Here is a 40,412-nt window from a genome sequence, read left to right on the forward strand (position 1 = left end):
TCTGCACGCGCCCGTCTTCCGCATACCCGCAAGCCGTGCGCCGGTCTGCCTGCCTCGCCGGACCCTTTCCCCGTTTCCTCCGATCAATCCGGCCCCGCGCGGCTCGGGTTTGTCTCGATGAATTTACCCGTTGCGGACTTTTTTGTTGTCGTAGTATCGCGATTGACAACACTTGTTGCACTAATGTCTAATTCAACATCGCATGTTGCGGTGCGGCTTGATGTCGTCGTTCCGCCGGCCCGTTGGCCGGTTACATCGCTCAATCATGCGGAGAGAAACCATGAGTCGCCGTTCCTTCCTGAAAGTCATCGCGGTCGTCGCCGCGCTCGGCGCCAGCCTCGCACACGCGGATACCAAGACGCTCGTCGTCGGCACCGATACGTCGTTCATGCCGTTCGAGTTCAAGCAGGGCGACAAGTACGTCGGCTTCGATCTCGACCTGTGGGCCGAGATCGCGAAGGACCAGGGCTGGAAATACACGATCCAGCCGATGGATTTCGCGGGCCTGATCCCGGCGCTGCAGACGCAGAACATCGACGTCGCGCTGTCGGGGATGACGATCAAGGAGGAGCGCAAGAAGGCGATCGACTTCTCCGCGCCGTATTACGACAGCGGCCTCGCGGCGATGGTGCAGGCGGGCAACACGTCGATCAAGTCGATCGACGACCTGAACGGCAAGGTGATCGCCGCGAAGACGGGCACCGCGACGATCGACTGGATCAAGGCGCACCTGAAGCCGAAGGAGATCCGCCAGTTCCCGAACATCGACCAGGCCTACCTCGCGCTCGAAGCCGGCCGCGTCGACGCGGCGATGCACGACACGCCGAACGTGCTGTTCTTCGTGAACAACGAAGGCAAGGGCAAGGTGCAGGTCGCGGGCCAGCCGGTCAGCGGCGACAAGTATGGAATCGGCTTCCCGAAGGGCAGCGCGCTCGTGCCGAAGGTAAATGCGTCGCTCGTGAAGATCAAGGCCGACGGCCGCTACGCGCAGATCTACAAGAAGTGGTTCGGCGCCGAGCCGCCGAAGATGTGAGCGTGACCGCGCGCCATGGCGCGGCCGGGTGGCCGCGCCGGTCTTGAATCGAACGGGGAGCAACAAGTGAATTTCGATTGGTCGGCGATATGGGCGGCGTTGCCGGACCTGATGGACGGGGTCCGGTTGACGGTGTTCATCGCATTTTTCGGGCTGGTGGGCGGGTTCATCGTCGGGATGGTCGCGGGGATGTTCCGCGCGTACGGACCGAAGGCGATGAACGTGCTCGCACAGGTTTATATTGAACTGATCCGCGGCACGCCGATCGTCGTGCAGGTGATGTTCCTGTATTTCGCGCTGCCGCTGCTCGCGCATATCCGCATCGACGGCCTGACGGCCGCGATCATCGCGATCACGGTGAATTCGGGCGCGTATCTGGCGGAAGTCGTGCGCGGCGCGCTGCTGTCGATCCCGAAGGGGCTGACGGAAGCGGGGCTCGCGATGGGGCTGTCGATGCCGCGCGTGCTGCTGAAGATCGTCGGGCCGCTGGCGTTCCGGCGGCTGATTCCGCCGCTCGGCAACCAGTGCATCGTGAGCCTGAAGGACACGTCGCTGTTCATCGTGATCGGCGTCGGCGAACTGACGCGCAAGGGGCAGGAAATCATCGCGGGCAATTTCCAGGCGGTCGAGATCTGGAGTGCGGTGGCCGTCATTTACCTGATATTGACCGGCGTGATGACGCTGACGCTTCGGCTCGTCGAAAAGCGGATGAGAATCTTATGAGCATGATCGAATTCCAGAACGTGTCGAAGAGCTTCGGCCACGTACCGGTGCTGAAGCATATCGACCTGAAGATCGACGCGGGCGAGGTGGTCGTCGTGATCGGTCCGTCGGGCTCGGGCAAGTCGACGATGTTGCGCTGTATCAACGCGCTCGAGAAAATCACGGGCGGCGAGCTGCTCGTCGACGGCCAGAGCGTGCGCGGCAACGCGACGACGATCCGCAACATCCGGCTCGAGGCCGGCATGGTGTTCCAGCAATTCAACCTGTTTCCGCAAATGACCGCGCTCGAGAACGTGATGTTCGGGCCGATGCAGGTGCGCGGTGCGTCGCGCGCCGAAGCACGCGACCAGGCGATGGCGCTGCTCGACAAGGTCGGCCTCGAATCGCGCGCGAATCATTATCCGTCGGAGCTGTCGGGCGGCCAGCAGCAGCGCGTCGCGATCGCGCGAGCGCTCGCGATCCGGCCGCGGCTGATGCTGTTCGACGAGCCGACGTCGGCACTCGATCCGGAGTTGCGTCACGAAGTGCTGAAAGTGATGCAGGATCTCGCGACCGAAGGCATGACGATGATCGTCGTCACGCACGAGATCGGCTTCGCGAAACGGGTCGGTACGCGGCTGCTGTTCATGGATCAGGGCGGCATTGCCGAGGACGGCCATCCGGTCGACCTGATCGACCGGCCGCCGACGCCGCGCCTGAAGGAATTCCTGAAACACGTCTCCTGAACGGAACCGAACCCGCCGACATGCCGCTTTCCCTTTCTCCCGTCATCGCCGGTGCGCCGTTCGACATCGGCGTGCGCCTCGGCGAGCTTGCCCGCCCCGTATTCGACGCGTACATGCAGCAGAGCAGCGCATGGCAGGCCGTGCGCCGCTGGCGCGGCCATCCGTTCGTCGCCGCGCTGCGGCAGGCCGCGCTGGCCGCGTACCCCGATCTCGTCGCGGAACTGGACGGAATCGCGGCGGGCGTCGGCTGGCCGGCCGAGGACATCTTTTTGTGGAACTGCCGCGGCGAGTTGATCCACAACGCGCCGGACGGCTGCACGACGCTTGCCGCGCGCGATGCGAACGGCACGCGCTGGATCGCGCACAACGAGGACGGCGATCCGTTCCTGCGCGAGCGTTGCCTGCTCGTCGACGTGCAGCCGGCGGGCAAGCCGGGCTTCATCAGTTTCTATTACCCCGGTTCGCTGCCGGGCCATACGTTCGCCGCGAATCACGCGGGCATCGCGCAGGCGATCAACAACCTGCGGATCCGTACGCCGGCGCCGGGCGTGCCGCGCATGATCCTCGCGCGTGCGGTGCTCGACGCGACGTCGCTCGACGCGGCCGCCGACGTGCTGCGCGTGCATGCGCGAGCGAGCGGTTTTCATCACACGCTCGGCGCGACCGGCGATGAGCGCTTGCTGAGCATCGAGGCGAGCGTCGCGCGCTGTTCGGTCGTCGACGTCGCGCACCTCAGCGGGCACGCGAATCATCTCGTGCATCCCGGTTGCGAGGCGGAAGCGCAGATCGTCACGCAATCGTCGGCCGACCGCCAGCGCCGCGTCGACGCGTTGACGCCCGGCATCGACACGGTCGACGCAGCCGCGCTGCTGCGCGTGCTCGGCGATCGCGCGCCCGAAGGGCTGCCGATCTATCGCGACGATCCGGCCGATCCCGACGACGAGAACACGCTCGCGACCGCGGTGTTCGAGATTCATGACACCGCGATCGATTTCACCGTCCATCAACACGGCACGCAGCGTTTCGCGACGCGCATCGTGCCGACCGGACGCGCGCACGACGCGTCCTGATCCATGAGGCAACGCATGACGACCGTTTTCCATCGCGCCCCGCGCGCCACCTTGCCCGTCGCCGTCGCAGGCGACGGCATCGAGATCGTCGATTCGACCGGCAAACGCTATATCGACGCGTGCGGCGGTGCGGCCGTGTCGTGTCTCGGCCACAGCAACCAGCGCGTGATCGATGCGATCAAGCGGCAGGCGCAGCAACTGGCGTATGCACATACGTCGTTCTTCACGACCGACGTGGCCGAGGAACTGGCCGACCGGCTCGTCGACGCCGCGCCGGCCGGCCTCGAGCACGTGTACTTCGTGTCGGGCGGCTCCGAGGCGATCGAGGCCGCGCTGAAGCTCGCGCGCCAGTATTTCGTCGAGAAGGGCGAGCCGCAGCGCCGGCATTTCATCGCGCGGCGGCAGAGCTATCATGGCAACACGCTCGGCGCACTTGCGATCGGCGGCAATGCCTGGCGGCGCGAGCCGTTCCTGCCGCTGCTGATCGAAGCGCACCACGTGAGCCCGTGCTATGCGTATCGCGACCAGCAGGCGGGCGAAACCGACGAGGCGTATGCGCAGCGCCTCGCGGACGAGCTCGAACGGAAGATCGTCGAACTCGGCGCGGAAAGCGTCGCGGCGTTCGTCGCGGAGACGGTTGTGGGCGCAACGGCCGGCGCGGTGCCGCCGGTGCGCACGTACCTGAAGAAGATTCGCGCGGTGTGCGACAAGTACGGCGTGCTGCTGATCCTCGACGAGATCATGTCAGGGATGGGGCGTACGGGTTATCTGTACGCGTGCGAAGAAGACGACGTCGCGCCCGACCTGCTGACGATCGCGAAAGGCCTCGGCGCAGGCTACCAGCCGATCGGCGCGACGCTCGTCAGCGACCGCATCTACCGGACGATCGTCGACGGCTCGGGTTTCTTCCAGCATGGCCATACGTATCTTGGCCATGCGACTGCGTGTGCGGCCGCGCTGGAAGTACAGCGCGTGATCGCCGAAGAGAAGCTGCTCGACAACGTGAAGGCGCGCGGCGAGCAACTGCGTGCATCGTTGCGCGAGCACTACGGCGCGCATCCGCATGTCGGCGATGTGCGCGGCCGCGGGCTGTTCGTCGGCGTCGAACTCGTGCGCGATCGCGAGACCAAGGCGACGTTCGATCCCGCGCTGAAGCTGCATGCAGCGGTCAAGCGCGAAGCGATGCAGCGCGGGCTGATGGTGTATCCGATGGGCGGCACGATCGACGGCGTCCACGGCGATCACATCCTGATTGCGCCGCCGTTCATCAGCACCGCGCAGCAGATCGACACGATCGTCGAGCGGCTGTCCGGCGCGATCGGCGCGGCGCTCGCGTCGGCCGGCGCGTGAACCCCGACCTCACTGCATGCTCACCATGACAAACAGACTGCCACCGTTCGATCCCGCATCGGCCACCGATGAACAGAAGGCCGTGCTGGCCGACATCCTCAGCGGCCCGCGCGGCAACCTGAACGGGCCGTTTCTCGGCTGGATCGCGAGCCCCGAGCTGGCCCAGCACGCGCAGAAGCTCGGCGCGTTCTGCCGCTATCGCACGGGCCTGCCGCTGCGGCTGTCGGAGCTCGCGATCCTCGTGACGGCCGCGCGCTGGCGCTCACAGGCCGAGTGGCACATCCATCATCCGATCGCGCTCGACGCAGGCGTGCCGGCCGCGACGGCCGACGCGATCCGGCTCGGCGTCGCGCCCGCATTCGAATCGGACGACGATGCGCTGATCCATGCGTTCGCGAGCGAGTTGTACGACACGCGCCGCGTGAGCGATGCGACGTTCGCGCGTGCGCAGGCACGCTTCGGCCACGAGACCGTCGTGAACCTCGTTGCGCTGCTCGGCTATTACGCGCTCGTCGCGATGACGCTGAACACGTTCGGCATGCGTGCGGACGGACAAACTGATTTGCCGTTTCCGGAGTGACGATTGTGCGTTGATCGTGCCGGAACCGGGGTGGCGAACCGTCCGACGAATGCCCGCCGACGTGTTGCCGTCAGCAATGCAACCAAATGTATTCGTACGAGATCAACGCGCATTGGCCGCGTATGATGGCTTGTTCACATCGATAGGTCGGTGAGCAAGCATGACGAGTACCCGTAAAACCATGATGATTGCCGGCGGGCTCCTGGTAGCCGCGGCCGGCACTGCCTACGTGATGCTTCTGCGCGCGGACCACCGTGCGATCGAAGACGCCGGTATCGGCGATTCGGCCGCACCGGTTGCCGCGGCGCCCGCGAGCAACGATCACGCGGTGCAGGGCGCAATCGCGCCGCCGGCACCGGCCGCCGCGACGGCGCCGAAGCAGGCGGCTGCCGCGCCGCCTCCCGCACCAACCGCACCCACGCCCGCGCCGGCCGCAACCGCGCGCGTCGACGCCGCGCCTGCGCCGGTTCCGGTCGTCAGCGACAAGCCGCAACCGGTGACGAAGCCGGCCGCGCCGCCGCCGAAGGTCAACGTCGTGACGGTGGAGGCGCAGGATTCGACCCCACCAGCGCCCGCTCCGGCACCGGCTGCCAAATCCGCTCAATCGACTGCGCCCGCGCAGGTCACGCAACGGGCGCCGCGCAAGCGCGATGGCCTCGAACGCCACGCAGCCGCCGCGCCGCCGACTGCGACGAAATCCGAAACGCCGGAGACGGCCGCGCTCGTCAGGGAATCGGCGAAGCTCGATCCGTCGTTGCCGCCCCCGTCGATGTCATCGGTGTCGTCGATGCCGACGAGCACCGGTTCGTATCGGCAGGGCGGTTCGTCGTCCGGCGCGAATCCGGTGGCGGCCGCGATGACCGAGCAACTGGTCAGGCAGTCGAGCAGTTTCAAGTCGACGGCGCCCGCGCCGGCGGACGGCGGCCCGAGCGCGACCAAGTAACCGCGCACGCCTTCGGCATAAAAAGGGCCCCGCATGCCGACCAAAGCATGCGGGGCCAAGAGAGACAAACTTTGATGTCTGCGGGCTGACGTCCGTTATGCGGCAACCGCTTCTTCGGCCTGCGGTTGCGCCGCGGCGACCGGCGCCACGTCCTGACGGATCAGGTGGTCGAACGCGCCGAGCGATGCCTTCGCGCCTTCACCCACGGCGATCACGATCTGCTTGAACGGCACCGTCGTCACGTCGCCGGCGGCAAACACGCCCGGCACCGACGTCGCGCCGCGCGCATCGACGACGATCTCGCCGTGCTTCGACAGTTCGATCGTGCCTTTCAACCATTCGGTGTTCGGCACGAGCCCGATCTGCACGAACACGCCTTCGAGGTCGATGCGCTGCGTGTCGCCCGAGCGCAGATCCTTGTAGACGAGCCCGTTCAGCTTGCTGCCGTCGCCGGTCAGCTCGGTCGTCTGCGCCTGCGTCACGATCGTCACGTTCGGCAGGCTGCGCAGCTTGCGCTGCAGCACTTCGTCCGCGCGCAGCTGCGCGCCGTATTCGATCAGCGTGACGGCCTTCACGATGCCGGCGAGGTCGATCGCGGCCTCGACGCCCGAGTTGCCGCCGCCGACCACCGCCACCCGCTTGCCCTTGAACAGCGGGCCGTCGCAGTGCGGGCAGTACGCGACCCCGCGGTTGCGGTATTCGCGCTCGCCCGGCACGTTGATTTCGCGCCAGCGCGCGCCGGTCGCGAGCACGATCGTCTTCGCCTTCAGCACCGCGCCGTTTGCGAGGCGGATCTGGTGCACGTCGCCCGGAATCAGCGCATCGGCGCGCTGCACGTCCATGATGTCGACGTCGTACTGCTTCACGTGCTGCTCGAGTGCCGTCGCGAACTTCGGCCCTTCGGTTTCCTGCACCGAGACGAAGTTCTCGATTGCCATCGTGTCGAGCACCTGGCCGCCGAAACGCTCGGCGACGACGCCCGTCGCGATGCCCTTGCGGGCCGAGTAGATGGCGGCTGCCGCGCCTGCCGGGCCGCCGCCGACGATCAGCGTGTCGAACACCGGCTTGTTTTCGAGCGATTTCGCCGCGCGTTCGCCGGCGCCCGTGTCGAGCTTCGCGAGGATTTCCTTCACGCTGCTGCGGCCCTGGCCGAACGAGGCGCCGTTCAGGAACATCGTCGGCACGGCCATGATCTGGCGCGACTCGACTTCATCCTGGAACAGCGCGCCGTCGATCGCGACGTGGCGGATGCGCGGGTTGATCAGCGACATCACGTTCAGCGCCTGCACGACTTCCGGGCAGTTCTGGCACGACAGCGAGAAGAACGTCTCGAACGCGTAGTCGCCGTCGAGCGCGCGGATCTGTTCGATCACGTCGTCGTCGAGCTTGATCGGGTGGCCGCCCGTCTGCAGCAATGCGAGCACGAGCGACGTGAATTCATGGCCCATCGGGATGCCGGCGAAGCGGATGCCGGCCGGCTTGCCGGGCTCGCCGATCGAGAATGACGGCTTGCGCTCGGCGTCGTCGCGGCGTTCGGTCACGGTCACGCGATCCGTCAGCGACGCAATCTCGTTCAGCAGCGCCAGCAGTTCCTGCGATTTCGCGCTGTCGTCGAGCGAGGCGACGAGTTCGATCGGGCGCGTGATTTTTTCGAGGTACGCTTTGAGTTGGTTCTTGAGATTGGCGTCGAGCATGGCGTTTCGGATTCCGTATTGATTATGCTGGTCGGGCACGTCGTGCCGGAGGAGGGTGCGGGCCGCGCTGCAGCGGCCCGCCGTCGCGCGCCTCGTGCGAGGCGCGCGGCGCGATCGTCAGATCTTGCCGATCAGGTCGAGCGACGGGGTAAGAGTTTCCGCACCCGGCGTCCACTTGGCCGGGCACACTTCACCCGGGTGTGCCGCAATGTATTGCGCAGCCTGCACCTTGCGCAGCAGTTCGCCAGCGTCGCGGCCTATGCCGTTGTCGTGGATTTCGCACAGCTTGATCTCGCCTTCCGGGTTGATCACGAACGTGCCGCGCAGGGCCATCCCTTCTTCCTCGATCAGCACGTCGAAGTTGCGCGACAGCGTGAGCGTCGGGTCGCCGACCAGCGGGTACTTGATCTTGGCGATCGTGTCCGACGTGTCGTGCCATGCCTTGTGCGTGAAGTGCGTGTCGGTCGACACGCCGTAGATTTCGACACCCAGCTTCTGGAATTCCGCGTAACGGTCGGCGAGGTCGCCCAGCTCGGTCGGGCAGACGAACGTGAAGTCGGCCGGGTAGAACACGACGACGGACCACTTGCCCTTGAAGTTCTCTTCCGAGACGGGCACGAATTCGCCGTTGTGGTAAGCGGTTGCCTTGAACGGCTTGATTTGGGTGTTGATGATCGGCATCTGGAGAATTCCTTGTCTTCAGTGGTGAGTGGAGTGTTGTCAGTATCCGGGTTCACCCTGAATTTGGGAAATTGCTTGTTTCAATCCGGGGCATCAGGATTTTCTATCTGCTTCCGGCCCTTGATTGGGTGGGGCTTGGGAGGCGTTGATTGGGTAGCCGATGAATGCGGGTGAGAGCGGGGCAGTTTGGCGTGATGTGCCGGCGCGAATAGCTGGCACATTGCGTGCGCAGGATGGTCGTCTCGCGCGTTCGTATCAGGTGCTGCGGGAGGGCCGAGTTCCGCCGCATACAACGGCTCGGACTTAGAGCTGACTCAGAGCTTGTAGGGCACGCGAACGCCGGGTTCGGTGGCAGGGAAGTCCTTCGTGTTGCGCGACACGAGCAGCAGACCGTTCACTTGTGCCGATGCCCAGACGATTGCATCGGGTAGGCGTATGCGCCGTTCCTTGCGGATTGTCACGGCGCGATTCGCAACCGAGCTGTCGAGTGCGATGACATCGAACGACGAGAGCCACGCGCGGATGGGTGCCTCGTCCTGTGCGGACGTGCCAACCAGGACCTCCATCCACGAGATCGTACTGATCGCCCGATAGTCGTAGCGGCCCAGTTCCGCACGAGCGGATTCCACACCGCCCAGATAGTCGATCAGGATGTTGGTGTCGAAGAGAGCTTTTACCATTCCGAGCGCAGTTCTTCCTGATAGGTGAGCCCGTCGACCTTGCGATCTTTCCAGAGACCGAAGACGTCGTCGGCGAGCCGGTGCTTGTGCAGGGCAATATAGGCATCGATCGCGTCGCGGATGATTGCGGCGCGAGGACGGTGTTGAGTCTCAACGATGACGGCCAACTCGTCGAGTTGGCCGTCCGACAGATCGACCAGAATTCGGCTCATGATAGCCTCCGATATATGATATGCATATCATATATACCTGATCATCTGCCCGCAAGGCGGTAGCAAGCTAATCGGCGCCGCGCACCGCGTTCAAATCCCCGCCATCTTCCGCAACCACGCCGCGAGCCGCCGCGCGCCGTCCGGCATGTCCGCGTCCTCGCGCGTGCACAGATAGTAATCGCGCCCGTCGTCGAGCGCATGATCGAAGAGCTTCACCAGTTCGCCGTTCGCCAGCTCGCGCTCGACCAGCGGCGCGCGCAGCAGCGCCGCGCCGAGATCCGCGCGCGCGGCGCTCAGTGTGAGCTGGCCATCCTCGAACATCGGCCCCACCGCGTGCGACACGTGCCGCACGCCCGCGCCCTGCAGCCAGTTGACCCATGTGCTGCGGTCCTCGTCGTGCACGAGCGGCGCCCGCGCGAGGTCGGCCGGCGTGCGGAACGGCCCGTGGCGCTTCAGGAACGACGGACTGCACATCGGCACCATCGCGCCCGGCAGCAGCCGCTCGCAGCGGTAGCCCGGCCAGTCGCCGGTGCCGAAGCGGATCGACAGGTCCGACGCATCGCTCCGATAGTTGCGGTGATGCGCGTACAGCACCGTGACGTCGACGTCCGTGTTGTCGGCGAGGAACGCGTGGAGCCGCGGAATGAACCAGCCGATGCCGAGCAACGGGATCAGGCTGACGGTGATCTGCCGCAGCGACGAGCGATCGCGCACGAAGCGCGTCGCGCTGCGCAGCACCGAGAACGCCGCGCTGATCGAGCGGTAGTAGTCGCGCCCTTCGTCGGTGAGCGCGAGCAGCCGGCCCTCGCGTACCGTCAGCGGCGTCTGGATGAACGCTTCGAGCAGTTGCAGCTGATGGCTGACCGCCGACGGCGTGATGTCGAGTTCGCCCGCCGCCGCGGTGACCGACCCGAGACGCGCGAACGCTTCGAATGCACGCACCGCGCGCAGCGGCGGATCGTGCGGCAATTGTTCGATATTTTTCATGTATCGAATTTTATAGAAAAGTCAGGGTAAGCGACAACATCAAAATATGCTTTGTTTACAGGGTTGTGCGTTAATGTGTCGAGAACGGCATAAGCATCCAACAATTGGGTATTTGGGGTTTGGGTGCTGAATATTTAATATTTTTCATGTTTGAATCCGATTCACCGATCTCTCGCACATGAAAATCGCCTTCCTCCACGCCAGCCTCGCATTCTCGGCCGCCGCCCTGGTCGCCTCCGTTCCCGCGTTCGCGCAATCCGCGCCGCAGACGATCCTGATCGGTCTCGCCGCGCCGCTCACCGGCCCGTCCGCGCGGATCGGCAAGGATCTGCAGAACGGCGCGCAACTCGCGATCGACGACGCGAACGCGAAGCATCCGACCATCGGCGGCAAGCCGGTCGCCTACAAGCTCGTCGCGGCCGACGACCAGTCCGATCCGCGCACGGCTGTCGCGGTCGCGCAGCAACTCGTCGACCAGCACGTGATCGGTGTCGTCGGTCACTGGAACACGGGCTGCAGCGTGCCAGCGTCGCGCGTGTACCGCGATGCCGGCATCCCGCAGATCGCGCCGGCCTCCACCGGCCATCAATACACGCAGCAGGGTTACGCGACGGCGTTTCGCATCATGGGTCACGACGATGCGGGCGGCAATTTCACCGGCGCGTACGCGGTGAAGACGCTGAAGGCGAAGCGCATCGCGGTGATCGACGATCGCACGTCGTTCGGCGCGGGGCTGGCCGACCAGTTCATCAAGGGCGTGCAGGCGAACGGCGGCGCGATCGTCGATCGCCAGTACGTGAACGACAAGACGACCGACTTCAGCGGCGTGCTGACCGCGATCAAGGGCAAGCGCGCGGATCTCGTGTTCTTCGGCGGCCTCGATGCACAGGCTGCGCCGATCTCCCGCCGGATGCGCCAGCTCGGCGTGAACGCGCCGCTGCTCGGCGCGGGCGGTTTCGTGAGCCAGACCTTCCTGTCGCTCGCGGGCAAGGACGGCGACGGCGTGACGGCGCTCGAACCGGGCCTGTCGCTCGACCGGATGCCGGGCGGCAAGGCGTTCGACACGCAATACCAGGCGCGCTTCCGTGCTCCGATCGAACTGCATGCGCCGTTCGCGTACGACGCGGCCGCCACGCTGATCGCGGCCGCGCAGAAGGCCGGCACGACGCAGCCGGCGAAGCTCGTCGCGGCGGTGCGCGCGATCGACCGGCCGGGCGTGACGGGGCGTATCGCGTTCGACGGCGAAGGCAACCTGAAGGACCCGGCCTTCACGATCTACCAGGTGCGCGGCGGCAAGTGGACCGTCGTCGACGTGCTCGGCGGCGCGCGCACCGCGGCCAAGTAAGCAACCCGACAATCAAGACGATCCCCATGACCGAAACAACCCGGACATCCGCCGCCGCACCCGAGGACACGCGCCTCGGGATCCTCGCGCGGCGCCGCATCGAAGCGGAAATCATCAAGCCGATCTACGAGATCATGAAGCGCGAGTTCGGCACCGAGCGCGCGCAGGCCGTGATCGCGGAAGCCGTGCGCGGCGCGGCCGTCGACGCGGGCCGCACGTTCGCGGCGCAGGAGCCTGGCGGCACGAGCGTGAAGTCGTTCATCGCGCTGCAGGTGCTGTGGGAGAAGGACGATGCGCTCGACGTCGAGGTGCGGCGCGCGGACGATGCGCACTACGACTACGACGTGCATCGCTGCAGCTATGCGGAGATGTATCACGCGATGGGGCTCGGCGAGATCGGGCACCTGCTGAGCTGCGCGCGCGACAGCTATTTCATCCAGGGCTACGCGCCGGACGTCGCGCTCACGCGCACGAGCACGATCATGCAGGGCGGCAAGCGTTGCGATTTCCGCTACGCATTGCAGCGCGCGCCGGAGAACGGCGATGCGTGACGGCACCGTGAACGCACCGCGCATCGACGGCGATCGCCTGTGGGCATCGCTCGAGCGGATGGCGCAGATCGGCGCGACGCCGAAGGGCGGCGTCTGCCGCCTCGCGCTGACCGATCTCGATCGCGAATCGCGCGACCTGTTCGTGCAGTGGGCGCGCGACGCCGGCTGCACGGTGCGCGTGGACCGGATGGGCAACGTGTTCGCGCGCCGCGCGGGCCGCAACCGCGATGCCGCGCCGGTGATGACGGGCTCGCATGCCGATTCGCAGCCGACCGGCGGCCGGTACGACGGTATCTACGGCGTGCTCGGCGGCCTGGAGGTCGTGCGCGCGCTGAACGACGCGGGCATCGAGACCGAGCGTCCGGTCGACGTCGTGATCTGGACCAACGAGGAAGGCTCCCGTTTCGCGCCGGCGATGGTGTCGGCCGGCGTGTTCTCGGGCGTCTACACGCTCGAATACGGGCTGTCGCGCACCGATGGCGCGGGCAGGACGATCGGCGAGGAACTGGAGCGGATCGGCTACGCGGGCGCCGAACCCGTCGGCGGCTACCCGGTGCACGCGGCGTACGAACTGCATATCGAGCAGGGCCCGATTCTGGAACGGGCCGGCAAGACGATCGGCGTCGTGACGGCCGGGCAGGGGCAGCGCTGGTACGAAGTGACGCTGACCGGCGTCGACGCGCACGCGGGCACGACGCCGATGGAGGTCCGTCGCGATGCGCTGGTCGGCGCCGCGCGGATGATCTCGTTCGTCGAGGTGCTCGGCCGTCGTTACGCGCCGTACGCGCGCGCAACGGTCGGGATGATCGAGGCGCGGCCGAATTCGCGCAACACGGTGCCAGGCGGCTGCTTTTTCACGGTCGAGTTCCGGCATCCCGACGATGCGGTGCTCGACGAACTGGACGCGGTGCTGCGCGCGGAGCTCGCGCGCGTGGAGGAGGAATCCGGCCTCGGTGCGCAGATCGAGCAGATCTTCACGTATGCGCCGGTCCCGTTCGCGCCGCGCTGCATCGACACGGTACGCGACGCGGCCCGGGCGCTCGGGCTGTCGCACATGGATATCGTGTCCGGCGCGGGCCATGACGCGTGCTATGTCGCGCGGGTCGCGCCGACCGGGATGATCTTCGTGCCGTGCGTCGACGGGCTGAGCCACAACGAGGCCGAAGCGATTACGCCCGAATGGGCGGCGGCGGGCGCCGACGTGCTGTTGCGTGCGGTGCTGCAGAGCGCGCAGGAGGCCTGAGCGCGATGCGCACGGCCCGGCGGGAGGTGTTCGCCCGGGGGCCGTGCCTGCCTCCGTCCGGCGCGGTGCTGGTGCGCGCGTTGCGTCAGGCTGACCGCGAACGTCGATCGATGTATCGGCGCATCACGTAGAACGCCGTATCGGTGCGACCCGGCATCGTCACCAACGCACCGTCGGCCGCGAACCCGAGCTTTTCATAGAACCGGTACGCCGCTTCGCGTGCCGTACACCATACGAGCGCGGCGCCGCGTGCTTCCGCGTGCCGTACGCAAACCTGCACCAATTCTCTCCCGAAGCCCATGCCGCGCACGGTCGGATGGACGGCCATCCCGCGCAGCCGCCACGCCGGCCGGGCAGGATCGTCGTCGCGCGGCTCCTCGCACAGCGAGGCGACCGCCACGATGTTCGACCGGCCGTCGCGCACGCCGACGTGCAGCGTCGTCGGCGCATGGTCGCCGGTCAGTTCGCACGCGTTCAGGTCGCCATTCAGCAGGATCGCCGCCCTGAGCGGGTGCGTCTGCACGGCGTCGATCGGTGCGATGGTGAAGCGGGTGTCGCGTGACGTCATCAACGTTCCCTGGATGGTCCTGGCGGCGCGTTACTTGCCGGCCTTGCGCGTTGCCATATACGCGAGATACGCGACGATCTGGTCGAGTTCGCGGTCGCTCAGCTGGTCGGGCGGAAACGCCGGCATGCTGCGGCCCGGCCAGTCGCGTACCGACGCAGGATTGCGGATATAGCGGCGCAGCGCGGCCGGCTGGAAGTAGTCGACCGGATTCATCGGCGTGTTCAGGTCGGGGCCGGCGTGGCTGCTGCCCGCGCCGTCGAGGCGGTGGCATGCGAGGCACTGCGTGACGAACAGGCGCTGGCCCGCGCGGGCCGGCGCGTCGGCGGGCAACGCGGCATCGACGGCGAGCGACGGCCAGCGCGCGAGCGGCGACGATTCGATCGTGACACGCACGATCTGGTACGGCCACTGCTCGCCGCGCACCGATGCGGCGTCCGGCCCGAGCCACACGAGGTAGAACGGCCCGGCGCTGACGGGCTTGCCGGGCAGCTTCGGCCACGGATGGGCCGGATCCTCGATCGCGAGCCACGGCACCGCGCGAGCCGGTGCATGACGGCGCACGAGATCCATCGGCAGTTGCGCGGCGAAGCCGTCGGCCGCGCGCGTTTCGAGCACGCCGTCGGCCGGCAGCGGCGTGTCGCCGAGCAGCGCGGCGAACGGCACCGCGCGGAACGTCATCGGCCGGCCGTACGCGATGTCGCGCGGCACGTGGATGTCCGCCGCATCGGGGCGCGCGAGCAGCGTCTGCCGGGTGAGCGCGCGGGCCGTGCCGTCGGTGTCGAGTTCGAGCGAGGACTGCGCCGACGCACGTTGTGCGAGCAGGCACACCGTCAGCAGCACGAGCGAAAACCACTGGCGCTTCAGCATTCGTTCTCCAGGAAAGGGCGTTCCGGCGGCAGCAGGAGGCAGGCGCCGCGGTCGATGGGAAAGACTCGGGCGACAGTCTATCCGCTACGCGCGGCGCTGGCGAATTCGGCTGAGGAAAGGGGGCGAGGCCGGCCCGCGTTCACGACGTGGCCGATGGCCAGGCCGTCGTCAATGACTCGAACAAGGCGCTTCGCCTTTCGGCAACGGTGTATCGCGCTCCGCTTCGAAATCGGCTTCGCGCGTGCCCGCCGGCGTCAGCGACACGAAATGCATCGCCGTGCCGCGCGCCGGGAACCCGGCGATACCGGTCGAGCCCCACGGAATCGGCGAACGTTGCACACCGCTCACCGAGATGTCCGAGGCCCCGAGCGCCAGCGTCAGCAGCCGCCCGTCGCGGGTCGGGACGTACGCATGCGAGCCGGAGACGCCGATGCCGGATTCGCGCACCGACGCGGGCAGGCAGTCGAGCGTCGCGGTGCGGCGGCCGTCCGGGGCGATCAGCATCGCGACGCCGCGATCGTCTGCCGTCGTCGTGACGACGATGAAACGGTCGATCTCCGGCACATAGGCCGACGAGTACACGTAGTAACGGATCCTGCCGTTCAGCGTCCCGAGCAGATCCAGCTTCGCCGTGACGGGATCGAACGTTGCGTATTCGAGCGTCGCGTCGGTGCTGCCTTCGATGAATTTCTGCCAGACGAGCAGCGCGGTGCGCGGCGAGCCCGCGATCACGGGCCACCATTCGCGGCGGTGCGGCGCGACCGCGACGTGGTTCAGCACGCGTCCGGCCGCGTCGTAGGTCTTCAGGTACACGCCGTTGCCGGTGCCGAGGTTGTCGACGCCGCCGCCGTCGACCCAGTCGGCCGAATAGAACACGACGTAGCGCTCGCCGACCGTCGCGACGTGCCCCGAATGGCCGCCCGCCTCGACCTCGTTCGGGTAAGGCTTGATCGGCTTCAGGTCGCGGCGGTAGACGCCGTAGCGCTGGCTGACTTCCTGCGGCGCGTTCCAGCCGTCCTCGAACGTGACGAAGATGTCGCCGCGCGCGTTTTGCGCGATCGACACCGGTTCCTGTGCTTCGGGGCGGCTGATGAACGTGCGGACATGCAGCAGGCGCGGATTGCCGGGCTGCCATTCGCCGACGTACACGTCATGCGGCCAGTTGCCGCTGCGCAGCGCGCCGCGCGGCACGATGCCCGAGCTGCTGAAGAACACCCAGCGCTTGCCGTTGCCGGCGTCGGCCACGCCGATGCCGTGCATGAAGCGACGCGGGTCGCCGCTGTCCTGCGACGATGCCGAGGCCGGCACGGTTACCGTATGCACGGCCGGTGCGGCGGCGAGGGCGGACAGCGGCAACGCGCCGATGCAGCACGCGCCGCAGAGCGCGGCCGCCAATGCCGGCCGTATTCGCCGCGTCATTCGACCGTCACCGATTTCGCGAGGTTGCGCGGCTTGTCGACGTCGGCGCCGCGCGCACAGCCGACGTGATATGCGAGCAGTTGCAGCGGGATCACGTTGACGATCGGCGACAGCAGGTCGCCCGATTCGCGCACGCGGATCAGGTGCGTGTCGCGGTCGGCATCGATTTCGAGCTGGCTGCCGGCCAGCACGTAGAGCCGCCCGCCGCGCGCACGCACCTCGGCCATGTTGGATTTCAGCTTCTGGAACAGGCGGTCGTCCGGCGCGATCGTGACGACCGGCATCGCGCTCGTGACGAGCGCGAGCGGACCGTGCTTCAGCTCGCCGGCCGCATAGCCTTCCGCGTGGATGTACGACACTTCCTTGAGCTTCAGCGCGCCTTCCAGCGCGATCGGGAAATGGATGCCGCGCCCGAGGAACAGCGCGTTCTCGGTGCGCGCGAACTTCGTGGCCCAGCCCATGATCTGCGTTTCCAGCGCGAGTGCGTGGCTGATGCGGCCGGACAGCGCGCGCAGCTGCTTCAAATGCATCGCTACTTGCGCGGCGTCGAGCCGGCCGCGCTGCTGCGCGAGCGTGAGCGTCAGCACGAACAGCGCGACAAGTTGCGTCGTGAACGCCTTGGTCGACGCGACGCCGAGCTCGATGCCGGCGCGCGTGAGAAACCGCAGCGGCGCGTTGCGCGCGATCGTGCTGGTCGCGACGTTGCAGATCGCCATCGACAGTTCCTGGCCCATCGCGCGTGCCTGCTCGATCGCGCCGATCGTGTCGGCCGTCTCGCCCGACTGCGAGATGCCGACGACGAGCGTGCGCGGATCGGCCACCGTGTCGCGGTAGCGGAATTCGCTGGCGATCTCGACCTGCGCGGGGATGCCGGCGATGCTTTCCAGCCAGTATTTCGCGGTCAGGCCCGCGTAGTAGCTGGTGCCGCAGCCGAGCAGCAGCACGCTCCTGACTTTCGACAGGAGGGCACGGGTGCCGTCGGTCGCGTCGAACAGCGCCGGCGAGATCGTGTCGATGCCGTCGAGCGTGCTGTCGATTGCTTTCGGCTGCTCGAAGATCTCTTTCTGCATGAAGTGCTGGTACGGGCCGAGCGCGGCGTCGCCTTCGCGCGCCTTCACCTGACACAGCGGGCGCTGGGCTTCCTGGCCGCCCGAGTCGACCACGGCGATGCGCTCCGGCGTGATCAGCGCGACATCGCCGTCTTCCAGGTAGACGAAGCGGTCGGTCAGGTCGCCGAGCGCCGCGCAGTCCGACGCGAGGTAGTTCTGCTCGGCGCCGATGCCGATCACGAGCGGCGAGCCCGCGCGCGCGGCGACGAGGCGCTGCGGCTCGCGCGCGCTGAGCACCGCGATCGCGTACGCGCCGTGCAGCCGCTTGACGGCGCGCACGACCGCGTCGAACAGGTCGTCGCGATAGACGCTGTGGATCAGGTGCGCGATCACCTCGGTGTCGGTCTGGCCGCGAAACGTGTAGCCGCGCTCGCGCAACTCCACGCGCAGCGCGTCGTGGTTCTCGATGATCCCGTTGTGCACGACCGCGATCGTGTCGCCGGACATGATCGGATGCGCATTCATTTCCGACGGCGCGCCGTGCGTCGCCCAGCGTGTATGTGCGATGCAGGTCTGCGCTTCGAGGCCGAGCGTCAGCACGCGCGCCTGCAGGTCCGTCACGCGCCGCAACGTGCGTTCGCTGCGCAGGCGGCCGTCGTCCTGCACGGCGATGCCGCATGAATCGTAGCCGCGATACTCGAGCCGGCTCAATGCATTGACCAGTTGCGGCACCTGATTGTTCAGGCCGCTTGCTCCGACGATTCCGCACATGATTCACCTCTCTACGGTAGGTTGGCGGCTGGCGCGCGGCGCGCGGCAGCACGATTTCAGGAGCGGTGCGCGTCGCGCGGCATGCGTCGCGCCCGGCGCGGCACGTCTCCGGCGATCTATTCGCGGGGCTGAGGCCCGGCATGCGCGACCCATTCGATACCCGAGATCGATCCGTTCGCATCGTGCGACGCGACGAGAATGCGCGTCGTGCGCCGCGCACCGCGCCGGCGGGCGCCGGCCAGTGCGGTGGTCGGCACCGAGCGCACCTTCACGCTGGCCGAGCGCCGCAGCATCTTCGACACGCGCAACCGGTAGGCGAGCGGATGCATGACGCGCCCCGCGATCAGCCACATGACGATCGTGCCGGCGATCAGCGCGATGCTCGTGACGTAGAACACGATCTGCTCGATCGGCATCTCGGCCTGGTTGAACGGCAGCAGGTAGCGGTACGTATAGATGCAGATCGAGGCCCACACGGCGCCGACCAGCGCCGGCCGCACGAGGCGGAACCAGACGACCAGCACGGAGCCGACGATGCGGCCGCGTTCGGCGATCATTTCGCGCGGCGTGCGCAGGGAAAGGTCAAGAATCGGCGCGTTCTTCATGTTGAATGCCTCGGTCGGGGCTGACCCACACGGCTCGCTTGCCGCGGCCCCGCAGCACGACGGCGGGCAGGGCGACGACGGTAGTGATCATGCTGATCAGCCAGAAAGCAACGGGATACCAGATGGTGTCCAGGAAATACATCAGGAGTTTTTCGTCATACTGACGATCGATCATGCTGCCGATGATCAGCTGCAGGATGCAGGTGGCGACCAGCAGCATCCCGTGCCAGTGCGGCACGACCGATACATGCCAGCTCGGCGGCAACGGGTAGACGACGTCCACCAGCGCGAGCAGCAGGATGAACGACATCGAATAGGCCCATGCGATGCCGATCAGGTATTCGACGAACAGCGGCCACATCATCATCTGCGTCGGCCGCATCAGCGTGCCCGCATATTTCATGAGCACCTGGATGCCGCCTTTCGACCAGCGCAGCCGTTGCCGGTAGAGCCCCTTCAGCGTCTCGGGCATCAGGATCCAGCTCAGCGCATGCGGCTCGTACACGACGCGCCAGTCGCGGCACTGCAGCTTCCAGCTGATGTCGATGTCCTCGGTCAGCATGTCCGAGCTCCAGTAGCCGACGTCGGCAAGCGCGGTCTTGCGGAACATCGTGATCACGCCGGACACCGTGAAGATGCGGCCGTACACCTGCTGCGTACGCTTGATCAGCCCGACGATCGACGAGAATTCGCCGACCTGCATGCGGCCGAGCAGCGACGTGCGCGTGCGGATCCGCGGGTTGCCGGTTACCGCGCCGACACCCGGGTCGGTCAGGAAGTGCTCGAGCATCCAGCCGATCGCGTCGTGCGCGAGCAGCGCGTCGCCGTCGATGCAGAGCAGGTATTCCGCGTTCGACACGGCCGCGGCGGTCGTCAGCCCGACCGCCTTGCCTTCGTTGCGCGCGTGATGGATCACGAGCAGCCGCGGGATCTCGACAGCCAGTGCGTTGAGAATCTCGCCGGTGCGGTCCTTGCTGCCGTCGTTGACCGCGATGATGTCGTAGTTCGGATACTGCATCTCGTTCAGGTGGCTGATCACGCTGCGCGCGTTCGCGGCTTCGTTGAAGCAGGGCACGACGATCGAGATCTTCGGGATGCCGCTCGACGCGATCGTCCGATTCGACAGCACGCGGCCTTCTTCCAGCAGGAAGTAGTGCACGACGCCGCCGATCATCCACAGATACGACATGAAGAACGGGTAGTAGAAGACGAAATCCTGCAGGCGCTGGATGATGCCGTGGTTGCTCATGGCGTCTTCGCCCCCTGCGATTGCTGCAGCTGCATCAGCGCGTTGATCGACGTCGGGTCGAGGCGCGACTTCAGCGACATCACGTCGCGCATCGCATCGAGCTCCGGCTGGCCGTTCAGGAAGTTGTCCGGGTAGTAGCCGAAGTTCACGGCGCCCTCGCTGCGCAGCCGGCGCATCTGCGCGAGCAGCGTGCTGGCCGGTACCGCCTTTTGCCCGTGCCAGTCGTACGCCTGCAGTTCGAACACGGTGCGCTGCAGCCCGCGCTGCTTCGTGCGCACGGCCTTCACGAGCTGGTCCAGCCAGCCTTCGGGGTCCTTCGCCTGCTCCATGTACGGCATCGCCATCAGCGCGACGTAGTCGTAGGTTGCGAGGAAATCGTCGTAGTTCTGCGCATACCACGCTTCCGACTCGGGCTTGAGTACCGGCAGCGCGAAGATGTTGCGCGCGGTCAGCACGTCGCCGACGTTCTGGTGCGCCAGCACGATCTGCTGGAGCTGCCGCGTCAGGTCGATCAGGTAGCGCGACTTCTGGCGCGTCCAGCGCTTCATCAGGTCGGGGTTCTCGCGGATCTTGCCGACGTCGGCCGGCAGCCCCCATTGCGAATAGGTCTGCAGCGCGTGCCGGCCCGCATCTTCGTAGTCGTCGAGCACGGCGTCGTCGCTGAACAGGATGCCGCTGAACGACGCGTGCTTGCTGAGATCCTCGTAGATCTGCTGGATCATCAGCCGCGCACCCGGATCGAACGGGCTCAGCCGGAACACGCGCGTACCGTTCTCGCGGGCCGGCGCGCCGCCGTATGCGGTGACGGCCTCGAGCCCGCCCTGCTTGTCGCCCGGCGGCCGGAACGCGAGCACCGGCATCCACGCGTACACCTGCACGTTGGCACGCGTATTGAGCTGCCACGCGGCACGCGAGAACAGGTCGGCGCGCATCGGCAGGTGCCGGTTCGGGAAGTACACCGATTCGGCCACGCCGGTGCCTTTCGGGTCCGCATAGGCCTGCAGGTACACCGATTTCGGCTGCATCCGGTAGATGCGCTCGATCAGCTTGCCGAGATTCGCTTCCTGCCGCGCCGGATCGGGATCGTAGACCTGGTCGAGATCGACCTGCACGGTGCGCTCCGGCACGTCGACGTCGCCGCGGTTGGATGCCGGCTCGCGCATCGAGCGCTCGAACCCGCCGATATCCACGTCGTACATCATCAGGATCCGTCTCAGCCGGTCCAGCGGTACGTCCGGCGTATTCGGGCCGGCATCGAGGCTGAACTGGATGTCCATGCCGAGCGACGTCGATATCTGGCGCACGGGCTGGTTTTCCGCGCCGTACGGCCACACCATCGAGCGTGCGACGATGCCCGTACGTTCGCGGATCTGCCGCACGCAGGTCTGCAGGTCGTCGTGCACACGTGCGTGGAATTCGGCGTCGGTTTCATAGCGCTTCTGATCCTGAAGGTAGAGATGCGACGTGGTCGCGGGCAATTCGTTGCCTTGCGGATTCGCGACCGCGCCATGATGGAGATTGTGGGTGTGGCAGCCGAGCTCGACGAATTCCGACTGCCCGAGCTTCTTCACCTCGTCCCACGACAGGAAGTAGTCGCGCGGCACCTGCACCTTGTCGCTGATGCGGATCGGCGTATCCGGTGGCGTATCGATCCACGCGGTGACGAGGCCCATCACGGCCGGATACTTGAAGCGCTCGAGCAGCGGCAGCACCTTCGTGTAGTGGCTGCGGAAACCGTCGTCGAACGTGAGCAGCACCGCGCGCGGCGGCAGCGGCTTGCCGCCGTGCCGCGACGCCTCGATCTGCTTGACCGTGATGGTGTGGTAGTTGTTGGTCTGCAGCCACGAGAAGATCGCGGTCAGCGTGCCGGTATCGACCGCGAACGCGTCGACCAGCGCCGAGCGCGACGAAAACGACGCCATCAGGTTGTCGCGCACGTCGTGCATGCAGATCACGCGAAACGTCTTGCCGTCGGCCGGATCGGACGGCGGCAGCAGGTCGATCATCTTGGCGTTGGTCACGCCCGGGAACAGCGAACAGGCGGCAAACGTGCCAAAGCATCCGCACATGAAGGTCCGTCTGGTTTGCATTGCACGATCTCCTTGCTAGAACGGCAGGTTGAGCGACAGGAAGCCGGTTTCGGAGCGCTCGCGCTGGCCGTCGTACGCATGGCTGCTGACTTCGACGCCGTAGGACAGCGTGATGTCGTGCTTGAACGTCCATGCATGCTCGAGGCGTGCGCTCCACAGCGGGCTGGTGCCGAAGCCGCGCTCGTTGTACACGCCGCCCGACGCGGACACGCGCTGCTGCAGGCTCATGTCACCCTTCTTCCACAGCGTCAGCTGGTGCATGACGGTTGCCGCGGCTGCGTAGTCGCGGCCCGGGCTGAAGTAGGGTGCGTCCTTGCGGGTGTTGCTGTCCGTGCCGAGATTCAGCGAGACATTGACGAGCTGTTTCGCGGACGTGTACACACGCTGCGTGGCGGTCGCCGTGATCTCCTGGTGCAGGTTCGAATCGCTGTAGCGGCTGACGCCGTAGCTCAGCCTGACCTCGCGGCGGTCGTTCTGGCGATACACGACCTCCGCGTTCGCGGAGCGGCCCCAGATGTGCGCGGCGTATGCCTTCCACGGCAACGAGTTGTCGTTGGTGTCGAGCCCGGCGCTGACCGTCCAGTAGTCGTTGAGCGCGTACGCGATCGTCCCGCGACCGCCGGTTCGGCCGTCCGCGCCGATCGAGCGTGTGACTTCGCCCAGCACGGTGAGCGGGCCGCGCCGGTAGTCGCCGCCCACGCCGGTGCGCGTGCGGCTGACGTGGCCGCCGTCGGTCTGCGCGAAGCCGTAGAACGTGTGCGAAAACACGCGCCAGTTGTCGCCGAACGGTGGCGAATACACATAGCTGTCCGATGTGAAGCTGTTGTCGGCCAGCGCGCTGTTGCCGTGCTCGAAGCTCAGGTCGGTCGTGAACACCGGGCTGCGGTATGCGTTGTAGTCGCGCTTGAAGCCGCGCACGGCGCCGCTGTCGGGGAACGTGTTGCCGAGGGTCTGGTCGACGGTCTTCGCGGTCGCGTAGTCGTCTGCCGTGAGCGACGCGCGGCCGAGGCCCGCGAGCATCTCGACGCTGTCCGGGTGATCGGTCAGCGACGCGCGATACATCGAGATCGCCTGGCGCGGATGCGCTTGCCCCGACACGGCGTCGGCGTGGGCGGCGCGGACCTCCGCGTTGAACGGCACCTGTTGTTCCAGCTGTTCGAGCGCGGCGATCCCTTCGTTCACGTGACCCGTGAAGATCAGGTATTGAGCGCGCAGCCGGTAGTAGCGCAGATAGTCGCCTTCTCCCGGGCCGACGCTGGTCACTTCCTTGGCCGGCGGCAGCGACTTGCCCATCTCGTCGAGCACCTGCTTCGCTTCCGGCGCACGTCCCTGGTCGACGTACGACCAGAACAGTCCTTCCTGCAGTTCGATCGGACGCGTGCGCGAGCCGTACTGGAAGCCGCGGGTCGCGCGATCCGTCGGCGACGCGGTGGCCTGCTTCAGCGCGCGCGCATACACGGCGTTCGCCTTGCCCGGCTCGCTCAGGTACAGGTAGGCGTCGCCGACCGCCGCCAGCGCATCGATCGAGATTTCCGCGTTGGACGGAATCGTCTCGAACGTCGCGACGGCCGGCTTCATGTCGCCGCGTGCCGCAAGCGCGACGACCCGGTCGCCCGCGAGTGCGGTGCGCACCGGCGTGTACTCGGGTGTGGCAGGCATCCGCTTGTCGAGGTCGTCCGCCGCGCGCAGTGCGTTGTCGATTCCGTCGAAGCGGTCCGAACTCGTCATCGAACGCGACTTGTCGCGTCCGCCGCGCACTTGCTGGCGAATCGACAGTTCTTCCAGCTGCGCGATGTCGACCGCGGAGAATGCATCGGGCCGCGCCTTCGCCTCGTCGAGCGCCTTGACCGCGCCGCCGCTCGCCGCGAGGCCGAACACGTCATTACGCACCGTCTCGACATCGGCGGTACGGAGATTCGGCGCCTGCGCATTCGGCGCTTCGACGTCGGGCCCTTGGGATCGCTGGATCGCCTCGCCGGGGAGCTGGGCGCCGGGGGTCTGTGAGCTCGGCGTCTGGGACGACGGCGGTTGCGGGCCGGGGGACGCGGTGACGGGCGCGGGCGAGTTCGGCATCGGGGTGCCGGATGCCTGCGCGGTCTGTGTCGGCGGAGTGGGCGGGGCGCCCGACGCGGGCGCGGACGGTGCCGGCGCATTCGGCTGCGCGGTGCCGGATGCCTGGGCAAGCTGCAGCGGGACATTCGACGTGGACGCGCGTGATGCCGACGGCGTCGGAGGCGCGGTGTCGAACGCCTGGGCAAGCAGCATCGGCGAGGCCGCGCCCGGCCCAGGATCGCCCGGCTGCGATACGACCGGGTCCACCACGACCGTGGTCGGCATGGTCGGGTTCGGCGCCTGCGCGATCTGCAGCGACGCGTCCGAAGCCCGCGCGATCGGCGTCGTTGCATGAGGAGGCAGCGTGCCGGCATCCTGTGCGATCTCTATCGATGTCACTGTCGGGTGCAGGCCGCGAGGAAGCGCATCCGGTGCGGACCCGGCGATGGCTCCCGCGCCGCCCGGTTTCGCGTCGCCTTCGGCGGAGAAGCAGGGGCTGGACGCGACGAGCAGCAATACCAGCGGCGCATGCAGGAGGATCCGTCGGTTGGACGGAGCGGCGGTGGTGCATTGTTGTTGACGATTGTTAGCCACGATGTCTCCTCATTTTGAAACCATCACATCTCACTCTGAAACGATCACATCGGTTGCACGCCCGGCGACACGCGTCGCCGGCCGCGCACCGCCGGGCGGCGAGGCCCGGCGGCGTTCGACGGATTCACAGGCGATTGCGGATCGCTTGCCCAAGCAGCGCGCGCGATTCGCTGTTCTTCGGGTCGATCGCGAGCGCTCGGCTCGCGTTCTGCTCCACACAGTCCCACTCGTCGATCTGCGCGCACGAGCGCGCTTTTGCCAGTGCACGCGCGCTTTCCAGTTCCGCGTGCGTGACGCTTGCCGTCTGCATGCGCGCCGTGTCGCTGCCGTACGAGCGCGGCTTCGGCGTGTAGTCCAGGCGCTTTCTCGTGCCCGCCAGCGTTTCGGTTCGCGGCGCGCGATGCGTCGCGCTACGCCGTTCGGCGGCGCGTCCGTTGGCCGACGCGGCATGCGAATTGGCCGCGAGTGCCGCCGGTGCCGCGTGCGACTGCGGCCGGTGTTTCGTGGCGGCGCGTGGCGTTGCGCGCGGTGCCGCTTCCGGATCGACCGCGAGCGTGACGGGCGGCACGGTCGACACTTCGTGCGGCGCCGAAGCGGCCGGCTCCGGCAGCGGGGCTGCAGGTGACGTGGTCGGTCGTGCAATCGTCTGCGCAGGCGCGGTGGCGGCCGTCGTGCCGGACGCACCGGTTGCGCGGGACGTCGCGGCCACGATCGCCTGGCGGTATTTCCCGACGGCGGACGAGATCACGCCGGAGATGTCGTGCGCGACGCTCGCATGGCCGACGGTCCTGTCCCGCTCGACGTATGCGAAGAGGCCGAAGATCGCGGCGAACGCGACAACGCTGAGCGCCGCGTTCTTTCCCGGACCCCAGGAGGGTTTCGGCTGACGGGCGGGCGAGCCGTCCGGTCGTTCTGCACGAGTCATTCAATACTCCTCGATTCGATGCGTTGCGGTGAATGACACGATCGGGGCGGGGTCGGACGGCATTCACCATCGCAACTGCGTGGTGAGCGTGCCCGTTTCGACGATCGCGAACTGGGTGGCGCCTTGATAGGTCCCTTCGACCCGGTAGCTCGCATCCGGCACGCTGAACAGGCAGCGCGACCCCGATGCGTTGAATTCGACGAGCACGCGGCCGTGCCGTCTCAGGCGTACCTGCACGTTGGCCAGCGGTTGCCCGGTACTCGCGGAAGCAAACGACACGCCCAGGTTGTATGGCCGGCCGTCGGGGGGAAGCGGTGCGCTCCCGTCGATCCGGGCGTCGCCGCAGATATACGAAATCACGTAGCGGTCGGCACCCGGACCGGACGCGGGGGCCTGGGCCATGGCGTTCATGCAGAGCGCATAGATGAAAACGCTCAGGAAAGGGCGAGCATGCTGTCGAAACGAGGAAGACATTGCAATCTCCCGCCCGGAATCAATGACATGCATTCATTCCGGATCAGATTTGCCAGCGTTCTTTTTGCGACACGCTATTGATACACGATGGTCTTTGAACCAACAACCTCGTGTGGCCGGAATGGAACGGGTTGAAATATCTTATTTAAATAGGATTCCGACGGATTCGCATGATTCACTTAACACTGAAGAAAGTCGATATTGCCGAATATGATTATTGCTCGCCGGTAGCGATGATCGAGCACGCATTGAATCACGTCGGAGGTATCGACTTTCCTGCCGAAAAATAACGACTGATAAAAGAAATTTTTGCAGCTGTGTTCATGGCGAATCGACGGAGATCCGGATACAGATCGCACATAGTGAAAAGAAAGTATGACGTCTTTGTTATTTTAGTTCGTCATAGTCAAATAGAAACTTTTGATTTGTTCTGTAACAGGGTATTTCCGTCATAAAAATGAGGTCGAATATTCGGACTTAATGCACTGGCAGTAAAAAATACGATGTCATTCGCAAACGTTTGCGTTTTCGTCTGATATCGAATAAAGGGTTGGCACAGGGATTTCACCGACTTCGGTGGGATTGCCGATTGCTGTATTTAATATTGATATTGAGAAAACGGGATTCGCGCCGTGAACCTGCACGGCGCGAATGCAAACGTCAGCGGCTGCCGCCGGAGATTCGCCGTGCGGTGCGCATGGCCGGCGCGGCTGCCTGCTCGGCGCCGGCCGCCCCTTCGGCCGCCGCGCGCGGCCGGTTCATGATGTAGGCCCACAGCTGCTCGGCCGCGAGCCCGCGCTTGCGCGCCGAGCGATACAGGCGGACTTCCAGTTCGGTGATCCAGTCGCCGGTGCCTGCGCACACGAGCGTGCCGTCCGCGAGCTCCTTCGCGACGCAACTCTCCGGCAGCCAGCCGATCCCGTGCCCGGCCACGACCATGCCCTTCAACGCCTCGGACATGTGCGTCTCGAAGCAGCGGTGCAGCACATACGGCTCGGTCGCATTCAGCAGCAGCATCTCGACGATGTTGCCGAGGAACGCGCCCGACGAATACGCGAGCAGCGGCAGCGGGGCGTCGGGCGTGCCCGGCAGCTGGAACACGGGCTTGCCGCGCGCGTCGGGTGTCGACACGGGCAGGATCCGCTCGACGCCGAGGCTGACGAACGGGAAGTGGTTCGGGTCGAGCACGATCGGCAGTTGCGGATGGTGATAGCCGAGCAGCAGGTCGCATTCGCCTTCGACGAGCTGCTGCACGCCTTCCGGCACGTTCACCGCGTTCACGCGTGCGGTCACGTGGCCGACCTCGCCGTTGAGCTGCTTGAGCCATTCGGGAAACAGCGTGAAGACGAGCGTATGCGCGACGGCGAAACGCACGACCTGGTCGCTTGCCGCGAACTGGTCGTAGCCGTTCACGAGATTACGCGCCGCATACATGCTGCGCAGGATGTCCGCGGCGAGCCCGCGGAACATCTGGCCGGCCGGCGTCAGCGTGATCGGGTTGATGCTGCGGTCGACCAGCTTCGCATCCATCCAGGTTTCGAGCGCGGCAATTCGTCTGCTGAATGCCGACTGCGTGAGGTGCCGATGACGCGCGGCCCGGGAAAAGCTCTTGGTATCCGCAAGGCTCAGGAAATCTTCCAGCCACTTTGCTTCCATGTCGATCTTCGCTGTTTATTGTCGGCGCCGGAGGGGCGGCGCCATTTCACTGAACCGGTTTGGTAGCGTACCGCGCCTCGCGCATGGGGGCCGATGTTTTTTTTCGATCGGTGTCAGTCGAAATATGCATGGGCGTTGTCGGCGGGATTACGGCTGCATAGCGTTGAGGGGCCGGACCGGACTAACCGAACAGTTCACAGCGTCGAACTGGCGGGTCGCCGCGGACGGTACTTCCCCCAGGGCCGGTTGCGCCGTGTGCGTGCCGGCCCGCCTTCATGGCGATGGTCCAGTGCCCGGACGCGCCGTTTTTTTGTGCAGTGCAGATTGCACATTCGTGACACGCGGGGGAACTATGTTTGAAAGACGCGGCGCAGCATCGGCCGTGCGCGCTCGCGGCGCATGCGGGCGCACGTCGCGTCGGGTGTTGCACCACTGTGGTGCGCAATGCCGCGCGGGCGTGCCGGTGCGGCGCAAAAACGGGGGGATATCGAGAAGATTGTGCAAGGCACGTTCCTTGCAAAGCATTGATTACGCCGGTCCGGCATGCGCAATGCCGGGGAAAACGATCGATGGAGAAAAGATCGATGAAGCCATTCGATGAAATGCTGCAATCCGGCGACATGGTAAGGGCGCCCTACGCGCGCCTGAAGCAATGGCTCGACACGCAGAATCCCGCGAGCCTCGCCCAGAAAGCCTACGACGCGGAAGGCGTGTTCCGCAAGACGGGCATCACGTTCGCCGTCTACGGCGACGCAGAGGCCGCCGAGCGGCTGATTCCGTTCGACATCGTCCCGCGCATCATCTCGGGCGCGGAATGGAGCCGGCTGTCGCTCGGCATCGAGCAGCGCGTGATGGCGCTCAATGCGTTCCTCGACGACATCTACCACCGGCAGGAAATCGTGCGCGCGGGCATCGTGCCGAAGCACCTGATCGCGCACAACGAAGCGTTCATCCCGGAGATGATCGACTTCCGGCCGCCCGGCAACGTTTACACGCACATCATCGGCGTCGACATCGTGCGTACCGGCGAGAACGAGTTCTACGTGCTGGAGGACAACGCGCGTACGCCGTCCGGCGTGTCGTACATGCTGGAAAACCGCGAGACGATGATGCAGCTCTTCCCCGAGCTGTTCCAGCAGGTGAAGGTGCGCCCGGTCGAAACCTATCCGCAGATGCTGCGCCAGTCGCTCGCGGCCGTGTGCCCGCCAGGTGGCAACGCCGACAACCCGACCGTCGCGGTGCTCACGCCCGGCATCCACAATTCCGCGTACTACGAACATTCGTTCCTCGCCGACCAGATGGGCGTGCACCTCGTCGAGGGCAGCGACCTGCAGGTGGTCGACGGCCGCGTCGCGATGCGCACGACCGAAGGCTTCCAGCCGATCGACGTGCTGTACCGCCGCGTCGACGATGCGTTCCTCGATCCGCTCACGTTCCGCCCCGATTCGGTGCTCGGCGTGGCGGGCATCATGGACGTGTACCGCGCCGGCAACATCACGATCGCGAATGCGCCCGGCACGGGCATCGCCGACGACAAGGCGATCTACTCGTACATGCCGGAGATCGTCGAGTTCTACACGGGCCGCAAGGCGCTGCTGGAGAACGTGCCGACCTGGCGCTGCGGCGAGGCCGACAGCCTGAAGTACGTGCTCGAGCATCTCGACGAACTGGTCGTGAAGGAAGTGCACGGCTCGGGCGGCTACGGGATGCTGGTCGGGCCGTGCGCGTCGAAGGCCGAGCTCGAGGCGTTTTCCGCCAAGCTGCGCGCGCGCCCCGCGAACTACATCGCGCAACCGACGCTCGCGCTGTCCACGACGCCGATCCTGACCGACGCCGGCCTCGCGCCGCGCCACGTCGACCTGCGACCGTTCGTGCTGGTGTCGGACCGGATCCGCATCACGCCGGGTGGGCTCACGCGCGTCGCGCTGAAGGAGGGATCGCTCGTCGTCAACTCGAGCCAGGGCGGCGGCACCAAGGACACCTGGGTGCTGGCCGACTGAGCCGGACGCGACCGCGCGCGCCGGAACCGGCGCGCCAACCGAACGAAGACGGAGTGGACACGAGATGCTTCTGGGACGTACTGCAAGCGGCCTCTACTGGATGTACCGCTATATCGAGCGCGCGGAGAACATCGCGCGCATCGTCGATGCCGGACTGCGGATGGCGCTCACGCGCACGTCCGACGCGCCGGCCGAATGGTCGTCGGTGCTCGTCAGCTCGGGCACGGACGAAGGCTACCGGCAGAAATACGACGCGTATGCGGCCGATACCGTGACCGACTACCTGTTGCGCGACCGCGATAACCCGTCGAGCGTGCTGTCGTGCATCGAGGCCGCGCGCTCGAACGCGCGGATGGTGCGCACGGCGCTGACGCGCGAGGCGTGGGAAAGCGTGAACGGCGCGTGGCTTGCGCTGCGTCGCGCGCTGGCGCAGCCGGTGCCGGAGAGCGAGTTGCCGAACGTGCTCGACCAGGTGAAGCGCGAAACCGCACTGATCCTCGGCAGCTTTTACAGCACGATGCTGCGCAACGAGATCTTCGATTTCGCGCAGATCGGCGCATTCATCGAGCGTGCCGACAACACCGCGCGGATCATCGACGTGAAATACCACCTGCTGCTGCCGTCGGTGTCGCACGTCGGCACGATCCTCGACAACTACCAGTGGGAGACGATCCTGCGCTGCGTCGCCGCGCACCGCTCGTACCGCTGGGTGTACGACGTGCAGTACAAGCCGGTGAACATCGCCGATTACCTGATCCTGAACGGCCGCATGCCGCGTTCGCTGCGCTATTGCTACGGGCGCGTCGTGTCGAGCCTGAACCTGCTCGCGAAGGATTACGGCGTGACACACCCGTGTCACGACACGGCCACGAAGATCCTGCAGATGCTGTCCGATACCTCGGTCGAGCGGGTCTTCAAGAGCGGCCTGCACGAGTTCCTGACCGACTTCATCGGCCGCAACAACAGCCTCGGGCTCGAAATCGCCCAGGCTTACAACTTCGACTGAGAACTTGCCATGCGACTCGCCATTCGACACATCTCGCGTTATCAGTTCGACGACCAAGCCACCCATGCGCTGCAACGGCTGCGGCTGCGCCCGCAGTCGGGCCCCGGGCAGACGGTGCGCGCGTGGCAGGTCACGATCGACGGCGTCGAGCCGTCGCTGTCGTACGCCGACGGGCTCGGCAACCGGATCGACCTCGTGCGTCACGATCGCGGCGCGAAGGCCGAGATCGTGGTCGTCGCGGCCGGCGTCGTCGAGACGCAGGATCGTGCGGGCATTCTCGGGCATCCCGAAGGCTATGCGCCGCCCTGGATCTTCGAGCGCGAGACCGCCCTCACGAAGGCCGGCGACACCGTGCGCGAGCTCGCGGAAGCGCTGCCGATCGATCCGCAGGGCCTCGACGCACTGCACTGGCTGATGACGGAAGTGCACGGCCGCATCGCGTATGCGCCGAACCTGGCCGCCGACGCGCCCGTCGACGCGGAAACCGCGCTGCAAAACGGCCAGGGCACGAGCCGCGACCACGCGCATGCATTCATCTCGGCCGCGCGCGTGCTGAAGATTCCCGCGCGTTACATCTCGGGCTACGTGCTCGCCGACAGCGCGATGCAGCGCATCGCCGATGCGAAGCAGAACGCGGGCGACGTCGAGGAGGAGGAAGCGCTCGCGCTGCAGAGCGGCGAGGGCATGCAGCAGGTGCTCGGCGCGTCGCATGCCGCACAATCGCAAGGGCTGCCGCAACCGGCGCTCGGCGCCCAGCCGCAGGCCGCCGCGCTGATGCAGCAGCCGGCCGGTCATGCGTGGGCCGAGGCCTATGTGGAAGGGCTCGGCTGGGTCGGGTTCGACCCGTTCATGAACCGCTGCCCGGACGAGCGCTACGTGCGCATCGCGGTCGGCCTCGATTATCGCGACGCGCAGCCGGTGACGGGGCTCGGCGCCACGGCCGTCGGCGTCGAGATCAGCGTCGTGCAGACGCCCGAGCTCGTCTGACCCGACGCGCGCTTTCGCCGAATCCGCCATGCCGGGCCGCCGCGTCGAGTGCGACGCGGCGGCCCGGCCGGCCCAACCCGAACCGAGCTCCCATGTCCATCCACGTCGCGCTGCATCACACCACCCGCTATCGCTACGACCGGCTCGTCAACCTCGGCCCGCAGGTCGTGCGGCTGCGGCCCGCGCCGCATTGCCGGACACCGATCCTCGCGTATTCGATGACGGTCGAGCCCGCGCAGCACTTCATCAACTGGCAGCAGGACCCGTTCTCGAACTATCTCGCGCGGCTCGTGTTTCCGGAGCGTACCGAGCACTTCGAGATCACGATCGATCTCGTCGCCGAGATGTCGGTATACAACCCGTTCGACTTCTTCCTCGAAGCGAGCGCCGAGCAATACCCGTTCAGCTATGACGACGCGCTGAAGACCGAGCTCGCGCCGTATCTCGTCTGCGATCCGCAGACGAGCGCATCGAAACTGTTCCGCACGTATCTCGACGGCGTCGATCTCACGCCGGCCGGCACCGTGAACTTCCTCGTCGCGCTGAACCAGCAGCTTCAGCGCGACATCGGCTATCTCGTGCGGATGGAACCCGGCGTGCAAACGCCCGAGCAGACGCTCGAGCTCGCGTCCGGCTCGTGCCGCGACAGCGCCTGGCTGCTCGTGCAGCTGTGCCGCCATCTCGGCATCGCCGCGCGTTTCGTGTCGGGCTACCTGATCCAGCTCACGCCCGACGTGAAGTCGCTCGACGGCCCGAGCGGCACGTCGGTCGACTTCACCGACCTGCACGCGTGGTGCGAGGTCTACCTGCCGGGCGCCGGCTGGATCGGCTTCGACCCGACGTCGGGCCTGCTCGCCGGCGAAGGGCATATTCCGCTCGCATGCACGCCGCAGCCGACGAGCGCCGCGCCGGTCGAAGGGCTGATCGACGAGTGCGAGGTGTCGTTCGAGCACGAGATGACCGTGACGCGCGTGTACGAATCGCCGCGCGTGACGAAACCGTATACGGAATCGCAGTGGGACGCCGTGCTGACGCTCGGCACACAGGTCGACGGCGCGCTGGCGGCCGGCGACGTGCGGCTCACGCAGGGCGGCGAGCCGACCTTCGTGTCGATCGACGATCGCGACGGCGCCGAGTGGAACACCGATGCGCTCGGCCCGACCAAGCGCGGCTATGCGACCGAACTCGTGCAGCGACTGCGCGCCGAGTACGGCGACGGCGGTTTCCTGCACTTCGGGCAGGGCAAGTGGTATCCGGGCGAGCAATTGCCGCGCTGGGCGCTGTCGATCTTCTGGCGCGCGGACGGCCAGCCCGTATGGCACGATCCGTCGCTGTTCGCCGACGAGCGCGAGCCGTCCGCATATACGACCGACGACGCGAAGCGCTTCATCGATGCGCTCGCCGCGCGGCTGAACCTGACCGATGAATTCATCCGGCCCGGCTACGAGGATGTCTGGTACTACCTGTGGCGCGAGCGCCGGCTGCCCGTCAACGTCGATCCGTTCGACTCGCGGCTCGACGACGAGCTCGAGCGCGCGCGGTTGCGCAAGGTGTTCGATCAGCAGCTCGACAGCGTCGTAGGCTACGTGCTGCCGGTCAAGCGCACGGACGACACGCCAGGCCTCGACGGGCCGCGCTGGCAGACCGGCCCGTGGTTCTTCCGCGACGAGCGGATGTATCTCGTGCCGGGCGATTCGCCGATGGGCTATCGGCTGCCGCTCGATTCGCTGCCGTGGGCCACCCGCTCCGACCACCCGTACCTGGTCGAACGCGATCCGTTCGCGCCGCGCACCGCGCTGCCGGACGCCGCCGCGATCCGCGCACGCTACGCGGGCCCGGCCGACGCGCCGCGCTACCTGGCCGGCGTGCATCGCGAAGCGTCCGCGCAGACCGTGATGCAGTGGCGCGACGATGGCACGGCCGCGAGCGGCCGACCGGGCGCCGCGGACCCGCAGCGCCGGCCCGAGCGCTTCGAATCGGCCGCGTGGATCACGCGCACCGCGCTGTGCGTCGAAGTGCGCAACGGCATCCTGTACCTGTTCATGCCGCCGCTTGCCGCGCTCGAGGATTATCTCGAGCTGCTCGGCGCGATCGAGCTGACCGCGCACGCGCTCGGCGTGAAACTGGTGCTCGAAGGCTATCCGCCGCCGCGCGATGCGCGGCTGAAGATGCTGCAGGTGACGCCCGATCCCGGCGTGATCGAGGTGAACATCCATCCGGCCGCGAGCTTCGACGAGCTCGTCGACCACACCGAATTCCTGTACGACGCCGCGTGGCAGTCGCGGCTGTGCAGCGAGAAGTTCATGGTCGACGGCCGCCACGTCGGCACCGGCGGCGGCAACCACTTCGTGCTCGGCGGTGCGACGCCGGCCGACAGCCCGTTCCTGCGCCGCCCGGACCTGCTCGCGAGCCTGATCGCGTACTGGCACAACCATCCGTCGCTGTCCTACCTGTTCTCCGGGCTGTTCATCGGGCCGACGAGCCAGGCACCGCGCGTCGACGAGGCGCGCAACGACCAGCTCTACGAACTCGACATCGCGTTCGCCGAGATCCAGCGCAACAAGCTGCTGTTCGGTCAGGACATGCCGCCGTGGCTCGTCGACCGCGTGCTGCGCAACCTGCTGATCGACGTGACGGGCAACACGCACCGCAGCGAGTTCTGCATCGACAAGCTGTACTCGCCCGATTCGTCGACCGGCCGGCTCGGCCTGCTCGAACTGCGCGCGTTCGAAATGCCGCCGCATGCGCGAATGAGCATCGTGCAGCAACTGCTGCTGCGTGCACTGGTCGCGCGTTTCTGGGCCGCGCCGTACACGACGCCGCTCACGCGCTGGGGCACCGCGCTGCACGACCGCTTCATGCTGCCCGAGTTTCTTCAGATGGATTTCGACGATGTGCTCGCCGAACTGCGCGATGCCGGTTTCGCGTTCGATCCGGCGTGGTTCGCGCCGCACTTCGAATTCCGCTTCCCGCTGTTCGGCCAGATCGCGGTGAACGGCATGCAGCTGTCGCTGCGCGGCGCGCTGGAGCCGTGGCACGTGATGGGCGAGGAGGGCGCGCCCGGCGGCACGGTGCGCTACGTCGATTCGTCGGTCGAACGGCTCGAAGTGCGCGTGACGGGGCTGAACGACAACCGCCACGTCGTGACCGTCAACGGCCGCGCGCTGCCGCTGCAGCCGACCGGCACCGTCGGCGAGTACGTCGCGGGCGTGCGCTACAAGGCGTGGTCGCCGCCGTCGGCGCTGCATCCGACCATTGGCGTGCACGCGCCGCTCACGTTCGACATCGTCGATACGTGGCTGCAGCGTTCGCTCGGCGGCTGCCGCTATCACGTCGCGCATCCGGGCGGGCGCAACTACGCGACCTTCCCGGTCAATGCGTACGAGGCCGAGAGCCGCCGGCTCGCGCGCTTCGTCGAGATGGGGCATACGCCGGGACGGATGGATGTCGCGGCTGCCGCGCCGAGCCGCGAATTCCCGTTCACGCTCGACTTGCGGCGGCCGTGATCCAGCGATGACGGGGCGGAGGACGACGATGCGCGGCTCGCAACCTCCCGGCGGCCGCGCCGGAATGCTAGGATGCGGGCAGATTGCGGCCGCGCGCCGCAGCAGCTTGCCGCCGGTGCGGCGGCGCGCATGCGCCGTTGCACCCTGAAGACGGAACGACATCGTGCCGCCCATTGACACCGATCATCTCGCCGCCCTCGACGCGATGCCCACGCTTTTCGATTCCGGCGCGCAGCCGGATGCCGCCGAACTGGCTGCCGCGCTCGCGGCGCCGGCGGCCGCCGGCCGCTACGACGAACTGCGCGGCAGCGCGGCCGGCCTGAACGCGCCTGCGCTTGCGCCCGCCTGGCGCAGTTTCTTCACATCGATCGGCAGCGACGGCGTGGCCGACCTCGATCGCCGCGCCGACGCGCTGCACCGGCGCATGCGCGAGAACGGCCTGTTCTATCAGCTGCACGAGCAGCGCGCCGGCGACGGCGCGGCCGGCCCGTGGTCGCTCGACCTGCTGCCGCTGATCGTCACGCCCGAGGACTGGGTCGGAATCGAGCGCGGGGTGCTGCAGCGCGTGCGGCTGCTCAACGCGACGCTGGCCGACCTCTACGGGCCGCAGACGATCCTGCAGCGCGGGCTGTTGCCGCCTGCGCTCGTCACCGGTCATCCCGGCTACCTGCGCGCGATGCGCGGCGCACGCGTGCCGGGCGACACGTGGCTGCACGTCGTCGCGTTCGATCTCGCGCGCGGCCCCGACGGGCAGTGGCGGATCGTCGCGCAGCACACGCAGGGCGCGGCCGGGCTCGGCTACCTGCTCGAAAACCGCCTGATCGTGTCGCGGCTCTTTCCGCGCGGGTTTCGCGGGCTGCGCGTGCAGCGGCTCGCGTCCGCGTACCGCGCGCTGCTGCAGAGCATGCAGTCGCTCAGCCCGGCCCGCAAGAATTCGCGGATCGTGCTGCTGACGCCGGGGCCGCACAGCGCGACGTATTTCGAGCACGCGTATCTCGCGCGCTACCTCGGCCTCACGCTCGTCGAAGGCGGCGACCTGACCGCGCGCGACAACCGCGTGTTCCTGAAGACGCTGAGCGGGCTCGAACCGGTGCACGGCATCCTGCGGCGCGTCGACGATGCGTGGCTCGATCCGCTCGAACTGCGGACCGACTCGATGCTCGGCGTGCCGGGGCTGCTGCAGGCTGTGCGTGCGGGCAACGTGCTGCTCGCGAATGCGCCGGGCTCGGGCTTCCTCGAATCGCCGGCGATGCTCGGCTTCATGCCGCGCCTCGCCGAAGGGCTGCTCGGCGAAACGCTGACGCTGCCGGCCGTGCATTCGTGGTGGTGCGGCGAGGCGGCCGCCTGCGACGACGCGTTGCCGCAGCTCGCGCGCGGCATCATCAAGGCCTCCTATCCACCCGAGGTGCAGGCCGGCGGCGGGTTCGAGCCGGTGATCGGCGCACGGCTCACGCAGCCGCAGCTGGCCGAATGGCGCGCGCGGATCCTCGCGCAGCCCGAACACTACACGGTGCAGGCCGACCTGCCGCTGTCGCAGGCGCCGACCTGGCCGCGGTCCGACGAGCCCGACGGCAACGGCGGCGCACGCATCGTGCCGAAGCCGCTGCTGCTGCGCGTCTTCGCGCTCGCCGACGGCGCGCAGCGCTGGCGGCTCCTGCCGGGCGGGCTGTCGCGGGTCGGCACACGCGACACGCTGTTCAACGCGCCCATGCCGCGCGGCGGCAGCACCGTCGATACATGGGTGATGACCGAGGGCATCGTCGATTCGACGACGCTGCTGCAGACACACCTCGGCCCCGACGACCTCGTCGAACGGCCCCGCGCGATCGCGAGCCGTGCGGCGGAGAACCTGTTCTGGCTCGGCCGTTACACCGAGCGCGCGACCAACCTGATGCGGCTGGCCCGCGCCGCGCTCGAACGGCTGCGCGGCGAAGACGATGTCGACAGCCCCGCGCATCTGGAACTGATCGATACGCTGTGCCGCGACACGGGCCTGATCGCGGCCGACGCACCGAATGCCGTCGATGCGCCGCGCGCGTTCCAGCACGCGCTCGCGACATCGCTGACGCGCGGCGCCGATCGCACGTCGGGCATCGCGTCGTGCCTGTTCGGGATGCGCGGCGCGGCGGCCGCGATCCGCGAACGGCTGTCGAGCGATCAGTGGCGGCTGATCGACGACGCGACGCAACTGTTCGCGGACAGCGCCGGCCTGCCGGAAGCCGAGGAGCAGATCGGCAACGAGGCACTGCAGCTGCTGGAGCGCCTGGGCCTGCTGCTCGGCGCGATCACCGGCGCGCAGACCGACAACATGACCCGCGACGACGGCTGGCGCTTGCTGTCGATCGGCCGGCAGATCGACCGGCTGGATTTCCTATGCAGCGTGCTGAAGTTCGCGTTCGACGAAGGCGCGGTGCATCGGCAGGACGGCTTCGAACTCGTGCTGGAGCTGTTCGACAGCACGATCACGTTCCGCTCGCGATTCCAGCGCGGCTTCGATGTCGCGCCGCTGCTGTCGCTCGTCGTGCTCGATACCGACAACCCGCGCTCGCTCGGCTGGGTCGTGCAGGCGCTGCGCGGCCGGCTGACGAAAGTCGAGCGCAGCGAAGGCTATGCGCTGTCCGAGCTGGCCGAGACGGTTCCGGACGTTCCCGCGTGGTCGCTGCATGAGCTGTGCGAGACCGCCGAAGGCGGCCGGCACGACAAGCTGCTCGCCGCGCTCGACACGACGGTGAAGGCGGTGTGGGAGCTGTCGAACCGGATCGGCGAGCGCTATTTCAGCCACGTGCGCGAGGCGGGCAGGACGCTATGGTGACGACGAAAGGCGCGGTAAAAGCGCCGTCTGGCGCCAACCATGCACGACCGGCAGCGGCACCGGCCGCTCCGGCCGCCGTTGCACCGGGCCGGTTGCTGCGCGTCACGCACGACACCGAATACCGCTACGCGGCGCGTGTCGAATCCGCGCAGCACCAGGCGCGCCTGCAACCGCTCGTCACGCCGCGCCAGCAGGTGCTGTCGTTCTCGCTCGACATCGAGCCGGCACCGGAGTCGGTCAGCACGGAGATCGACGCGTTCGGCAACGCGCGTGCGTCGTTCGCGCTGAACCAGCCGCATGACGCGCTGCTCGTGCGCAGCCGCAGCACGGTGCGCGTGACGCCGCCCGTATGGTCGCGCGGCGCGCGCGGCGAACCGCCGCCCGCGATCGCGAATCCCGATGCAAAGCAGGCGACCGAATGGGAAGCCGTGCGCGACCGGTTGCGGTTCCGCGCGGGTCAGCCTTACGACGCGGCGAGCGAATTCGTGTTCGCGTCGCCGCATGTTGCTTGCGATCCCGAACTCGCCGCGTATGCGGCCGCGAGCTTCACGCCGCAGCGGCCGCTCGTGCAGGCCGCCTGGGACCTGATGCGGCGCGTGCATGCCGATTTCGCGTACACGCCGAACAGCACCGACATCACGACGTCGGCGCTCGATGCGCTACGGTTGCGCAAGGGCGTCTGCCAGGACTTCGCGCACGTGATGATCGGCGCGTTGCGCTCGCTCGGGCTGGCCGCGCGTTACGTGAGCGGCTACCTGCTCACGCAGCCGCCGCCCGGTCAGCCTCGGCTGATCGGCGCCGATGCGTCGCATGCCTGGGTCGAGGTGTACGACCCGGCGTGGCCCGAGGACAACGGCTGGCTGCAGCTCGATCCGACCAATGATCGCGCGCCGGGCGACGACTACGTGATGCTGTCGATCGGCCGCGACTATGCCGATGTGACGCCGTTGCGCGGCGTGATCCGCGGTGGTGGCGCGGATCAGGAGCTGAAGGTCGGCGTGACGGTCGAGCCGCTCGATGCCGATTGATGCGGGTTCGCCGATCGGAGCGGTCGTTTGTTGATCGCGTGTCTGCAGGCGCGTACGTTCGTGATGGCTGCGAACCGGACGGTCCATGCGCGCGGCTCGGAAGACACTTCGTACTCGACCGTGAGACATGACCGGAAAGTCACGTGTCATTCCGTTCGATTGAATCGGACGAGTTCAATTCTGTAGGAAAAGAGAAAACTGCACTTGTGCGCTGGTGCCCGGATTTCCGATGATCCGGATCTGCGTTCACGTCGCGTCAGCCTGAACGGCTGGCGGCGGAACGGCAGAAAAACACCAAACCGCGCGCAGGAGCCAGGGTGACGCAGCTTTATTCCGATTCTCGATCGGCGACGGACGAACCCGTCGCACGGTCGATCGATGCCACCGAGTCGGACAGCACCGGAACGCCACGCGAGCCTCCACCGATCGTCGTCGGCCGAGGCGACGGGGTGTCGATGTGGACGAAAGACACCCGGCTGATCTGCATCAAGCAAATGCCGTTGCCCGGTATCGTCATCTTCGTCCATGGCGTGAACTCAGAAGGTGAATGGTTCGAGGCCGCCGAGCGGGGGCTGTGCGACGGTCTGAACCGACGGCTCGGGCGGCTGGACGATCAGTTGCAATATCACGGCATCGATGCCGGGCAATTGGTGCCGGCGAAGTACACGGAAAGCGTGACGCCGGATGGGTTCCTGAATCCGACGCTGCTTGCGGACAACTACGTCAAGCCTGATCCGTCGTTCTCGCCGGTCATACATTTCCGGTGGGGCTATCGGGCAACCGCCGCAGAGTTGAAAGAGTATGGCGACAAGATCTTCCTGAACGAGAAGGACTATTGGGGCGGCGGTCCGTTCACGAACGGCTGCGCGAGCCTGCCCGATCTCTGGCACGGCGGCCTCGACGACCGCGCGGCCGGATGGGTGACCGTCCAGGGGAT

The 40,412-nt window shown here is 67.0% G+C and carries 32 protein-coding genes and 1 pseudogene; 17 read left to right on the forward strand and 16 right to left on the reverse strand.

Features of this window, described 5'->3' with window-relative positions:
- Positions 1–280: 280 nt before the first annotated feature.
- The 7 genes from glnH to DIE03_RS31640 all read left to right on the forward strand — a co-directional run bounded on the left by glnH (position 281) and on the right by DIE03_RS31640 (position 6,424).
- Positions 281–1,033, forward strand: a complete 753-nt coding sequence (gene glnH / locus DIE03_RS31610; RefSeq protein WP_124456119.1) for a glutamine ABC transporter substrate-binding protein GlnH — start codon at positions 281–283, stop codon at positions 1,031–1,033.
- Positions 1,034–1,048: 15 nt separating this feature from the next.
- Positions 1,049–1,756 (forward strand): glutamine ABC transporter permease GlnP, encoded by a 708-nt coding sequence (gene glnP / locus DIE03_RS31615; protein ID WP_185658259.1) that lies wholly within the window; start codon positions 1,049–1,051, stop codon positions 1,754–1,756.
- Complete coding sequence (gene glnQ, locus DIE03_RS31620) at positions 1,753–2,481, forward strand: glutamine ABC transporter ATP-binding protein GlnQ (RefSeq protein ID WP_185658260.1); 729 nt, start codon at positions 1,753–1,755, stop codon at positions 2,479–2,481. Before glnP ends, glnQ begins: the two co-directional genes overlap by 4 nt.
- Before the next feature lie 20 nt (positions 2,482–2,501).
- Complete coding sequence (locus DIE03_RS31625) at positions 2,502–3,551, forward strand: C45 family peptidase (RefSeq protein WP_124456120.1); 1,050 nt, start codon at positions 2,502–2,504, stop codon at positions 3,549–3,551.
- Between the two features lie 15 nt (positions 3,552–3,566).
- Positions 3,567–4,901 carry an aspartate aminotransferase family protein gene (locus DIE03_RS31630; protein ID WP_124456121.1) on the forward strand — a complete coding sequence of 445 codons (1,335 nt, stop codon included), beginning with the start codon at positions 3,567–3,569 and terminating at the stop codon, positions 4,899–4,901.
- Between the two features lie 25 nt (positions 4,902–4,926).
- Positions 4,927–5,481, forward strand: a complete 555-nt coding sequence (locus DIE03_RS31635; RefSeq protein ID WP_124456122.1) for a carboxymuconolactone decarboxylase family protein — start codon at positions 4,927–4,929, stop codon at positions 5,479–5,481.
- Between the two features lie 160 nt (positions 5,482–5,641).
- Positions 5,642–6,424: an extensin gene (locus DIE03_RS31640; RefSeq protein ID WP_124456123.1), complete on the forward strand. Its 783-nt coding sequence runs from the start codon at positions 5,642–5,644 to the stop codon at positions 6,422–6,424.
- A 95-nt stretch (positions 6,425–6,519) separates the two neighbouring features.
- Here DIE03_RS31640 and ahpF read toward each other — a convergent pair whose 3' ends face one another.
- From ahpF to DIE03_RS31665, 5 genes are all read right to left on the reverse strand, one after another.
- Positions 6,520–8,118: an alkyl hydroperoxide reductase subunit F gene (gene ahpF / locus DIE03_RS31645; RefSeq protein ID WP_124456124.1), complete on the reverse strand. Its 1,599-nt coding sequence runs from the start codon at positions 8,116–8,118 to the stop codon at positions 6,520–6,522.
- A gap of 117 nt (positions 8,119–8,235) precedes the next feature.
- Positions 8,236–8,799: an alkyl hydroperoxide reductase subunit C gene (ahpC, locus tag DIE03_RS31650; protein ID WP_011547973.1), complete on the reverse strand. Its 564-nt coding sequence runs from the start codon at positions 8,797–8,799 to the stop codon at positions 8,236–8,238.
- A 314-nt stretch (positions 8,800–9,113) separates the two neighbouring features.
- The gene (locus DIE03_RS31655; RefSeq protein ID WP_124456125.1) at positions 9,114–9,479 is read right to left on the reverse strand and encodes a type II toxin-antitoxin system VapC family toxin; all 366 of its coding nucleotides are present in this window, start codon (positions 9,477–9,479) and stop codon (positions 9,114–9,116) included.
- On the reverse strand, positions 9,473–9,691 hold the full coding sequence (locus tag DIE03_RS31660; protein WP_021160898.1) for a hypothetical protein: 219 nt from the start codon (positions 9,689–9,691) through the stop codon (positions 9,473–9,475). The genes DIE03_RS31655 and DIE03_RS31660 overlap by 7 nt, the downstream gene beginning before the upstream one ends.
- A gap of 90 nt (positions 9,692–9,781) precedes the next feature.
- Positions 9,782–10,678 carry a LysR substrate-binding domain-containing protein gene (locus DIE03_RS31665; RefSeq protein WP_059237086.1) on the reverse strand — a complete coding sequence of 299 codons (897 nt, stop codon included), beginning with the start codon at positions 10,676–10,678 and terminating at the stop codon, positions 9,782–9,784.
- A gap of 178 nt (positions 10,679–10,856) precedes the next feature.
- Here DIE03_RS31665 and DIE03_RS31670 point away from each other — a divergent pair, with 178 nt between their 5' ends.
- Genes DIE03_RS31670 through DIE03_RS31680 form a run of 3 tightly spaced genes read left to right on the forward strand, consistent with a single transcriptional unit; the run spans position 10,857 to position 13,817 of the window.
- Entirely contained in the window at positions 10,857–12,023 is a 1,167-nt protein-coding gene (locus tag DIE03_RS31670; protein WP_124456126.1) for a branched-chain amino acid ABC transporter substrate-binding protein, read from the forward strand.
- A 26-nt stretch (positions 12,024–12,049) separates the two neighbouring features.
- On the forward strand, positions 12,050–12,574 hold the full coding sequence (locus DIE03_RS31675) for an L-2-amino-thiazoline-4-carboxylic acid hydrolase (protein ID WP_124456127.1): 525 nt from the start codon (positions 12,050–12,052) through the stop codon (positions 12,572–12,574).
- Entirely contained in the window at positions 12,567–13,817 is a 1,251-nt protein-coding gene (locus DIE03_RS31680; protein WP_124456128.1) for a Zn-dependent hydrolase, read from the forward strand. The genes DIE03_RS31675 and DIE03_RS31680 overlap by 8 nt, the downstream gene beginning before the upstream one ends.
- Before the next feature lie 85 nt (positions 13,818–13,902).
- Here the strand turns inward: DIE03_RS31680 and DIE03_RS31685 are convergent, their stop codons facing one another.
- From DIE03_RS31685 to DIE03_RS31740, 11 genes are all read right to left on the reverse strand, one after another.
- Complete coding sequence (locus DIE03_RS31685; protein WP_124456129.1) at positions 13,903–14,385, reverse strand: GNAT family N-acetyltransferase; 483 nt, start codon at positions 14,383–14,385, stop codon at positions 13,903–13,905.
- A 30-nt stretch (positions 14,386–14,415) separates the two neighbouring features.
- Positions 14,416–15,252: a cytochrome c gene (locus tag DIE03_RS31690; RefSeq protein WP_124456130.1), complete on the reverse strand. Its 837-nt coding sequence runs from the start codon at positions 15,250–15,252 to the stop codon at positions 14,416–14,418.
- A 168-nt stretch (positions 15,253–15,420) separates the two neighbouring features.
- On the reverse strand, positions 15,421–16,671 hold the full coding sequence (locus DIE03_RS31695; RefSeq protein ID WP_124456131.1) for a hypothetical protein: 1,251 nt from the start codon (positions 16,669–16,671) through the stop codon (positions 15,421–15,423).
- Positions 16,668–18,491 (reverse strand): glutamine--fructose-6-phosphate transaminase (isomerizing), encoded by a 1,824-nt coding sequence (gene glmS, locus DIE03_RS31700; RefSeq protein ID WP_124456132.1) that lies wholly within the window; start codon positions 18,489–18,491, stop codon positions 16,668–16,670. Before glmS ends, DIE03_RS31695 begins: the two co-directional genes overlap by 4 nt.
- Positions 18,492–18,607: 116 nt before the next feature.
- Entirely contained in the window at positions 18,608–19,096 is a 489-nt protein-coding gene (locus DIE03_RS31705) for a Biofilm PGA synthesis auxiliary protein PgaD (protein ID WP_124456133.1), read from the reverse strand.
- A complete protein-coding gene (gene pgaC / locus DIE03_RS31710; RefSeq protein ID WP_124456134.1) occupies positions 19,074–20,345 on the reverse strand; it encodes a poly-beta-1,6-N-acetyl-D-glucosamine synthase in 1,272 nt (423 codons plus the stop codon). The genes DIE03_RS31705 and pgaC overlap by 23 nt, the downstream gene beginning before the upstream one ends.
- Positions 20,342–22,435 carry a poly-beta-1,6-N-acetyl-D-glucosamine N-deacetylase PgaB gene (pgaB, locus tag DIE03_RS31715; protein WP_124456135.1) on the reverse strand — a complete coding sequence of 698 codons (2,094 nt, stop codon included), beginning with the start codon at positions 22,433–22,435 and terminating at the stop codon, positions 20,342–20,344. The genes pgaC and pgaB overlap by 4 nt, the downstream gene beginning before the upstream one ends.
- A 15-nt stretch (positions 22,436–22,450) precedes the next feature.
- Entirely contained in the window at positions 22,451–25,081 is a 2,631-nt protein-coding gene (gene pgaA, locus DIE03_RS31720) for a poly-beta-1,6 N-acetyl-D-glucosamine export porin PgaA (protein ID WP_124456136.1), read from the reverse strand.
- A gap of 124 nt (positions 25,082–25,205) precedes the next feature.
- Positions 25,206–26,006 carry a hypothetical protein gene (locus DIE03_RS31725; RefSeq protein ID WP_124456137.1) on the reverse strand — a complete coding sequence of 267 codons (801 nt, stop codon included), beginning with the start codon at positions 26,004–26,006 and terminating at the stop codon, positions 25,206–25,208.
- 63 nt (positions 26,007–26,069) lie between these two features.
- Positions 26,070–26,480: a hypothetical protein gene (locus DIE03_RS31730; RefSeq protein WP_124456149.1), complete on the reverse strand. Its 411-nt coding sequence runs from the start codon at positions 26,478–26,480 to the stop codon at positions 26,070–26,072.
- 660 nt (positions 26,481–27,140) lie between these two features.
- Positions 27,141–28,136, reverse strand: coding sequence for a LysR substrate-binding domain-containing protein (locus DIE03_RS31740; protein WP_124456139.1), 996 nt, complete (start codon positions 28,134–28,136; stop codon positions 27,141–27,143).
- A gap of 584 nt (positions 28,137–28,720) precedes the next feature.
- Here DIE03_RS31740 and DIE03_RS31750 point away from each other — a divergent pair.
- The 7 genes and pseudogenes from DIE03_RS31750 to DIE03_RS31780 all read left to right on the forward strand — a co-directional run.
- A complete protein-coding gene (locus DIE03_RS31750; protein ID WP_185658261.1) occupies positions 28,721–30,136 on the forward strand; it encodes a circularly permuted type 2 ATP-grasp protein in 1,416 nt (471 codons plus the stop codon).
- Between the two features lie 64 nt (positions 30,137–30,200).
- Complete coding sequence (locus DIE03_RS31755) at positions 30,201–31,142, forward strand: alpha-E domain-containing protein (protein WP_124456141.1); 942 nt, start codon at positions 30,201–30,203, stop codon at positions 31,140–31,142.
- 9 nt (positions 31,143–31,151) lie between these two features.
- A complete protein-coding gene (locus DIE03_RS31760) occupies positions 31,152–32,129 on the forward strand; it encodes a transglutaminase family protein (protein WP_124456142.1) in 978 nt (325 codons plus the stop codon).
- A gap of 92 nt (positions 32,130–32,221) precedes the next feature.
- Complete coding sequence (locus DIE03_RS31765; RefSeq protein ID WP_124456143.1) at positions 32,222–35,635, forward strand: DUF2126 domain-containing protein; 3,414 nt, start codon at positions 32,222–32,224, stop codon at positions 35,633–35,635.
- 205 nt (positions 35,636–35,840) lie between these two features.
- Positions 35,841–38,447 (forward strand): circularly permuted type 2 ATP-grasp protein, encoded by a 2,607-nt coding sequence (locus DIE03_RS31770; protein WP_124456150.1) that lies wholly within the window; start codon positions 35,841–35,843, stop codon positions 38,445–38,447.
- Complete coding sequence (locus tag DIE03_RS31775) at positions 38,441–39,475, forward strand: transglutaminase family protein (RefSeq protein WP_124456144.1); 1,035 nt, start codon at positions 38,441–38,443, stop codon at positions 39,473–39,475. The genes DIE03_RS31770 and DIE03_RS31775 overlap by 7 nt, the downstream gene beginning before the upstream one ends.
- A 455-nt stretch (positions 39,476–39,930) precedes the next feature.
- A pseudogene (locus tag DIE03_RS31780) lies at positions 39,931–40,412 on the forward strand (hypothetical protein); the annotation flags it as partial.

Source organism: Burkholderia sp. Bp8992, assembly GCF_003853705.1.
Taxonomy (GTDB): domain Bacteria; phylum Pseudomonadota; class Gammaproteobacteria; order Burkholderiales; family Burkholderiaceae; genus Burkholderia.

What these genes read in the sequence shown, in the direction of transcription:
- glnH (WP_124456119.1), top strand. Translation starts at nt 281, where the DNA reads ATGAGTCGCCGTTCCTTCCTGAAAGTCATCGCGGTCGTCGCCGCGCTC.
- glnP (WP_185658259.1), top strand. Translation starts at nt 1,049, where the DNA reads ATGGCGCGGCCGGGTGGCCGCGCCGGTCTTGAATCGAACGGGGAGCAA.
- glnQ (WP_185658260.1), top strand. Translation starts at nt 1,753, where the DNA reads ATGAGCATGATCGAATTCCAGAACGTGTCGAAGAGCTTCGGCCACGTA.
- DIE03_RS31625 (WP_124456120.1), top strand. Translation starts at nt 2,502, where the DNA reads ATGCCGCTTTCCCTTTCTCCCGTCATCGCCGGTGCGCCGTTCGACATC.
- DIE03_RS31630 (WP_124456121.1), top strand. Translation starts at nt 3,567, where the DNA reads ATGACGACCGTTTTCCATCGCGCCCCGCGCGCCACCTTGCCCGTCGCC.
- DIE03_RS31635 (WP_124456122.1), top strand. Translation starts at nt 4,927, where the DNA reads ATGACAAACAGACTGCCACCGTTCGATCCCGCATCGGCCACCGATGAA.
- DIE03_RS31640 (WP_124456123.1), top strand. Translation starts at nt 5,642, where the DNA reads ATGACGAGTACCCGTAAAACCATGATGATTGCCGGCGGGCTCCTGGTA.
- ahpF (WP_124456124.1), bottom strand. Translation starts at nt 8,118, where the DNA reads ATGCTCGACGCCAATCTCAAGAACCAACTCAAAGCGTACCTCGAAAAA.
- ahpC (WP_011547973.1), bottom strand. Translation starts at nt 8,799, where the DNA reads ATGCCGATCATCAACACCCAAATCAAGCCGTTCAAGGCAACCGCTTAC.
- DIE03_RS31655 (WP_124456125.1), bottom strand. Translation starts at nt 9,479, where the DNA reads ATGGTAAAAGCTCTCTTCGACACCAACATCCTGATCGACTATCTGGGC.
- DIE03_RS31660 (WP_021160898.1), bottom strand. Translation starts at nt 9,691, where the DNA reads ATGAGCCGAATTCTGGTCGATCTGTCGGACGGCCAACTCGACGAGTTG.
- DIE03_RS31665 (WP_059237086.1), bottom strand. Translation starts at nt 10,678, where the DNA reads ATGAAAAATATCGAACAATTGCCGCACGATCCGCCGCTGCGCGCGGTG.
- DIE03_RS31670 (WP_124456126.1), top strand. Translation starts at nt 10,857, where the DNA reads ATGAAAATCGCCTTCCTCCACGCCAGCCTCGCATTCTCGGCCGCCGCC.
- DIE03_RS31675 (WP_124456127.1), top strand. Translation starts at nt 12,050, where the DNA reads ATGACCGAAACAACCCGGACATCCGCCGCCGCACCCGAGGACACGCGC.
- DIE03_RS31680 (WP_124456128.1), top strand. Translation starts at nt 12,567, where the DNA reads ATGCGTGACGGCACCGTGAACGCACCGCGCATCGACGGCGATCGCCTG.
- DIE03_RS31685 (WP_124456129.1), bottom strand. Translation starts at nt 14,385, where the DNA reads ATGACGTCACGCGACACCCGCTTCACCATCGCACCGATCGACGCCGTG.
- DIE03_RS31690 (WP_124456130.1), bottom strand. Translation starts at nt 15,252, where the DNA reads ATGCTGAAGCGCCAGTGGTTTTCGCTCGTGCTGCTGACGGTGTGCCTG.
- DIE03_RS31695 (WP_124456131.1), bottom strand. Translation starts at nt 16,671, where the DNA reads ATGACGCGGCGAATACGGCCGGCATTGGCGGCCGCGCTCTGCGGCGCG.
- glmS (WP_124456132.1), bottom strand. Translation starts at nt 18,491, where the DNA reads ATGTGCGGAATCGTCGGAGCAAGCGGCCTGAACAATCAGGTGCCGCAA.
- DIE03_RS31705 (WP_124456133.1), bottom strand. Translation starts at nt 19,096, where the DNA reads ATGAAGAACGCGCCGATTCTTGACCTTTCCCTGCGCACGCCGCGCGAA.
- pgaC (WP_124456134.1), bottom strand. Translation starts at nt 20,345, where the DNA reads ATGAGCAACCACGGCATCATCCAGCGCCTGCAGGATTTCGTCTTCTAC.
- pgaB (WP_124456135.1), bottom strand. Translation starts at nt 22,435, where the DNA reads ATGCAAACCAGACGGACCTTCATGTGCGGATGCTTTGGCACGTTTGCC.
- DIE03_RS31725 (WP_124456137.1), bottom strand. Translation starts at nt 26,006, where the DNA reads ATGACTCGTGCAGAACGACCGGACGGCTCGCCCGCCCGTCAGCCGAAA.
- DIE03_RS31730 (WP_124456149.1), bottom strand. Translation starts at nt 26,480, where the DNA reads ATGTCTTCCTCGTTTCGACAGCATGCTCGCCCTTTCCTGAGCGTTTTC.
- DIE03_RS31740 (WP_124456139.1), bottom strand. Translation starts at nt 28,136, where the DNA reads ATGGAAGCAAAGTGGCTGGAAGATTTCCTGAGCCTTGCGGATACCAAG.
- DIE03_RS31750 (WP_185658261.1), top strand. Translation starts at nt 28,721, where the DNA reads ATGAAGCCATTCGATGAAATGCTGCAATCCGGCGACATGGTAAGGGCG.
- DIE03_RS31755 (WP_124456141.1), top strand. Translation starts at nt 30,201, where the DNA reads ATGCTTCTGGGACGTACTGCAAGCGGCCTCTACTGGATGTACCGCTAT.
- DIE03_RS31760 (WP_124456142.1), top strand. Translation starts at nt 31,152, where the DNA reads ATGCGACTCGCCATTCGACACATCTCGCGTTATCAGTTCGACGACCAA.
- DIE03_RS31765 (WP_124456143.1), top strand. Translation starts at nt 32,222, where the DNA reads ATGTCCATCCACGTCGCGCTGCATCACACCACCCGCTATCGCTACGAC.
- DIE03_RS31770 (WP_124456150.1), top strand. Translation starts at nt 35,841, where the DNA reads ATGCCCACGCTTTTCGATTCCGGCGCGCAGCCGGATGCCGCCGAACTG.
- DIE03_RS31775 (WP_124456144.1), top strand. Translation starts at nt 38,441, where the DNA reads ATGGTGACGACGAAAGGCGCGGTAAAAGCGCCGTCTGGCGCCAACCAT.